The organism is Acinetobacter sp. 24-47-62 (assembly GCF_056779765.1).
Genome location: NZ_JBWYIN010000008.1, coordinates 1 through 57,671, shown reverse-complemented (window position 1 = coordinate 57,671; position 57,671 = coordinate 1). Strand labels below are relative to the sequence as shown.

The window sequence follows — 57,671 nt, the reverse complement described above, 5'->3', positions numbered from 1 at the left end:
GTTACCGCTTCATCTTTCGCTTGAAGTGTATTGTACCCACAACCTGTGAAAAGCAAGGAACTTGATAATGCGAGCACAACAGCTGATTTTTTTAAAATTTGCATGACATCAACCTCATTATTTATTTGTATTTGTTTAATTAAAAATATTGTATACGCAAATTCAAAATTGAATGTAGCATTTATTTTATGGCTTTAATTTATATAAAAACATTAAGATAAAAAAAGCCACCCTAAGGTGGCTTTTTGTTTGAAATTACTCTTCGTCTTTTTTATCGTCAGCTGGAGGTAAGTCCTTCACAGCTTCAGCAATTAGACCAAACATGTAGTTTCCGTATGCATTAGTTTTATCATAATGGAAACGTAAACGAGGTGTGATACGTGTCTTAATACGACGACTCAGCTCATGGCGCAGAAAACCTGATGCTTTATTTAAAACATCTAGAGTATCTTTATTTGCTGCTTCACTTTGCTCATCACCAAGTTCACGCCCCATGACCGTGACATAAACTTCAGCATAGCCTAAATCTGGGCTCACTTTCACCGCTGAGATGGTCACAAGACCACCTAAGCGTGGATCTTTCAGCTCCTGACGGATGAGTTCAGACAATTCACGCTGAACCGTGTCCGCCATACGCTTAAGACGTTGACTACCCGCCATTAAAGACTCCGTTTAATTAATTGAACATCATAGACTTCGATTTTATCGAGCACTTTGATGTCTTTATAGCCTTTGACTGCAAGACCACATTCCATACCAGCACGAACTTCTTCAACCACTTCTTTATAACGGCGAAGTGATTCAAGTTCACCTTGGAACACGACCACGTCATCACGAAGGACACGAATTGGTTTGTTACGGTGTAATAAGCCTTCAAGAACCATACAACCTGCTGCAGCACCAAACTTACTCGAGTGGAATACTTCACGCACTTCAGCCACACCAAGAATTGTTTCACGATGTTCTGGTGCAAGCTTACCACTCATTGCATCTTTCACATCATCAATCAATTGGTAAATGATTGAGTAGTAACGGATGTCGATACCATCTGCGTCAGCTTTTTGGCGCGCTGTATTATCTGCACGAACGTTAAAGCCTAATAAGAATGCTTCTGAAGATTCTGCAAGTGTGACATCAGACTCAGTAATCGCACCAACACCTGAACCAATGACACGCACTTTCACTTCATCAGTTGAAAGTTCAGCCAATGCAACATGAAGCGCTTCCAATGTACCGCGAACATCTGTCTTCAGAACAACATTCACAATCGGCACATCTTTTTTGCCCATAGAAGCCATTAAGTTTTCAAGACGCATTGCAGATTGACGCTCTAAACGTTTTTGACGTTCACGATCCATACGCGCATCAGCCACTTCACGTGCTTTCTTCTCATCATTTACAACAAGAACTTCGTCACCAGCCATTGGCGCTTCTGGAAGACCTAAGATTTCAACTGGAATCGATGGACCTGCAGACTTAATACGTTGACCATTTTCATCAGTCATCGCACGTACACGACCGTAAGATGCACCAGCTAGAACAAGGTCACCTACTTTTAATGTACCATTTTGAACAAGAATCGAAGTAACCGCACCACGGCCTTTATCAACACGTGCTTCGATTACAACACCTTGAGCCGCACCTTCTTCAGAAGCTTTAAGCTCTAGAAGTTCAGATTGAATTAAGATCAAGTCAAGAAGTTCATCAATACCTGCACCCGTGTGCGCAGAAACCATTGCGACAGGTACATCACCACCCCATTGCTCAGGCACGATTTCTTTAGTTGTCAATTCGTTCAATACGCGATCTGGATCAGCAGATTCTTTATCCATCTTGTTGATTGCAACAATGATTGGCGTACCTGCTGCACGAGCATGGTCAATCGCTTCCGCTGTTTGTGGCATAACACCATCATCAGCTGCGACCACCAATACAACGATATCAGTTGCTTTCGCACCACGTGAACGCATCGCAGTAAATGCTGCGTGTCCCGGAGTATCTAAGAAAGTGATAATACCTTTATCCGTTGTAACGTGATAAGCACCGATATGCTGTGTAATACCGCCCGCTTCACCTTGCGCTACTTTCGCACGACGAATACGATCAAGAAGCGATGTCTTACCATGGTCAACGTGACCCATGATAGTAACTACTGGTGGACGCGTTGTTTGTGCACCACGTGCTTCTTCAGCCGCTTCAAGCAAGTTATCTTCCGCTTGAGTATCTGATACTAGAACTGGGTTATGACCCATTTCTTCAACCACTAGAACTGCTGTATCTTGGTCGATTGATTGGTTTTGAGTGACAAGCTCACCCATTTTCATGAGTGTTTTAATTACTTCACGAACCTTAATCGCCATTTTTGCAGCAAGGTCAGCAACAACAATAGTTGCACCGATTTCAACATCATAAACTTGCTTTTTAACTGGTTTCTCGAAACCATGTTTATTAGCTTGGCTTGATTTCAAACCACGTTTATGAGAGTTGTCACGGAAAGATTGCTCTTCTTGACCACGACGACCACCTTTCTTAGGAGAACGTGCACCTGGTGTGTTATTACCACGCTTTATGTCACGGTCTTCTTTCGCGAATGAATCTTCGTATGCTTGACCAACAAGACCAGCAGCCAATGGAGAATCATCGACCACACGAATCGTTGCAGTTGCATCTTCATTAGAGTACTTAGAAGCCATCTGACGCATTTGTTCAAGCGTACGTTGTTGAGCTTCTTCAGCTGCTTTACGACGTGCTGCTTCTTCGACTGCTTTTAATTTAGCAGCTTCAGCTTCACGTGCTTTTTTCTGTTCTGCAGTTTCAGTTGGCTTAGTTGCTTGTTTAACAATCGGTTTATTTGTTGACTTGCGCTTAACCACAACCGCAGCTTTAGCAACTTCTTGCTTCTCACTCGATTGTTTCGCTGCAGCACGCATTGCATCTAAGTTCGCTTTCGCTTTACTTACTGCAGGTTGCGCTTTCTCCTCAGCTTGAGCTGGTTTAACTTCAACTTTTTGCTGTGCCTTTGCTTCAGTTTCAGCTTTTGCTTTTGCCAATGCTTCAGCTTTAATTTGTTCAGGATCTGGCTTAGTGAACGTATGCTTCTTACGAACTTCTACGTTAATAGTTTTAGCTTTACCTGATGTACTTGCTACTTTTGCAGTACTCGTAGTTTTACGTTTCAACGTGATTTTTCCTGCGCTGCCGCTGTCTTGCCCATGCGCTTTTTTCAAATGAGCGACTAAACGGTCTTGCTGTTCTACTGAGATTGTGTCTTCTGCCTTAGATTGAGGCAACCCAGCATCTCGCACCTGATCTAATAGTTTTTCAACTGGAAGACCTACGCTGACTGCTAACTCTTTAATTGACTTATCCGTCATGTATGACCTCCTCGTTAATTAAACCATGATTCACGTGCTTTCATGATCAATTGACCTGCTTTCTCAGCACCTAAACCTTCGATATCAGAGATATCATCAGTTGCCTGATCTGCTAAATCATCTACTGTGATTACACCGCGAGCCGCTAATGCATAAGCAAGCTCTGAACTCATTCCTTCCATCGCTAGAAGCTCTTCGCTCGGTTCTTGAATATTTTCTTGCTCTTTCAGTGCATCTGCTAATGCAACTTCTTTCGCACGGCTTTGTAAAAGCTCAACCGTTTCTGCATCTAATTCGATTTCATCAAATGTTTCAGCTGGAACGTAAGCAATCTCTTCAAGTGAAGTAAAGCCCATTTCTACCAATGCCATCGCAAGGTCTTCTTCAATATCAAGACGACCTACAAACATATCGAGATATTGCTGTGCTTCATTTTGTTGACGAGCACGGTACTCTTCTTCAAGCATCATATTGAGCTTGTAACCAGTTAACTCAGAAGCTAAACGTACGTTTTGACCTTGAGAACCAATTGCACGCGCCAATTGATCGCTTGTAGCAAAAATAATATCTGCTGTGCGTTCTTCTTCATCAATCACAATACCCGATACATCTGCTGGCTCTAAAGCACTTGCGATATATTGAGCTGGATCATCTGACCAAACTACAACATCAATACGCTCACCATTTAATTCTTGCTGTACAGCTTGGATACGTGTTCCACGCATACCAATACATGCACCAACTGGATCAATACGATGATCGTTCGTTTTCACTGCAATTTTAGCACGAACACCCGGTTGACGTGCAGCAGCTTTAATTTCGATGATTTCTTCAGAAATTTCTGGAATTTCTTTTTTCATCAATGCCATTAACATTTCTGGCTTAGCACGAGAAAGTTGTAGCTGCGCACCACGACCTTCACGGTTTACGTTAAATAAAATCGCATTTACACGTTGTTTAGGACGTAAAATTTCTTTTGCGATCATTTCTTCACGTGCAAGATATGCTTCCGCATTCTCACCGAGGTCAATGATGAAACCATCTTTAGTTTGTTTCTTTACTTCACCGTAAATTAACTCACCAACTTTAGATTCATATGCATCTGCAATAAGCGCACGTTCAGCTTCACGAATTTTCTGAACAATAACTTGCTTCGCAATTTGAGCTGCAATACGACCAAATTCAATTGATTCTACTTCAAGCTCACGTACATCACCGATTGACCATATCGCTGGGTCCACATCAGAAATCGCGTCTTGGCATGCAGGCATTTCATGATCTTCATCTGCTACTACAGTCCATTGACGGAAAGTACGGTATTCACCAGTCTTACGATCGATTTCAACGCGCAACTGTGCTTCTTCAGAATTTGTGCCTTCGTAGAATTTTTTCTTCGTTGCAGCAACTAGAGCTTGCTCGAGCGCTTCGAAAATCGCTTCACGACTAACACCTTTTTCATTACTAACCGTCTCAGCAACGGTAAGAATTTCACGGCCCATAAGTCACCTACTATTCAAATTCTTTTAGTTAAGATTAATTTAGTCTTGGTAGATCAAGTTGGCCTTATCGATATTGTGACTATCGATCTCGAGCACTTGTTGCTTTTCAACTTCAACTTGGATCATTTCATTTTCTACATCTACAGCAACCAGTTTCGCTTGGAATTTACGGCGGTTATCCACTGCAGAAATCAAACGTAAAGCAACTTGTTGACCAATATATGCTTGCATCTGTTCAAGTTTAAAGAAAGTGCGATCCCAACCTGGTGATGAAACTTCTAATGCGTATTCACCAGAAATTGGATCATGAACATCGAGGATTGCACCAACTTGTTGGGTAACACGTACACAATCTTGCACACCCACACCACGACCAAGATCAATTTCACCGTCTTCGGAAATAACAGGTTCTTTGTTTGGATCTTCAGGCTTGTCAATGTAGATACGTACTAGCGAACGCTTACCCTGAGGTGTAAATTCTAAACCCCATAGTTCAACATCGCACGCCTCAACAGCGGGTGCGATCAGTTCATACAATGCTTGGGTTTTATTTGATAACTTCATTTACTCTCGTCATTTATGTGCGATTCAATCGGCCAACAGACCGACACAGACTAACTATAGTGATAGCATGATTATTTGACCAATTGATGTCCACACTACACGATAGATAACAAAAAAGGGCGCATTCGCCCCCATTATTGCACAGAAAAGCAATGCCCACTGTGCAAAAAGGCCCACCTAGTTGTGAGCCTCTTTAGAAACTTGGTAGCGGGAGCTGGATTTGAACCAACGACCTTCGGGTTATGAGCCCGACGAGCTACCAGACTGCTCCATCCCGCATCAACGTGCAAAATTATATCTAAATTTGAATCATTTTTCAATCAGAAAAACTTTCTAATTAGACTTGATTAAGTTGCACCTTAATCAAAAGTGGTAGCGGGAGCTGGATTTGAACCAACGACCTTCGGGTTATGAGCCCGACGAGCTACCAGACTGCTCCATCCCGCATCAACGTGCAAAAAGTATATCTCAACTCAAACTTTGTTTAAGTTGCCTATCTTAAGTTTGCATCTTAATTATAGGATTGATTGGTAGCGGGAGCTGGATTTGAACCAACGACCTTCGGGTTATGAGCCCGACGAGCTACCAGACTGCTCCATCCCGCATCAACAGATTTTGCTGCAAACACCAACTTAAACTTCTGGATTATAAGTTGGTGCGGAAGGGGGGACTTGAACCCCCACGCCCGAAAGCACTACCACCTCAAGGTAGCGTGTCTACCAATTCCACCACCACCGCAGCTGTGACGCATTCTAGTGGTTTCAATGAAAAATTGAAAGCGAAATATTCAATTATTCAGCTGGTTTTGGTGCAGTTGATGAAGTTTCAGGCGATTTTTGATCAACTTGCTCAGTTGTGTTAATCGTTTTCAAACCATAAGCATCTGTCGTTTGCTGCTTCGCAAAGTAAGCCAAGCTAATACTTGTGATAAAGAATAAAGCAGTAAGTATCCCGGTTAAACGAGTTAAGAAGTTACCAGAACCAGAAGCGCCGAATACAGTCGCTGCACCGCCACCGCCAAAAGACGCACCTGCATCTGCACCTTTACCATGCTGTACTAGAATTAAAATAATCATCAATAACGCTAAAATGATGTGTAGCACCAGTACAAAAGATTGCATGATGAACTCCTAATTATTTTGATTGGGCAAATGCTTGCGCAATTTGAACAAATGATTCTGCATTGAGTGATGCACCGCCTACGAGGGCACCATTGATATCAGGGCATGCTGCCAATTCAACAGCATTCTCAGGTTTTACACTACCACCATAAAGAATTGCTATGTTTTGACCTTCAGGTGTAATTTGACTCAATCCTTCACGAATTTTAGCATGCATTGCTTGTGCATCATCCGGGGAAGCTGTTTTACCAGTTCCAATTGCCCAAATTGGCTCGTAGGCGACGGTAATATGCACCCATTGCTCTGGATTCACAACACCTGCAATGTCACAAATTTGTTGTAACACCACTTGCTCAGCTTGCCCACTTTCACGCTGTTCAAGGCTTTCACCCACACAATAGATGATATGTAAGTTAGCAGCTAAAGCATTTTTTATTTTTTCATTAAGAATCGCAGGTGTGTCATTAAATATTTCACGACGTTCAGAATGTCCAATTAATACATAATCGACTTGGCTATCCTTTAAAAGATCTGCGCTAACTTCACCTGTAAATGCACCAGTACCCGCAATACGTGATACATCTTGAGCGACCACAAACACTTCATGAGCATCTGTTGCAAGTTCATTTTTTACTTGGAGTAAAGCCAATAAAGTTGGCGCAACACCAATTTTACAAACATCATGGGCGATTGAAGCTTGCTCAAGCTGTTGTTTCAAATCAGCTAAAAGCTGTTGCGTGTTAGCCTGCATTGGGTTCATTTTCCAATTGCCTACAACCCACGGAGTAATTGTCGAACCCGACATAGATCTAACCTTCTATCAAAAATGCGCACATTCTACACGGATTTTAAAAAATTAACGTAAAAATTCAATGGATACAGATTCAGCACCTAGAATTCTTTAAAAAAAGACAACATAAGACACAATACCCAACAGAATAAGTGAAAAAATTCAATTTTTTCATAGTTTTCGGATAATATTAATGATTTTAAGTATAGAATTTTCTACTTATAACCGTATAATTTTAATATTCGAATTATAAAATGAATTTAAGGCGTATTGGGGATGACTTTAGATCAAAGTGGGCCAAAATTTTCTGGGTTAAGTCGTCGTTTGGTTGATGAAGGCATTTTGACCTCCCAGCAAATGCAAAATGCTATTATTAATTCAAAAAAATCTCATCAAAAATTAGTACCTTACCTCGTTGAACATCTCAAAATACGAGCAAATACGATTGCTGAAATGGTTGCTCAAGAGTTTGGGGAGCCATTGTTCGATTTAGATGCATATAATGTTGAGTTACTACCCAAAGATATCGTTGCAGAAAATCTTGTTACAAAACATTTAATCTTACCTTTATATCAACGAGGTATATCTTTATTTGTAGCGACGAGTGATCCTACAGATATCGAAGCATTGGAAGCAATTCGATTTAATAGTAAATTAAACGTCGTTCCTATTACTGTAGAACATAATAAACTTGAAAAACTGATCGAAAAGCATTTTTCTGAAAATGAGAATTTCAATTTCGGTGATGAAGATCTTGACGTTAACGTGGTCGAGAACGATACACCGCAAAATAATAACGATGATGGTCCTTCAGGTGATGATTCCCCGATTGTTAAGTACATCAACAAGCTTTTGGTTGACGCCATTCGCATGGGTGCATCAGATTTACACTTCGAACCTTATGAAAAAACGTACCGAGTTCGATACCGCGTTGATGGTGTTTTAAGAACTATTGCAAATCCACCATTGCAACTCGCGAATCGATTAGCTTCACGCTTGAAAGTTATGTCTCAAATGGATATTTCAGAAAAGCGTATTCCGCAAGATGGCCGTATTAAGCTTAAATTATCTCGTACTAAAGCGATTGATTTTCGTGTTAACTCATTACCAACCCTATTTGGCGAAAAAATCGTATTACGTATTTTGGATCCGTCTAGTGCAATGCTCGGTATTGATGCATTAGGTTATGAAGAAGATCAGAAAGCTTTATTCCTTGAGGCACTTGAGAAGCCTCAAGGCATGTTACTGATTACGGGTCCAACAGGTTCTGGTAAAACAGTATCGCTTTATACAGGATTGAATATTTTAAATACTGAAAATGCCAACATCTCTACAGCAGAAGATCCCGTAGAAATTAACTTAGAAGGCATTAATCAGGTCAACGTCAACTATAAAGTGGGCTTAAGCTTCTCAGTCGCATTGAAATCATTCCTGCGTCAAGATCCTGATATTATTATGGTCGGGGAGATTCGAGATCTCGAAACAGCTGAAATTGCAATTAAGGCAGCACAAACAGGCCACATGGTGATGTCTACACTTCATACCAATAGTGCTCCTGAAACCTTAACCCGGTTGCGCAATATGGGGGTTCCCTCTTTTAATATTGCAACTTCGGTGAATCTCGTCATTGCTCAACGACTTGCTAGACGACTGTGTGTACACTGTAAAGTACCTGCTGATATTCCTAAACCAAGTTTGTTAGAAATGGGATTCACAGAACAGGATTTAGCAGATCCAGATTTTAAAATTTATCAACCTGTCGGTTGTCCTGAGTGCCGTGATGGTTATAAAGGACGTGTCGGTATTTATGAAGTCATGAAAGTGACACCTGAAATTTCGAAGATTATTATGGATGATGGCAATGCATTAGAGATTGCAGCTGCATCTGAAAGACTGGGGTTTAAGAATCTTCGACGTTCGGGCTTAATTAAGGTCATGAACGGACTCACTTCTTTACAAGAAGTGAATCGTGTGACCAGTGAATAATTAAAAATAAGGAAATCATTATGGCGGTGAAAAAAGCACAGATGATGCCAACGTTTGTATATGACGGCGTGGATCGCAAGGGTACCAAAGTTAAAGGTGAAATGCCTGCGCGTAATATTCAACTTGCAAAAGTCATGCTCCGCAAACAAGGCATTACGGTGCGTAGTATCCGCGAGAAGCGCAAGAATATTCTTGAAGGCTTAATGAAGAAGAAAGTGTCTACTTTGGACATCACCATCTTTACGCGTCAGCTTGCCACCATGATGAAAGCAGGTGTACCACTTGTTCAAAGCTTTGAAATTGTTGCAGAAGGCTTAGATAATCCTGCAATGCGTGAAGTGGTTTTGGGTATTAAAACTGAGGTCGAAGGTGGTAATACTTTTGCAGGTGCACTACGCAAATATCCTCAGCATTTTGATCATTTATTCTGCTCATTGGTAGAATCAGGTGAGCAATCAGGTGCGCTTGAAACCATGCTCGATCGAGTCGCGATTTATAAAGAAAAAAGTGAAGTTCTCAAACAAAAAATTAAAAAAGCGATGAAGTATCCAATTGCTGTCATTGTTGTTGCAATTATTGTGACCATTATTTTGATGGTCAAAGTGGTTCCTGTCTTCTCTGAGATGTTTAGCTCATTTGGCGCAGACTTACCTGCGTTCACGCAACTCGTAGTGGCAATGTCTGAGTGGGTGCAAAAATATTGGTTTATTTTAATTATCGGTATCGCGCTGACCATTATCGGCTTTATTGAAGCCAAAAAACGTAGTCAAAAATTTGCGGATGCATTAGATCGCACGGCTTTAAGGCTGCCTATTTTTGGTGATTTGGTTTATAAAGCAATTATCGCACGTTATAGCCGTACACTTTCAACCACATTTGCTGCCGGCGTCCCTTTAATCGATGCACTCCAATCAACAGCTGGTGCAACGAATAACGTGGTATATGAGCAAGCAGTTATGCGTATTCGTGACGACGTTGCGACTGGTCAACAACTTCATTTCGCTATGCGCTCGACCAATTTATTCCCATCTATGGCTGTGCAAATGGTAGCGATTGGTGAAGAATCGGGTTCACTCGATGCTATGCTAGATAAGGTTGCAACCCATTATGAAAGTGAAGTCGACAATGCTGTCGATGGCTTAACCTCCATGATGGAGCCTTTGATTATGGCCATTCTAGGTGTCTTGGTCGGCGGCTTAGTCATCGCAATGTATCTTCCAATCTTCCAAATGGGTTCTGTGGTGTAATGAACGAAATAATTGCGTATTTAATTCAATCGCCTACAGCACTCTATTTAACTGTAGGAATCATCAGCTTATGTGTCGGCAGTTTTTTAAATGTTGTCATTTACCGCACACCTAAAATGATGGAGCAAGAATGGCGTCAAGACTGTCAGATGTTTTTACATCCCGACCAAGCCATAATTGATGAAGATAAGCTCACGCTAAGTAAACCTGCATCGACCTGCCCGAAATGTAAAACACCTATTCGTTGGTATCAAAATATCCCCGTGATAAGTTGGTTATTTTTACGTGGAAAATGTGGTGAATGTGAAAATCCGATTGGCATTCGTTATCCACTGGTAGAAGTTTTGACTGCTGTTTGCTCATTAGTGGTCGTCGCGGTATTTGGTCCAAGCCTACAAATGCTTTTTGGCTTAATTTTAACGTGGACACTGATCGCACTCACATTCATCGACTTCGATACACAACTTTTACCCGATCGATATACTCTCCCCTTGGCTGCACTTGGTTTAGCGATAAATAGCTATGCACTCTACACCTCACCTACCTCCGCCATTTGGGGTTATTTGATTGGTTTCCTCTGTTTATGGGTGGTGTACTATCTATTTAAAATCGTGACAGGCAAAGAAGGAATGGGATATGGCGACTTCAAATTACTGGCCGCGCTTGGTGCATGGATGGGTCCATTTTTATTACCGCTCATTGTCCTACTTTCATCCTTAGTCGGTGCAATCATCGGCATCATTTTGATGAAAGTCAAAAAAGAAAATCAGCCCTTTGCTTTTGGACCTTATATTGCGATTGCTGGATGGATTGCATTCTTATGGGGTAACGAAATTATGAAGGTTTATTTAGGCGGTTAAGCTAAAATAAGCCCCATTATGATAATTACAAGGTTTTTTACATGCGCTTTATTTTGGGCTTAACAGGTGGTATTGGAAGTGGAAAAACTGCTGCAAGTCAGTGGTTTGAAACACAAGGTATTACTGTTGTTGATGCAGATATCGTAGCACGTGAAGTGGTTGAAATTGGAAAACCTGCACTACAAAAAATTAAAGATCATTTTGGGGATTGGGTGCTATTGGAAGATGGCGCACTCGACCGCAGAGCGTTAAGAGATCATATTTTTAAACATCCTGAAGCTAGAAAGATATTAGAAAATATTACGCATCCTGCAATTCGCCTATCGATTATTGAACAACTACAATGGGCGACCAGTCCTTATGCCATTTTAGTTTCCCCACTCTTATTTGAAACCAATCAACACCAACTTACTCAACGTACTTTACTAATCGATGCATCCACAGAATTACAAATCTTGCGTGCTTCGCAACGTGATCATCAAGACATTGAGCAAATTAAAAAAATAATGAGTGCGCAAATGTCTCGTGAAGAAAAATTAAAACGTGCAGACGATGTTGTTATTAATGATGGTGAACTTGATCATCTCTATCAACAACTCGCAGTAAAACACCAATATTATCTTAGTCTTGCACAACAAGCTTAGATTAAAAAAAGCAGTCTAAGAAGACTGCTTTTTTTGTTGCTCAAGTTTTTGGCTTAGTGCATCTTGGCGACCCAGCCATCGCCATGGTTGTAATGCGCCTATCGCCATACCCAATAACCCAAATAACATCGCAATACTTAAAGGTTCATTTAACAAAGGCACTGCCAAAATTGCAGCTAAAAAAGGTGCTAAATTGGTAATGCTCCCTGCTTTAAAAGCCCCGAGTCTTTTAATCGCTTCCACATAAGTTAAAGTTGCAATAATGACCACAAATATGCCATGAAATATTGTTTGAAACATTAAATGCTGAGGCTCAGGAGTATTAAGATCTTTGGGTAAAAATAACACATAAATGGGTACATAAATCACGGCTGACCAGATGGCAACCCCACACATCGCCTGCCATGCACTCAGTTGGAATTTACGCAGTAATACGGTAAATATTGCCCAAAAAATGGCGCTCAAGAAGAATAATCCATCACCAGCACCAAAAGGAATGCCTGATTCACGATACATCAGGAGACTCATAATACCGAGCACGGTGATCATAATGAGCAAACTTGCCCATGTATGACGATCAAAAGCCTGCTTCATCAATATAAAAGCCACGATGGCAGTACAAATAGGAATACAACCATTGAGAAAAATTGCAGCATGCGCAGTCGGTGCATAGTGAAATGCGCTATAAGCCAACAAACAATAGATCACACCACCAATCATTGCCAAAATAAATGGTTCTTTTTTAAGTAAAAAAGAGGCTTCTCTACGATAAAGTAAAATCGGCATTAAGATCAAAAAAGCCAGTGAAAAACGCAGTGCCACAATGTCCCACGTATTGATGTGCCATAGCGCATTTAATCGTGCAGTGAGGGTAAATCCCCCCCAGATGCACATGGTAGTAATAAGAAAAAAATAGCCTTGGGCTCGATCTGAAAGTGCCATCTCAAATTAGGCTTGACGTTGTCTACACGCTTCGTAAAGTGCCATGCCTGTCGCCACACTCACATTCAAACTTTGTAAATTGCCACTCATTGGAATATAAACTTTGTGATCGCATTGCGCCTGAGTAATCGGTCTTAAACCAGTATCTTCAGCACCCATAATCACTGCGACAGGACCAGTCAAATCACATTCGTGAATAGGTAGAGCATGCTCATCTAGCATCGTGCCAATCACTCGAACATTAAAATCATGTTTGATTTTAGCTAAAGTACGAGCCAAATTCGTCACTTGGATAAATTTAACTTTCTCTGCACCACCAGCAGCAACCTTACGAGCCGTTGGTGTTAAGCTCGCAGAACGATCACGAGGAACAACAACCGCGTGTACGCCCATGGCTGCCGCAGTTCGAATACACGCACCCAAATTATGCGGGTCCGTCACTTGGTCAAGCGCCAGTAAAAAAACATTGTCTGTACTTTTGATTAATTGCTCAAGATCATTTTCATTCAGCGTTGGATGAGGACGAACTGCAGCAACGACACCTTGATGAAAAGGTTGTCCAGCCAGTTTTTCAAGGCTGTCTCGGCTCGCTTTTTGAATACTAATTCCGAAAGGTTCAGCCAACTCAAAAATACGTTTTAAACGTTGATCTTCACGACCTTTTAGTGCAAATAGAGTCAAAACGCGTTCAGGTTCTAACTCCAACAATGACTCCACAGAATGAACGCCATAATAATATTCGGGTTTAGCCATGAACGACCTCAACTCACTAAGACAATACAATAATATAGAAAAGAAAAATCCCGCAAAGCCAACTTTACAGGATTTTATATAGCGAATAGTTTAACCGATTTGACCATTGAATGTTGGTCAAATTTTTTTTGGGTAATTAGCCTTCGAAATGACAAACGTAGTCTAATACGTCATCTGTTTCGATTTTGAAACGGCTCTCACCAGGCACATAAAACGACTGCCCTGCACGGAAAAGCTCATGTTCTTCATTGTCTGCAATTGTGACACGACATTCACCAGAAATAATTTCCATACGCTCTGGTACATGTGTTTCAAAAGTAAGCGGTTGTTCCGTCGGTAGAATAACCCCAAGTGTTTTTTTCGTACCGTCTTCAAATTGAACAGTGTGGCTAATACACGTCCCGCCAAAATAAACATTTGATTTTTTTACAACAGATACATGATCAAATTGTGATGACATGCGTATTCTCCAAATAATGCGCATTTTATAAATTTTAATTGCCGTAGTTTAATTGCGCTCGAGCAACTAATCAATCAGTGTTTTGCAATGGTTTTTATAAGCAACGTTTGTTCCCTATTGATGAAATTTAAAGATTTTTTTGATTTCTTCTATATATCTTTTGTACACAGGTAAAAGAATATATTCAGTCACTAGTAATCAACCTAATTTCAGTTAAAATGCAAACTAAAAGTTCTCATATTCAAATGTCGTGACTTGAGACTAAAACAAAATTTCTCTATCTTAGAATCCACACTTTCGCAGCTCGGATGCGTTTATGCTGACACACCTTAATCTGATCAACTTTGCTTTAGCCGATAACTTAGCCATTGATATTGATCAAGGTTTCAATGTTCTTACGGGTGAAACTGGTGCAGGTAAATCTTTATTACTCGATGCATTATCAGCGTGTTTAGGCGAGCGTACTGATACGAATTACGTTCGTTATGGTTCAGATAAGGCTGATGTTACAGCCGTATTTAGTTATCAAGATCAAAGTCCTGAAGCTGAATGGTTAAGCACTCATGAGCTGGCAGATGAATCGGGTGAAATTCACCTAAGACGGGTAATCTTTGCTACAGGTCGTAGTAAAGCTTGGATCAATGGACGTCCAAGTAGTCTGTCAGAATTAAAGGAAATTGGCAGACTCTTAGTCCAACTTTACAGCCAACATAGTCAGCAACAATTGTTAGAACCGCCCTATCCAAAACATTGGTTAGATCGTTACAGCAACTTTGGTCAACATACGCTTGCTGTCAAAGACAGTTATAACGCATGGCAAAAAAATATCCGACAGCATCAAGCTGCGCTTGATGCACAGACCACCCGCCTTCAACGCATTGAGACACTTAATCTTCAATTAGAAGAATTAGAAGAAGTGGTTCGACTTGACTATAAAGAAATTGAACAAGAGTTCGATCGCTTAAGTCATCATGAACACATCATGCAAGATTGTAGTTATGCAATCAACGTTTTAGATGAGTCTGATCAAAATATCACTCAGGAGATTTCAAGTATTATTCGCAAGCTTGAATCTCATGCAGGTCGTAGTGATTTACTCTCTGAAATTTATAACTCATTATTAAATGCGCAAAGTGAAATCGATGATGCCAGTGCGAATTTAAAACAATTCATTGACCGTCAGAGTTTTGATCCTGAACGAATGGAAGAGTTAAACACACAACTGGAAATATTCCATCGTTTAGCGCGCAAATATCGAGTACAACCCGAAGATTTAAAATCAGAATACGAACATTGGCAGGCAGAGCTAGAACAATTACATCAGCTTGAAGATCCAGAGACTTTGGCTGAACAAGTTGAAATTTCACATCAACAGTTTATAGAGAAAGCTCAATATCTAGATGATATCCGTCGTAAAGCAGCAGAACCCTTAGCCAAACTCTTAACAGAACAAGTCAAGCAACTGGCTTTACCAGAAGCTCATTTTGAATTCCGTTTTGATCCTCTGGAGCAACCTTCATCTGAAGGGTTTAGTTTTATTCAATTATTGTTCACAGCAAACAAAGGGATCCCACCTCAACCGCTTGCGAAGGTTGCGTCTGGTGGTGAATTGTCACGTATTGCATTGGTCATGCAAGTCATGAATGCAGAGAAAACCGAAGCTGAAGTACTCGTTTTTGACGAAATTGATGTAGGTATCAGTGGTGGAACAGCTGAGATTGTCGGTCGCTTATTGGCTGGATTAGGTCAACATGTTCAAATTCTATGTATTACACATCAAGCCCAAGTTGCAGCGCAATCGGACCAACATTTGTTAGTGAAAAAACTGCAAACAGACCCTGCTAGCAGCACTATCGTTGAGCTTGATGAAGATCAACGGATATTAGAGCTTGCTCGCATGACTGGTGGTGTCGAAATTAGCGAGACCACCCTTCAACATGCAAAACAATTAAGACAATTAAAGTTTCAGACCAGCACATCTTGATTATTTTAAAAGGATTGTTGAAAACCCATAAGTCTAGTATGTTGAAGTAAAGTGATACTCAAACATAGGAGAAGCCATTAGGTGAGTAAACAATTTCTAACGCACCGTTGCCTGATTGCCCCACCTGATTTAGCAGATGATTTCTTCGCAAATAGTGTGGTCTATATTGCTCGTCATGATCATGAAGGTGCGCAGGGAATTATGATCAATCGTCCAGCTGGGATTCAGGTTAAAGAACTCTTAACAGATCTTGATATCGTTGCAGATCATGTTCACCCACATGATGTCTTACAAGGTGGTCCTTTACGACCAGAAGCGGGTTTTGTACTTCATACAGGTCAACCTACTTGGCATGCGTCCATCGCTGTAGGTGAAAACCTTTGTTTAACAACTTCAAAGGATATTCTTGATGCAATCGCACACAATGAAGGTGTTGGTCGCTATCAAATTGCTTTAGGCTATGCCAGTTGGAGTAAAAATCAGTTGGAGCAAGAAATCGCTCGAGGTGACTGGCTCATTTGTGACTCTGATATGGATTTGATTTTTAACTTACCCTATGACGATCGCTGGGACGCTGCCTATAGAAAAATGGGGGTCGATCGTACATGGCTTTCATCTGAGATTGGACATGCCTGATTCAACTACCGCTCAACTCATTATGGCCTTTGACTTTGGCACACAAAAAACAGGAATGGCTGTAGGATCGTCCATTATTGAAAGTGCTACGCCACTTTCACTTTTACCGATGAAAGATGGCATTCCCAATTGGGATGATCTACTCAAAATTGTAAAACAGCATTCTCCAAATCTGTTTTTAGTCGGGCTACCACTGAATATGGATGATAGCGAATCGGAACTATCAACACGAGCACGTAAATTTGCTCGTCGTTTAAGACACAAAACCAATATAGAAACATGGATGGTGGATGAGCGATTAACAACTCGCGAAGCGCGTGATGAACTCGATCATTATCAGGCGCAAGGGCGTGGAAAAAAGTTGTCCGCAGACAGCTTGGCAGCCGCTTTATTTATTGAAAGTTGGTATCGTAATCCTCAAGGTATTCAACCTTAATAGAATACTTACCATTTCATCTAGGATAAAAATAGCGAAAGGTTAAATTGATTCTAGGCTCTAATACTTTGGTTGATTTCGCTAAAGTGTGTTTCCAAAAACGCTGTGTTTGACCTTTCATTACAATTAACTGTCCTGATTGTAGATATATTTCCGCAGTATGAGTTTTATCACGATGTTTAAATCTAAATTTTCGTGTTGCACCGAGACTCAGTGAGGCAATGACAGTCTCGCCATGTTCAGGATCTCTTAATGCAGCCTCATCATCACTATGCCATCCTACACCTTGAGTTCCATCTTCATACAAATTAGCCAAACAAGAATTAAATTGAACTCCTGTTATAAGTTCAATTTTTTGCTTGAGTGCTAATAATTTCAAATCCCAAATTTGTGCTTGTTTATCCATTCCTGAATAGTGATATTGATAGTTTTGGTCACCATACCATACGACTTTACGACCCGTCTTAAAATATTGGCCGTATAAAATCACTTCATCCTGTTTCCAAGCCAAAGCTTCTAAAAAATAATCGAAATAATCCTGTGATTCAGCATGAGTAAGTATAAGGCCGTAATCTTCTACAATCCCATCACAAGGTAGGAGATTTGAATTGGGTTCGGGTGCAAACAGCTCAAAGTTCATAACCAATTTGCCATGAAAATATAACCGTATATTAGCTGAATATTTCAACTGACAAATTGAAACATTGTGAACGCTTGTGACACTGGACAATCAAGCTTAGACTGGCATAAATCTAGACAATAAAAACAATCGCTTATGAATTTATGGCAACTTTTTCTAAAACTTAAACCTTTCGTTCGACCTTATCGCTTTTTAGTGATTGCCACTCTCTTTCTTACGCTCATCGGCTCTTTCACAGCTCAAGTGAATGCACTCACTTTGCAATATGCAGTTGATGAAATTAATGCGCTGGTTGAGAATGGCTTTGGCTTAGCCGAAGGCTGGAATATCCTGATTACCATTACAGCGATATTATTGGGTAAAGAAGTGATTAATGCTTTTGTGCAATTCGGACAAAAGTTTTATGGTGAAAAACTTAGAATTTTTATTTCACAAGATTTAGCACAAGGCATCATTGAAAAATTTCTGACCTATAGATTAGCTTTTTTCAACGAAGAGAATAATCAGGCGGGAAAATTACAAACACGAATCGATCGTGGTATTGGCTCTCTGACTCGTCTAGTTCAAATATTCTTTATTGACATTTTGCCGTTATTTACCAGTGCGATCGTGGCTTTAGGATTAATGTACTACGCCAACTTTTATGTTGGCTTGGTGGCGACCACTATCGTTCCAATCTACTTCTGGTTAACTTATAAACAAGCACAAAAACTCGGAGGCTGGCGTCGAAATTTACGTGATGGTCGAGAAAAGAAAAGCCAAGGTATCCTCGGAATTATTAATTCAATTACGGTTATCAAATCTTTCAACCGCGAGTCAATAGAATCAACCAAACAACTCAAACTACAAAAAGAACTCACAGATAATCAAATGCAAACCCGTCAAGTCAGCTTTTTATTTGATGGGTTAAAAACCTTTATTGAACAAATAGGTATTGTTTTAATCATCATTCTAACTGCGTATTTTGTGCTTGATGGTCAGATGAGCATCGGTATGATCATGTTTCATGTACTGTTGTTCAATAATGTATCCGCGCCAATTCGCTCCTTACATCGTATATATGATGAAGTGAATGATGCCATGATCTATTCAGAAAGCTTCTTTAAAATTTTAGAAGCAGATGATCAAATTGAACCTACAGGTCAACTCAAACCCGAAATTCAAGGAAAATTTACGCTGAAAAATGTTGAATTCTTTTATCCAAACGGTCACCACGCACTAAAGAATATCAATATGGAGATTCGACCCAATAAAATTACTGCATTAGTTGGCTTATCAGGTGCGGGAAAATCAACCTTAATCAGTCTTTTAGATAAATTTTATGAACCTAATCAGGGATGTATCGAACTCGATGGAATCGATCTCAATCAAATTGATACACAATATTTGAGAGATCATATTGGATTAGTCCTACAAAAAAATCATATTTTCCAAGGGACTATTCTTGAAAATATTCGCTATGGTAAAACAGATGCTACAGAAGAAGACGTGATCATTGCTGCTAAAAAAGCCTCCATTCATGAGCAAATTTTACAACTTCCAGATGGCTATCATTCCGATGCATTGCAACTCTCTGGAGGACAACAACAGCGTATTGCGATTGCTCGTATGTTCTTGAAAAATCCACCGATTATCTTTTTAGATGAACCGACAGCGAGTTTGGATGCCATTGCTTCGGAACAAATTAAACAAAGCCTTGATGAGATTAAACAAGGACGTACTGTCATTATTATCTCGCACAGCCTGTCGCAAATTATTGATGCGGATTACACCTATGTCATGAAAGAAGGCGAAATTGCCGAGCATGGAGAACATGATGCTCTTTACCATCAAGACGGTGTATATAAACAAATTTTTGATGCGATGGCTAAAAGTTTGAATATCGAAAAAATTGCAAAAACTTTTGAAGACGATGGGGATGAGGAAACCCATAGTTAAAGTTTAAGCTAGGTAACCTTGGCATTGAAGCAGTTGAATCAACACACAGTCATCTGCTTCATATAGCTGACTTAACTTCGTGTAAGGATCACCATCGAGTGCTAATATCTGTGCAAATGCAGGTTCAGTTTTTATACCTTTTCGCTTAAGGCGAATGATTTCCTGTTTAAATTGGTCATTTGCTAAATCTAATATTCTACGTTCAACATAGAAGTGCTGGAATCCCGCCTGCTGATGAATTGGTGTTGTAGAACAAAATATCTCAATTGACCAAGCACAATATTCGAATCGGCAAATCCAAGTATCACGTTCAAAATAACTTCGCTCAATGCACCATGCCTTATATGTTTGAAATAATTTTAATGTTTCAATCAAATGATTCTCTTGCTCAATCGGATAACTACAAATAAGGTCGATATCACTTTGTGCTGTTGCAATTCCTAAAGGTGGCGTACCGACCACTGTAACTTGATACCGCTTGAGTATTTCCAAAAGGTTTAAGTCATCAATGACTTTTTGCAAGTGTATTTTTTTCATTGTTATTTTTAATCTCTAAGATGATTCAACTTTAAAGCGGTTGAATCTCCCAATATGAATTACTTTAACCCTCAGCAGAAAAGCTTAAGCAATTAAGGTTATTTTTGATTTTCGATAACATCTAACGCATAAACAGTTTTAATATAATTTCGATACTGTGTTGAATAAGAGATTTCCAAACAACGCATAAGATATGCTTTCTCTTTTGAATATTGATAGCTGCCTAACGCTTCTTTGAGCGCTTGATCAATATAATTTTGCACTTGTTTTGCCGCCTCATGGCTATGCTCACCGAGTTGAAAATATCCACCTCTCGCAATATTTGCTTCAGCTGCATAAATCTCAGAATGAGATAGACAATACGCGATTCCATCATTATGCAAATACTCTTGTGCCCTTGATAAATCATCCGCATAAATGCTTGAACTCAACAAGATACTTAAACCAATAGCAAATTTACTTTTCATTTTTTAAATCACGTTCTCAACGAAATAAAAAAAGCGCCTTTTGGCGCTTTAAATACATTAGGGTTGTTTTAGATATGGCCATGCCGCTCTTAAATAAATAAACATGGACCACAGTGTTAAAATTACAGCGGTATATAACAAACCATATGCAACTAATTCAAGTGGTTTCCAATTGAGTAAGAACACGGAAATAGCAATCATCTGAAAAGCTGTTTTATATTTGCCAACCGTAGATACAGCTACATTGGTACGTGCACCGAGCTCAGCCATCCACTCACGTAAAGCAGAAACCGTAATCTCGCGTGAAATAATCACAATCGCAGCAAAAGCCATCGAAATTGTAGGTTGCCATTGCACCAAAACAATCAATGCTGCCGCGACCATTAATTTATCCGCAACAGGATCTAAAAAACGTCCGAATGCAGAAGTCTGATTCAATGTTCTTGCCAAGTAACCATCAAACCAATCTGTGACAGCAGCAATCACAAAAATTGCAGTCAGAATGATATGACGCGTCATACCCCCTTCATGCCCACCCACACCAATCGCAGGAGGCCAATAGGCAATAATTAAAAAAACAGGTATTAACGCAATACGTGCTAGCGTCAAGATATTTGGTATATTCAGGATGCGACCTGTAGACATAGACACCGCCAGTTTGCCCCAATTACAGCTAAAATTTGCAATAAAAACTTGAGCTTTGATTCTTTAATCCGCTTACTTTAAACGATTCACTACCCGCTGTCGACTAGGCAAAAATCGCGACAGTCTGTCTACAAATTGCAACGAGACGGTCATTATGGTCCCAAATATGGGCATATTCAGTAGAATAACCATGCGCAGAATGATCTGTAAATACTTTATATTTAAACCAATCTCGTCGGTCAGCTTGAATATGTTCTAACAGCGTCACATACCAAGAAATTGAACTTCCTGGTGCTGGTTTTTTTAATATAGGAAAAATTCCTGCAGGCCAAATATCTAACATTGCTATAAATTCAGGCATGCTCAGCGGACCTGCTTCAAATTTAGATTCTGCATATCGAAACCACCCACCAAAATCTGGCTTTTCAGCAGCCGTACAAGGGTATTTCCCTTCAGCCCAAATCAGATCATAGTTCTGATAGCATTGCGGCATAAGAGGATGATAAGGCAACTTAACTAAACTTTCAGGTAAATCATACTGTGGTGCTGAGCGAGTTTGATCCATATTCACGACTGATTCACGGTCTGAACCAAAACTTGCCAGCAGAATTCCCTGTACAGCATCAGCCTGCCAAATCCGAGCCTCAATATTAGTCACAGATTTACCTTGCCTTAAAATTTCCACTGTCACTTTGACTGGCTTTTCCTGAACAGGACCCACAAATACCACACTGGTGCTCAATAATCTTTTTTGAGGGTCATGAATCATTTGTGTTGCTTTGTGTAGCATCATCGCCGTGGTTAAACCACCAAAAATGGTACGACCTTGCAACCAACCCTCAGGGATCTCCACCCATTCTTGTTGATCAATTTCTTGAAATACCTGTCCAAATGACATGCGCAACCCTTTTATTTTAAATTTCTTATCGCGCTAGCATGCTGAATTTTCAGATTGAGGTAAATGATCAATGACTCGCAGGTCAATGATCATTTTGGCAAATTGATATGCATGATTACTCATGCAAGATTTTGTACACAGTCCGAGCGAGATTTGCACCAAAACCTGGGACTAAATTCAGATCCTTTTCAGAGGCTTTTAATACCCCTTGAATCCCACCAAAATGTGTTAATAAATCACGGCGGCGTTTTGGTCCTAGCCCTGGAATGGCTTCTAAAACTGACTGCCCACGACGTTTATCGCGCTTGGCACGATGTTTAGTAATGGCAAATCGATGCGCCTCATCACGAACCTGTTGAATTAAATGTAACGCTTTATGGTCTTCAGGCAGTTGAATCTTTGTGCCATCAGTGAAATGTAAGGTTTCCAAACCAGGCTTACGCCCTTCCCCTTTTGAAACCCCCACCATGAATGCATCCAATCCAAGATCTTGCATGACCTGCATTGCCATATGTAATTGCCCTTTACCACCATCGATGAGAAGCAAATCTGGCAGCATCGCCTTCTTATACCGTCGTGTCAAAGCCTGACGCATGGCAGCATAATCATCACCGCCAGTGATATCTTCGATAGCAAACTGACGGTAATCGCGCTTGCGAGCCCCTCCACTATCAAAGACAACACAAGAAGCGATCGTTGCTTCGCCCATCGTATGGGATATATCAAAACATTCGATACGATCAATTGGACGTCCGACCACCTCTTCTAACTGATGAAAACGTTCATTCAATTCATAATGGTTAGCAAGTTGTCCTTTAATGGCATGTTGTACATTCATGTTCGCAAGCTCGAGCCATTCTGCACGGGTTTCTCTAACTTTTGATTTAATCAGAATTTTTTTGCCAAAATTTTGTTGTAGTGCCTCTTCTATGTCTTTTTTGTCTGGCAGCTCCACGTTGACGATTAATTCTGTTGGAATCTCATCGGCAACTTGGAAATAAAAGTTCGCGATAAAATCTGCCAGCATTTGTCCCAAATCATCGCCCAACATATCTGGGAAATAACTTTTTCCTCCCAACATCTTGCCATTACGCACATGCATAATCTGAACGCACGTTACCCCCGCTTGGTATGCGATCGCCAATATATCTGCTTCACCTTTGACTTTATAAATCGCTTGTTGCGTTTGGACATCACGCAATAATGCCATCCGATCACGATAAAAAACGGCTTTTTCAAATTCGAGAGCTTCTGCTGCCGCTTCCATCTTGGCAATTAATTCTTGATTAAGCTCACGTGTGTCCCCTTGTAAAAAACGAATAGAGTTATCGACATCATCTTTATAGTCTTCAGGTGATATCATGCCCACACATGGAGCTGAGCAACGTTTAATTTGATACTGCAAACACGGTCTTTTACGTTGCGCAAAATAACTATTTTCACATTGGCGGACATTGAATAATTTTTGTAAGACCACCAATGTATCACGTGCATTATAGGCACTTGGATAAGGTCCAAAAAATTTACCTGCTTGATGTTTCCCCTTACCACGACCTGCTGCAATACGTGGATAAGGCTTATCACTGGACACAAAAATATAGACGTAAGATTTATCATCTCGCAGCATGATGTTATACGGCGGTCGATGAAGCTTAATTAAGTTTTGTTCAAGAAGTAATGCTTCCGTTTCTGAGCGGACCACCATGGTTTCAATATCATGAATGCGGGCAACTAAAGCCTGTGTTTTGGGATGCTCAATGGTTTTAACAAAATAGCTAGAAACACGATTTTTTAAATTCTTGGCTTTTCCCACATACAACAACTCTCCATCTTTACCTAACATGCGATAGACACCAGGCAAAGTCGTAAGATTGGCTAAGATTTTTTCAATGTGTTCACGTGCGTTTTCGTTCACAAGCAGCCTTTAATGTAGAGTCAGTCATTCATGCAACAGCATGAGCTTATTGTGATGGTAACGCGCTCTATTTCAAGTGCATTTCGGTAGACGATTTTAAAACCTTGTTGATCCAACAGTTCAGGGCAATGATCGCAGATTTTATAATCAGCTGATTGTTAAAAAGTCTGAGTTGTTAAATTCAAGTTTGATATGCTTTTCAACTGATTCATTCATGGATGCGCCAACATGACTGCGACCGATCGTGCTTTTCACGCCATACAACCTGCACTCTCATCCCATAGTCCTTCAGAAAAAGATCGACTCATTGGAAAGTCTCGCTTTCATTTTGAACCAGCCAAAGTGATGCAGTTATTGCGTGATCGTATCATTGGGCAAAATCCAGCCTTAGATGAAATCGAAAAACTGCTTCACGTAGTCAAAGCTGACTTTTCAAGTCCTGAACGCCCTTTGTCCGTCACCTTGATGCTTGGACCAACAGGTGTTGGTAAAACAGAGACTGTTCGTTTGATTGCTGAAGCGATTTATGGTCGTCCTGATGCGTTTTGTCGTATCGATATGAATACACTGGCTCAAGAACATTATGCAGCCGCTTTAACAGGCGCTCCGCCCGGATATGTCGGTTCAAAAGAAGGTCATAGTTTATTCGATGAAACTGCGATTAATGGCTCTCATACCCGTCCTGGCATTATGCTGTTTGATGAACTTGAAAAAGCCTCTCCCGAAGTGATTCGTGGCTTAATGAATGTGTTGGATACAGGTCGCCTAACCCTTACTGCTGGAACAAAAACGATTGACTTTCGTAATTGTATGATCTTTATGACCAGTAATGCAGGAGCACGCGCAGCACAACAATATTTAGATAAATTAAATGTTTTACCGCAAAAACTTCAGAATCTATGTTTAAAACGCTTACCCACGAAAGCCATTATTGAAAAAATACTGCATCGCAGTTTTGATCCCGAATTTCTGAATCGAATTGATCGTGTCCTTCATTATCAACCTGTTCAAGATGATGCACTCCCTAAATTGGTAGATATTGAACTGGAAAAACTCAATATTCGTTTGCAACATCAAAAACGTCAGGTTCATTTATCAGACCTTGCCAAAGCATATTTCTATCAGGGTCATGATATCCGCTTTGGGGCACGTCATTTAGCACGTAAAATAAGAACTGAACTAGAACCCATTATTGCGATCTACTTTCTAAAGCATCCAGATCAACTTCATCTCAAGCTGGATTGCAAAGACGGTCAGCTCACGATCATCAATTAATAAAAAAAGCCCATTATGGGCTTTTTTTAAACAAATCATCTTAAACCAGGAATCGTGACAAAGGATTCTGCTGCCGTTTTATTATAATACGTACACCCTTTTTCAATATTTGCCATTAACAACTGATAACGCTGTCTATTTTCTGCAACATCATCGTTCATTAACAATTTTTCATAGAGTTTATATTCATCATCAGTCGTACGCTTCAAAGTTTGATGATATTCAGCAGGATATAGTTTGCTTTCAAATTCAATGGCTGTTGAATCATCTAAACTAATCTTCATACTGGTGTCAAAAATACTGCTAAAATTCATACCCATCCAACGATCTTTAGCGAGTTGAAATTTCACTATTGGATTTTTGTCATTTAAAAGATCAAGATACAGCAAGTTATCTTCATAAAATTGGTTAAAACTCTCTTCCAATGGTTCACTCGTGTTTGGATAGAGTTGTAAATAATCTACTCTGTTTTGTTCTGCTTTCTTTCTATAACAATAGCTACCTGAAGAAAAATTTTTAAGACCATCTTTGGCGATAAACAATCTCACATTAGGGCTCAAATCATTTCGATCAATGTTGCGATAACCTGGTAAAACTGTATCAAAAACATTTTTACCCGATAGGTTTACACGCTCCATTTCGATATCCGTTTGGATGTCACCAATGATATTCATCGTCCAATGACTAGGACTATTCACACTGAGCGTATTTTGGGCTTGATCATAGGTTTGATAGATACGATTTCGCGTCACAATCACACTATTCAACGGTTTAAAACTATCCGTATAAGTAAATTGTCCATTTTGAAATTCAATATAATTTAAGCCGAATCGATCATTGGAATTATAGTAAATTGAATAGAGTTGATCACCGTTTCGAAATTGTGTACTCGGTGATGATTCATACGAATCTCCCGACCCACCGCCGCCACAGGCACTTAAAAAAAACGGTAAAACACTTAGTACTAATATTGTTTTTTTGAGATTCATTTGAATTTTCTTTTGTATATTTTACAGATAAAAGCATAGCTTTTATTGAACCACTTCTCAATTTTAATTTACATCATTTTAAGTAAAATTAAAAAATGCGCCCTGAGGCGCATTTTGATCTGAATGCTCTTAAAACACATAAGGTCGAATAAAAATCAGGAAGAATATCCCTAACATCAAGAACCATTTTAAAAAGTAATATAACTGACGGTTCTTCGCTTTCAGTGCTTTTGCTTTCACACGCAAGCGATAAATATAACCAAATGCTTTGTTCAGACCACCCGTTTGATCCCCTGCTTCATTCGGTGAACTTGCCGCAGTCATTACATTTTTACCAAACCAATGATTAAACCGTTCCATCCAACGTGTCTTTAAAGGACGCTCTACATCAGCAAAGAAAATAATACGATTTTGATCCGTCGTGTTTTCTGCATAATGAATGTAGGTTTCATCAAACACAACGCTTTCACCATCTCTCCATGAATATCGCTGACCATCTACATCAATAAAGCAACGATCATCATTTGGCGTCAACAACCCTAAATGATAGCGTAAAGATCCCGCATAAGGATCACGATGACGAACCAATCGACTATCAGGAGCAAGCTCAGTAAACATCGCCGCTTTAATGGTTGGCAATGTTTTAAGTAATGCTGTCGTTTTAGGGCACAGTTCTGCTGCTGAAGGATGTGCAGAGTCATACCATTTTAAATAAAAACGCTTCCAACCAGTTTTAAAAAATGAATTAAAGCCTAGGTCATCATATTTTTCAGAGGCTTTGATCCCACCCTGCTCATATAAAGCTTTGGCTTCATCACGAATCATTTCCCAATTTTCATCTAACACTTTTAAATCTTTAAAATGCTGTGTGTCGATATAAGGCTGGTTTGGCACCTTAGAGAACATATACATCAAAAAATTAATAGGTGCCAAAATGGTCGAATGATCAAAGAATTGACGATAGAACGAATGTCGTACTTTTCCACGACGTTGAATATACAGTGCCGATATGATGAATATCGCGAGAATAATCCACTTGATCATTGATTGACTCGGTTTATCTTTGGTTAGCGGGTTAAATGAGGAGATGCTGCACCTAAATTGGAAGTGAATTGTTCCAATTTAGATGTATAGATAATCACGTAAATTGTATAACGACTACCCCAAACAACGAAACATTGTGTTCTACAAATAGACTTTTGATGGCTTTATATTTCAGTTTATTGACTTTTATGACGAAATTTAAAGTGCAAAATAACTTGAAATTACCTACCTACCCCAGATATAAGTTGAAGTGTTTTTAAATAAAATGCCAATTGAAACAATCGCTTTATTGTAAGAAGAACAAACTCTACATGCGCATCTGCTGTTTTATAACGCATGCTGGTGCAATAAATAGATGACCATTGCGTCACGGCTTGATACAACTTGTTATGTTCTTTTTCGATATAGTTATCGTAAGATTAGCGAAGCTTTAATGTGCGCAGGAAATACGCACTTGCTTCACAACATCAACTTAGAAGTCCTCCAAAAAAAAGGAGATCAGGGCATGATCCACGCTGGCAATGCCATTACCGTCCAATTGCTTTCGGACGGAATTGCAGAATTCCGCTTTGACTTACAAGGTGAGTCGGTTAATAAATTCAACCGCGCAACAATTGACGACTTTAAAGCTGCAATTGCTGCTGTTCAATCAAACGCTGAGATTAAAGGTCTTATCGTTACATCTGGTAAATCTACATTTATCGTTGGTGCAGACATCACTGAGTTTGGTGAAAACTTTGCGCAAGGCGAACAAGTCATTGTAGATTGGGCGATGCCTGTTCATGAAATCTTCAACTCATTCGAAGATTTAAATATTCCTAAAGTTGCTGCAATCAATGGTATGGCATTGGGCGGCGGTTTTGAAATGTGCTTGGTGTGTGACTATCGCGTGATGTCAGAATCAGCACAAGTTGGTCTTCCAGAAATTAAACTTGGGATCATTCCTGGTTTCGGTGGTACCGTTCGTCTAAGCCGTGTAATCGGTATCGATAACGCTGTTGAATGGATGGCAATGGCGAACCCGAAAAAAGCACCTGCTGCACTTAAAGATGGTGCGGTCGATGCTGTGGTTGCTGCTGATAAATTACAAGATGCTGCGATCTCTATCGTTAAACAAGCAATCGAAGGTCGTTTAGACTGGAAAGCGAAGCGTCAAGAAAAATTAGATCCAATTAAGTTGAATCCATTAGAACAAATGATGGCTTTCAACTCATCTAAAGGTGTGGTGCTTGCGAAAGCTAATCCTGCACAATACCCTGCGCCAAAATTATTGCTTGATTCTATGCAGGCAGGTTCAAGCTTAGATCGTGCTGGTGCACTTCGCCAAGAAGCTGAACACTTTGCAAAAGCAGCGGTAACGCCACAAGCGGGTGCGTTGATTGGTCTATTCATCAACGACCAAGTTGTGAAGAAAACTTCGAAAAAATATGAACAAGGCGCTCACCCTGTAAATCAAGCTGCAGTACTTGGTGCAGGTATCATGGGTGGTGGTATTGCTTATCAAGCGGCAAGCAAAGGCACACCAATTATCATGAAAGATATTGGTAACCCACAACTTGCTTTAGGAATGAAAGAAGCAAACGGTCTTTTGACTAAACAAGTTGAACGTAAGAAAATCAAGCCTGCTCAAATGGGTGAAACGCTTGCACGTATCCGTCCGACATTAAGCTATGATGAGTTTAAAGAAGTCGATATCGTAATCGAAGCGGTAACTGAAAACCCGAAAGTGAAAGGTATCGTACTTAAAGAAACTGAATCTAAAGTACGTGAAAACACGATCATTGCATCAAATACCTCTACGATTTCAATCACGCGTTTGGCTGAAAACCTTGAACGTCCTGAGAACTTTGTAGGGATGCATTTCTTTAACCCAGTGCATATGATGCCTTTGGTTGAAGTCATCCGTGGTGAAAAAACTTCACCTGAAGCGATTGCAACGACTGTCGTACTCGCTCAAAAAATGGGTAAAACTCCTATCGTTGTAAACGACTGCCCGGGCTTCCTTGTAAACCGCGTATTGTTCCCTTACTTTGGTGCGTTTGACCTTCTTCTTAAAGACGGCGCTGACTTCCAACAAGTCGACAAAGTGATGGAAAAATTTGGCTGGCCAATGGGTCCTGCATACTTAATGGACGTTGTCGGTATTGATACTGGCGTTCACGGTGCAGAAGTGATGGCTGAAGGTTTCCCTGACCGTATGAAGCCTGATTTCAAAGGTTCAATCCAAACAATGTATGAAGCACAACGTCTTGGTCAAAAGAACGATGTTGGTTTCTACAAATATGAATTGGACAAGAAAGGCAAGAAAGCAAAAACTGTTGATCCAACAGCGTATGACGTAATTGCTTCTGTCGTGACTGGTGAAAAACGTGAATTTGATCCTCAAGAGATCATTGACCGTATGATGATTGCTTTCTGTAACGAAACTGTTCGTTGCTTAGAAGACAACATCGTTGCAACACCAAACGAAGCAGATATGGCAATGATCATGGGTGTAGGCTTCCCTCCATTCCGTGGTGGTCCATGCCGTTACATCGATCAAACTGGTGTAGCTGAGTATGTTGCGCTTTGCGACAAGTATGCGCATTTAGGTAAGGCTTATGAAGCGCCACAAATGTTGCGTGACATGGCTGCTAACAACAAAAAATTCTACGGTTAAGGAGCAACGTGAATGGCTACTTTAAATCCACGTGACGTTGTCATCGTTGATGGCGTACGTTCAGCAATGGGTAAAACCAAAAATGGTATGTTCCGCAATGTACGTGCCGATAACTTATCTGCTGAATTAGTTCGTGCATTGGTTGCTCGTAACCAGTTTGATGTGAACGAAGTTGAAGATGTGATCTGGGGTTGTGTGAACCAAACTCTAGAGCAAGGCATGAACATCGGTCGTAACATCGTGTTATTGGCAGACTTACCAAAAACTGTTGCAGGTCAAACTGTTAACCGTCTTTGTGGTTCTTCAATGCAAGCAATTCATACCGCAGCTGCTCAAATTGCGACAAACCAAGGTGATATCTTCATCATCGGTGGTGTTGAGCACATGGGCCACGTTGGCATGATGCACGGCATCGACTTGAACCCACAAGCATCTAAACATTATGCCAAAGCATCTAACATGATGGGCTTAACGGCTGAAATGTTAGGTCGTATGAATGGCATTAGCCGTGAAGAGCAAGACGCTTTTGGTGTTGAATCTCACCGTCGTGCTTGGGCTGCTACTCAAGAAGGTCGTTTCAAAAACGAAATCATTGGTGTTGAAGGTCATGATGCAAATGGCTTCAAAATCCTATGTGATGTAGACGAAGTGATTCGTCCAGATGCGAACCTTGAAGCATTTAAAGCGTTACGTCCTGTGTTTGACCCTAAAGGCGGTACAGTAACTGCTGCCACATCATCAGCGTTGTCTGATGGTGCATCTGCAATGTTATTGATGTCTGCTGAGCGTGCGCAAGCATTAGGTCTTAAGCCACGTGCTGTAATTCGCTCTATGGCGGTTGCAGGTTGTGATGCTGCGATTATGGGTTATGGCCCAGTTCCAGCAACTCAAAAAGCGCTTAAACGTGCTGGCTTAAGCATTGGTGACATTCAAACTGTTGAGTTAAACGAAGCATTTGCTGCTCAAGGTCTTTCAGTATTGAAAGGTCTAGGTTTACATGACAAACAAGACATCGTGAACTTAAACGGTGGTGCGATTGCGCTTGGTCACCCATTGGGCTGTTCTGGTGCGCGTATCACAACGACGTTGTTAAACGTGATGGAACAACAAGATACACAAATCGGTCTTGCGACGATGTGTATTGGTTTAGGTCAAGGTATCGCAACTGTGATCGAACGTGTTTAATTCCTAAATACGTCGATTAAAAGAAAACCCCGCTTATTGCGGGGTTTTTTCTCTTAAAAAAATCTTGTTAAAAAATTTATAAATATGAAGAAAAAAAAAGACATATTTCTATCCAGTATTTTATATCGTTCTCAGTCTTATAATTTTCTATTTTGGATGGAAGTTAGAAAATCAATATGAATTGCCTTTCTTTAATCCTCTATTAGTTTCTAGTATTGCTTATGGATTGGCTATTACTTTTTTAACTACCATTTTTCTTGTTATTATCAATCAGTTTTATGTCCGAGAAATTGAGGAGAATCGCAAAAAATTCCGTTATAAAAAAATTAATAAATTCATGAATTATTTTATATTTATACTTCTTACAGGGTTTGTGTTATTTTTTGTTTGGAGGTTATTTTCCCCGCAATTTATCACGCTTTCAAACTTCGCTCTGATCAAAATAAATGAGGTCATTGGCAAGCCAGTTATAAAAGAATTTCTATTTAACGGTACGGTACAAGCTAATCCAACTCATCAACAAAAAATTAATATTGGCTCACACAAACATTCTATTTATGTTATTGATACTGTTACTCACAAGATAAATTTTACGCTATCTGATAATAAGAGAGAATACTCATTAAAGCAGTATTGCTTAACTCAAAATTTGAACCTTAATATTCAGAAATATAAAATTCAAATTGAAGGTTATAATTCTTTTTTGGGCTTTAGTGCTCAACAAAATCAATACTTGAGCAACCATGTATCTGCTCAACAAAATATCAATTTAGATCTTAACACTTTAAATTCATGTGAATTAATCTACTATAATTTACCTAGGCTTTAAGATAATTTGCAAATTATCAAACGTGTTTAAGTTTAGATACGTGACTAGAAGCAATCCCGCTGTTTGCGGAATTTTTATACTTTAGAAATCAAATTTTATTTTAGATTACTCCGCCATCCATCACCCAACAACTGATTTAAACGTTGCTCATCAAAGGTCATTGGAATCGCGCCTCCACCCTGTTGGATATGATTCAATGCTTTGTCCCGATCAATCCCTAAAGGCTCCAACATTCTAAAAATGCCTGAACTCGGATCATTCGACTGTAAACCTGCTGCAACAGACAAAACATACTGCTGCTGTAAAGGTGATAGATGACTCATATCAGGCACTGGGGTTTTTGGTTGAATATTCAGTGCAGGTGAACTTTGCTCTAAAGCAGCATTTTGAATATCCTGTTCTTTTTTGATCACTTGATGTTGCAAAGATTGACGCACCTTTTGATCTTCTTGAAAAGGTGTAACAGTCGTCACAACTTCATCACGTAAGTCATCGTCCGCCAACAATTGAATTGAAGGCAGGCTCGCAATATTTTCGGCATGAGTCAAACTCATCAGCAAAGCTGAGATCACACCGAACATCAAACATAATTTAGAATTAGTCATAAGCAAGACTCTGACATGCATCGTTCAAATCGAGCACCAAGAAAGAAGAATAACTAAACAAATAGAGCTATTATTTATCTAAACTACACCAATTTATTTACGTATTCATCAGCACTCAGATAAATGGTTTCAAGTGTTTTTTAAAGGTTTTGCTAAGCAACTGAATTTCAAGACTCGGTCTGATTTTACAAATATGGACTTCAAAGCTTAACTTCAATTCATTATAAAAATAGAAAACTCATACATATCCATCAGCCATGAAAACTAAAATAAAAAACAGCCTACTCGTTATATTTTTATGTCTCACATCACTCTGGGCAATCTTATTCATTTGGACACATCAGCCTGTTAATGCCATTTTCACTTATGCACTAATCTTGTTTTGGGTTGGACTTGCCATCATTACAGGGATATTCCATTTCAAGCAACACAGCTATAAGCCCTATTTCACATGGGCGTATTTGATTATTTTTTTGATTGCCATGATTAGCTTTTTTTCCTTAGAGCCGCGCAATGATCGCGTTTGGCAGGATGAAACCGACAAAATTATTCAATTCCAATTCAAAGATGGCAAAGTGGAATTACAGAATGTCAGAAATTTTATTTGGCACAGTGATAAAGACTACGTGACGCGATGGGAAACACGACAATACGATTTAGAAAAGTTAGATCGTATAGATTTAGTGGTATCACATTTTATGCAAGGTCCTATTGCGCATGTTTTTATTACATTTGGTTTTGATGATGGCGGACATCTCGCATTTTCTTTAGAAGTTCGTCAGGAAAAAGATGAAGGATTCTCCACCATTGGCGGGTTTTTTCGGCAGTATGAATTGGCACTGGTCGTAGGCGATGAAAATGATTTGATTTATACCCGCTCAAATATTCGCGAAGAAGATGTCTATATTTATCCAATTCAAATGAATCAAACCGAAATTCAGATGTTGTTTTTAGAATTCTTGAACAAAGCCAATCGGCTAAATCATACCCCAGTTTGGTATAACACCTATATCAGTAATTGTACGACCATCTTGTTTGATTTATTAGAACATGCAGTAGGACAAATTCCACGAGATTATCGCGTGACACTGCCAGGTTTAATTCCAAACTATTTATATGACAAAAAAGTGCTCGATAATGGTATCACCTTAGATCAATGGAAAGAAAAAGCGCACATTAATCCTAAAATTGAGCATGTTCATGATGTACATTTACTTTCAAGTAAAGCCTTCTCTGCCTTACTCCGTGAGTAAAGCAGGCGTCCATTGTTTATAACCACGCTGAAAGAAACAACCAAGAAAGTTTGTTTATTGCGTTTCTTCCTGAACAGCAGGCTCTGAACTTGGACTTTGATTCACTGTTTGTGCTTCAATCACTTCGGCATTTTGATTTTTTAACTGATCAATTTCGCGTTGTAATTGATTTAATTCGCGATATAACTCGTTAAAGCGATTCACACTGAGATCACTTTTAAATAGGATCATTTCGTTACGGCGTTGCCAGTCATGATTCTTCAAAAACTCAAACATTTCTTCAGCTTTTTTTGTGATCTTAAGTTCTAAAGCAAACAAAGCTTGATCATTATTATGCTGTCGGCTGAATTTTAACTTTTCTTTCATTGGCTCACGCAAGTCTGATTTCATCTCCAAAGCATCAAGCGCTTGTAAAGCTGTCGCATAAATTTGTTGGTCACGCATTTGATATTCAGATTGAATTTTCTTCACTTGGACAAACATCTTTTCGGTGTTTTGATATTTATTCTTTTTATCTAATTCTAGGCGACGAACGTTCAGAAACTCATCCCACTTGGCTTGATCTAACTCACGTAAATACATATTTCGTGATTCAATATTGTCTACCCAATACTTCAAAATAAATTCAGAAAGTACTTTATAGTCACCATCCAAACGCTCATCTTCAACTTTAAAATTCAGAGGGGTTTTCCAATCCTTCGCTTGAACATAAAGCTGCTCAATTTTTTCCGTCATCACCAAATCAAATTGTTGACGTTGCACTTCATCATTTTTCTCATTTTGCGCGTAGGCACAATAACCAAATAATAAGGTCATCATGACGATAACCACCGCTAAAATTCCGCGCATCTCAAACTCCTATCCTTTTTTGTTTGAGTAATGAATCACTTGCGAACAATGACAAGCACATGATGTGTATTGTATAGCATATTTTTTAAGCAGAAATAGGAATGATTTTAGTGGATATTGCTGTGATTTTGTCGATTTATTCGTGATTCTGTGATCAAGTTTCAATAATTTATTACGCAAAATTCATATTCTCGACAGAAATATATCGGATTGAAACTCTGCGTTTCAGATTTAGACCTTTAATTTTGTTGTCATTGCCCACACTATAGATTCATAAATGATGATTAGAGATTTTTTATGCGTGTAGATGTGTGGTCAGATGTAGTATGCCCTTTCTGCTATATCGGAAAAAAACGTTTAGAAGCAGCTGCTGCTGCAACTGGTGTAGAACTTGAAGTCCATTGGCACAGTTTTCAGCTAGATCCTGATGCACCGCCACGTCAAGAAGTCTCAAATAGCGAACGTTTAGCATTAAAATATGGGCGTACTGTCGCTGAAGTTGAAGAAATGCAACGCAATATTGCGGAAATGGCAAAAACAGAAGGCATCGAGTTCAATTGGGAAAATGCCAACTCAGGAAATACATTCAACGCCCATCGAATAATTCATCATGCACAAAGCTTAGGATTGGGTTCGGAAGCAAAAGAAGCCTTTTTTTATAGCTATATGACCCAAGGTTTAGCCATTGGTGAGCGTGAAACCCTCGAAGATGTTGCTTCGCGCATTGGTTTGAATCCAGTTGAAGTGGATAATATTTTGGATTCTGATCAATATGCCGATTTTGTCCAATTTGATGAAGAACTTGCACGTGATCAATTAAAAGTGACTGGCGTACCATTTTTTGTATTCGATCAGCGTGTGGCTTTGGCTGGTGCTCAACCGACTCAAGTCTTCCAAGATGTGATCAACAAAGTATTAACGACTGCCAATGAACAAACAGATCAACCCACTGTTGAAGATGCAGAAACTTGTACTGATGAACATTGTGACGTGCCACCAAGCAAATCATAAAACATCTTCGAGAACCTAAATACTGGCTTAAGGTTGCATGACTTAAGCCATATTTAGACTGTTATAAAAATAGAATTCAGCGTTGCATAAACAAGCCTATTCAAGTGAATCGGAACTGAATATACTTCATGTATAGATTCACTGCATGACTCTATACATGGTAAATTTTTATAGACCTCTTTCCCCAAGGAGGTCTTTTTTTTATCTATAAAACAATCATTTAATAAAATTATTTCAGTTTCAAGTCTTCTCATTATCTGTTCCAATTTTAAATCACTTTAAATTCATTGTTGTTTATTGTGAATTTTGTTGAACAATTCATTAGAATAGATCAAACATTGATTTTTAATAATATCACGATGCTTAAGCCCATTTTTAATTTTATAAATAAATTCAGCGGCTTAACAATGAAAATGACTTAGAGCGAATATGAAAAGAATCATGCAGCAGTTCAAACCGTCAACCTTAAGTCTTGTCTTAAGTTGTAGCTTTTTAAGTACTTTCGTGTATAGCCAAGATCAGATAGATCACTTGACTGATCCTTATCAAACAGATGAAATCAGTGTCAGTAGCGAATTCCCTACTTTAGACTATCCTTTAGAATTTCAACAAAAAGATTGGCCAACATCGGATGAAAATAGCTTAGGTTGGATTAACTACGTTCCTCGCATGGTAGATTCAACCCCCACACTATTCCCTGAACAATCCAATAAAAGAATATACGCCCCGACCCAAGCGACTGAAGATTTATCATGGATTGACCGACGTCAAAAATCGATTCGCCACTGGGCAGACCGAACCGCTCAGCGAATCGATGGTTGGTTTGGTGAAGGTTATGAAGATGAAACCGCCAAAGCAACGCTACGTGTAATCTTTGATAATAAATGGAATAAGTATGATGATTACGAATTCAAGCCACGTATACGCGGTAAAATCGACTTACCAACCTTAGAGCGTAAATTAAGTTTAGTCTTTGGTGATGATTCACTGGATAATGAAATTGACAACAATATTGCCATTACCAATGAAAATCCCGCTGCTGATCCCGACAAAAATGTCGACACTAAGCGAATCCGTGAAGATAACAGTTCGATCGCATTACGTTGGTCACAACTATCTGATAAGTTACCTTTCGATTTAGATGCTGACTTAGGTATTCGATCTGGAGATGACATTTATGCCCGCTTGAAGGCAAAAAAAGATTGGACTCTCGGGAATGATTTTTCCTTTCATGCTGAACAAATCTATCGTTATGGTATAGATAGCGAAAATTATCTAAGAACCAATTTGGAACTCACGCATGCACGTCCAAATGAAGCGTTTATTTCAAATCAGCTTTATCTAACTTATGCGGATGAGCAAGATGATGATTGGACTTGGGATAATCGTACCTATCGCCAACATCAGTTTTTCCATGATAACCGCTTTAACTACGGTATGTATGTGGGTGGTTATTACAACGAAGATGATTTACGTATGAACAGTTGGGGACCTTTTGTTTCTTGGCGCCAACCCTTATTCCGCGAATGGTTCTTTGTTCAAGGTGATCTTAACTATTTTAATGACAAGCGTGAAGATCGATCACACTATCCTCGTGCATTAGTTCGTCTTGAAGCTAGATTTTAGCGCTCGATAATAGTCATAAAAAAAGCCCATCACTGATGGGCTTTTTTTGGATCTTAGATTCTCAAATGACAGGCTTTTGAATCACGATACGATCATTACGTGTAATACGTGTTTTTTTAGGCGCCACTTCAGCTTCAGTTTTAGGTAAAACATAACCGACACGATCTGTGCGTGCGATACGTTTACTATCCACAAAAGGATTAATATCAAACTGTGGAATTTGATGCTTCACCACGGTTACACGATCATTTCGAACAATTTTCTTCACCTCATGTTCTGCATAAGAGACATTGGTTAAGCTCAGACAAAACATGCTAAATGCGAGCATCATTGAAGTTTTCATAGAATATTCCCAATATTTAATGATCGCTATTATAGATTAATTATTATTGTTTAATATGTTTTACAAATCAAAACTTGGACGTATTTTTTATCATTAACATCGAAAAAATTTATCCAGTTTAACCCAAAGCTTAAATAGTTCCTTTTACATCCTACGACGGCGCTGCATAAAAAAAGCCTATCCGAAGATAGGCTTTGGATCACAATTTAAAATATGCGCTTATTTCAATAATAAGCTGTTAATGCGTTTTAAATATGCAGCTGGATCTTCTGGTAAACCACCTTCCGCAATCATCGCTTGATCAAAAATCACATTTGCAAGATCATCAAATTGTGCTGAACCATCCAACTTTTTCACCAATGGATGCTCAGGATTAATCTCTAAAATTGGCTTGCTTTCTGGGACTGCTTGACCTGCCTGTTTTAGCATGCGAATCAACTGTGGAGACAACTCGCCTTCACCCGTCACCAGACACGCTGGAGAATCAACCAAACGAGTGGTTACGCGCACTTCTTTGGTTTTGTCTTTTAATGACTCAGACAGCTTTTCAACCACAGGTTTAAACTGCTCAGCCGCCGCTTCTAATGCTTTTTTCTCTTCAGCATCCTGTAAATCACCTAAGTCTACAGCACCTTTTGCGACATTCTGCATTGGTGTCCCGTCAAACTCATGAACAAATTCCATTGCCCATTCATCTACACGTTCAGTCATTAGCAGAACATCGATGCCTTTTTTCTTGAATAACTCAAGTTGTGGCGAGTTTTTAGCAGCGGCTAAGCTTTCCGCCGTTACATAATAAATCGCCTTTTGACCTTCTTTCATTGCTGCTTTGTAGTCAGCCAATGAAGTAGTGACCTCATCATTGTTTGAAGTTGCAAAGCGTAGAAGCTTCAAAATTCGGTCACGATTGGTGAAATCTTCACCCAAACCTTCTTTTAAGACAGACCCAAACTCAGCATAAAACTTCTTAAATTTCTCTTGATCTGCTTCATCTTCAGATTTAGCTAAAGTATCTAAAGTTGTTAAGATTCGACGTGTGTTGCCTTCACGGATGGTTTTAACATCTCGACTTTCTTGAAGTAATTCACGACTCACATTCAACGGTAAGTCTGCGCTATCCACAACACCTTGTACGAAACGTAAATAGTTCGGGATGAGATTATCTGCATCATCCATGATGAAGACACGTTTCACATAGAGCTTGATACCTGCTTTCGCTTCACGTGAGAAAATGTTGTGCGGTGCTTTACTTGGGATATACAGTAATTGCGTATATTCAGTGCTCCCTTCTACGCGGTTATGCGCCCAAGTAATCGGTGCTTCAAAGTCGTGACTTAAGTTTTTATAAAACTCAATATACTGTTCTTCAGTAATATCATTCTTATTACGTGTCCACAATGCGCTGGCAGAATTGATCGCCTCCCATTCACCCGTTTTGACATACTGGCCTGGTTTCGCTTCTTCGCCCTCAGCTGCTTCTTCTTGTTGCCACACCTCTTTTTCCATTTGAATTGGTAAACTGATATGGTCTGAATATTTATTGATAATTTGCTTTACTTTATAACTTTGCAAATAATCTAATGCGTCTTCGCGCAAGTGTAGAATAATATCTGTACCGCGACCTTCTTTTGTAATTTGCTCAACTTCAAATTCGCCTGTACCACCACTGATCCAACGTACACCTTCTGAAGCTTCAGCCCCTGCACGACGTGATTCAACTGTGATTTTATCAGCGACAATAAAGCCAGAATAAAAACCGACACCAAACTGACCAATTAACTGTGCATCTGACTTTTGATCACCGGTTAATTTAGACATAAAGTCTTTAGTACCAGATTTAGCAATCGTACCCAAATTATCAATAGCTTCTTGTTGGCTTAAACCAATACCGTTGTCTGAAATGGTGATGGTTTTATTATCTTTATCCAATTGTACGCGTACACGTAAATCTGGATCATTTTCATAGTATTCAGGATGATTAATCCCTTCAAAACGTAATTTATCACATGCGTCTGAAGCGTTTGAAATTAGCTCACGAAGGAAAATTTCTGGATTTGAATAAAGTGAATGCGTCACTAAATGTAAAAGCTGAGCAACTTCCGCTTGGAAACTATGTTTTTGTGTATTCTGCTCGCTCATAAACTACTCCTTAAACACATCAAAACAATTTTTTTGAATGCTTAATGAATGGTGTAGCTTCTAATTTTTTCAATGGTCAAAATTAATTTTTTTTAAAAAGGACCTTGTTTGTAAATTCGATCAAGATGTATTTCTAGTTTTTGCTGACGCATTTGATAGACATGATTTAAGCATTGCAAATTTGCTTGGCATTGATCACGTAATTCCAGCCATTTGACTTGTTCATTCTGAATGATTGATCGCATTCCCATCGGTACTAAACGACGAAGAATTTGATAAGTGGCAGCCATTTTAACATCTGCATCATTCAGGATACGATGTTCACAAACAGCTTTCTCAGTTTCGGACTGCGCTTTTTTGCAATCAAAACTCGCTGCAAATACTGGAACACTTCCACATGCAGCCAGCACAATGATGAGTTTTATGAATTGGTTCTTCATGCATACTACTCTGTTATGAGCTTTCTAGATTATTGAAAAAAATTGTTTTTTTATATGGTATTTTCTACCTGTTATAGTATGACACATAAAAAAAGCCCTATTGATTAATAGGGCTAGGCGCAACTTTATTTTTAGAATTTGTAGCTGTAACCAATGCTATAGATGACTGGATCTATATCTAGCTTGAACTTTGTTGTTCCAGCTACAGTCACTTCAGGGTTCAAATCTGCATAACGTACGTCAGCGAATACACCCCAGTTTTTTGCATCAGCTGGTTGGAAATTGAAACCTAACTGCGCTGCATAACCAAAATCTTCTTTTACACTTTGAACGCCTTGCTCATCCCAAGCAATAAATGCTGTTGCACCAAGACCAACATAAGGTGTAAATCCCGAGGTATTTTTAAAATGATATTTCGCAGTCAGTGTTGGTGGTAAATGTTTAATCGTCACTGCATCAGCGCCATTAATCAAAACATCATGGCGAACTGGAGTCGCTAATAATAATTCAGCAGAAATTTGATCATTAAAGAAATATTCCACCGAAGGGGTAAAAGCAAATTCATCATCGGCTTCCACTTTAGCTCCTCCTAGAGCAGCCACAGTGGTATCTTGCGTTGGAGAAATTGCAGATGCACCTACCTTAAGTTGCCATTCTCCTGCCAGTGCATTTGCTGACATCCCAACTAAAACAATCAGTGCAATTTTATTTAACATTATTATAACCTCTGAAAGAAATATCTAAATAAACCACTATTTAAATATAATAAACATGCCAAAAATTAATATGCAACTCTCAAAAATTAAATAAAATACATTTTATTTATAAATAACTGATTATAATAATAATTTATTTTAAATCATACCAATTTAGTCAATTATAAAACCATCAATTATTTTAAATAACCTATTAACCATATTATTTTACTCGGAATTTTTTATTTAATCCTACTATTTTAATCTAATTTAAAATAAAAAAGGCGATTATATTAATCGCCTTTTATTCAATCATTTTTTAAATGTAGTTATAGGACCATTGCCGCGATCCAACCAAAAATCATCAATGGAATATTGAAATGAATAAATGTCGGAATCACACTGTCTTTCATATGATCATGTTGACCATCCATATTCAAGCCTGATGTTGGTCCTAAAGTCGAGTCTGAAGCTGGAGAGCCTGCATCACCTAGAGCTGCAGCAGTACCTATGAGCGCAATTGTTGCTGCTGGACTAAAACCAAACTGAATACATAATGGGACATAAATGATTGCAAGAATTGGCACTGTGGAGAATGATGATCCTATACCTAGTGTAATTAACAATCCGATGAGTAACATCCAGAATGCTGCCCAACCTTGACTATCACCAATCCATGCGACTGAAGCCTCAACTAGCGTTGGAACCTGACCAGTAGCGCCGATCACGGCTGCAAAACCTTGTGCTGCGATCATAATAAAACCCACGAGTGCCATCATACGCATACCAGTAATGATGACATCGTCAGCTTCTTTCCACTTGAAAATACCTGCACAGCTTAGGATCGCCACGCCGACTAAACCAGCTAAAATCATCGAATCAGAATACAATTGCACTGCAAGCGTTGCTAAAACAGCACCCCCCGCCATATAAATCGTAAATTTAGAAACCTCCGGTCTCGCAGAACCTTCTTGAACACCCATTTCACCCGAAATGCTTTGTGGTTGTTCTTCGACATGAATGTCACGATATTCTCGTGGTTTACGATAGCTATAAAACACTGCGATTAATAAACCTACGAACATCCCAAACACAGGAATCGCCATCGCAGAAGGGATTTGATCATAATCAATTTGGAAGCCAAGTGGTTCACCAAAAGTATTAATGTTTTGACCTAAAATATCATTTAGGAAAATTGCACCAAAACCGACTGGGATCAACATATAAGTTGCACATAAACCAAATGTGAGTAGACATGCAACCAATCGTCGATCAAGCTTTAAATGGTTGAATACCATCAATAATGGTGGAATCAATACAGGAATAAAAGCAATATGCACGGGAATTACGTTTTGAGAACAAACAGCCGCTATTGCAACCGTTGCAAAGATGGCATATTTGACACGATTTTGTATTTTAAGATTAGCCTCACCTTTAAGTGAATTAATCATTTTATATGCTAGAAGATCTGGCAAACCTGAACGAGCCAAAGTTAAGGCAAATGCACCAAGTACACCATAAGCTAAAGCAATCTGGGCACCCTTGCCCAAACCACCATTAAACGCTTCCATAGTGCCTTGTAAACCAAGACCAGCCAATAGGCCTCCTGTTACAGCACCAATGATCAGTGCAAATACCACAGGCACACGAGCCAAAGAGAGGCCAAACATGACCCCAATGGCAGCAAGAATTGCAAACATAAGAAATAGGAATCAGACAAAAAAACTATTTTATCAGAATTTGTTTGTAATAAATCTGCTCATCAGGGGTTGATACCTTCACTCGTCAGATTCTATTCGCCTTGCGCATTTTTTTTTGCAAATTGTTTAATATACGATGCGATCTCTTGGGCACGACTTAAAACAGCCCAATGATTCGCATCTAGCTCAACACGTTCAAAACCTGTCGCCCATTTTGGAATTTCGTCAATCAACTCTGGACTTACATATTTATCGCGTTTTAAGACTACCGCTTGAACGGGGCAAATCGCATGACGTTGACGAGGCATCGTTAGACGTGGAATAAAGTTTGCCCGATACAGTGCCACACCATACTCACCATCCTTAGAGATATTTTGGTTTACAGGTAAGCCTTTTGTATCTTCAAGAATTTCAAATATTTTGCCCCAGCGATCTGGATTGAGAAAATTCCACATCGTCGGTGCAACTACGGGTAGCTGAAATAGTACGATGTACCAAGACTTAATCAATTGCTTAAAGAACTTTGGTTTTTGATGTTTGAATTGTTCACGCATCCAATAAGCAGCATGGTCCAAGCATGGTCCAGATATAGTGGTATATGAAAGAATACGACCTTTAAATTTAGATTCAGTTACGGATTCCCATGTTTGAATTGAGCCCCAATCGTGTGCTGCCACATGAAAGTTTCGATTTGGCAACAGATGATTTACCACACTCTCCAAATCCAAAGACAGTTGAGCTAATGCATAAGCGCGAATCTTTTTCGGTACGCTCGATTGACCAGCGCCACGCACATCATAAGTTACAACAAAATAATCTTCGATTAAATTCGAAATGATTGGTTCCCATACTTCTTGATTGTCTGGATAACCATGCACAAGCACCAATGCCGGCTTATTCCGATCTCCCCATGTTTTAGCATAGAGTTTTTGTTGATCTGTCGTGTTAATCCAATGCGATTCAAATTGCATAATATGCTCAACCTTTTTTGTTATTGATTGACCGTTTTCTTGGTCTACGATGATTTTCGATCAATGCCAGAATATTTTTTGTACTTTAGTATGCTAACTAATGAAATAAAAATAATTGACCTAAATGAGTATTTTGAAAAAGCTAACGACAATTCCGTTAATCTCCAAGTATATGTTTAATAGCTTTGCACCCTTTCAAGGCGCAGGTATTACTATCGATAAAATCGACTTAAAAAATCATCATATTCGTGTAAAAATGCCACTTACACGAAAAAATAAAAATATTGTGGGTGTCCACTTTGGCGGTAGCCTTTATTCTATGGTTGACCCATTCTATATGACATTACTCATGTATCACTTAGGTGATAAATATATTGTTTGGGATAAGGCTGCAAGCATCGATTTTTTAACTCCTGGTCGTAGCACTGTTTATGCAGATATCCGCATTGATTCCAGTGAAATACAACTCATCAAAGAGCTCGCTAGCAATCACGCTCCTGTTTACCGTAACTATACTGTGAATATTATGGATGAATCAGGCTTACGGATCGCGGAAGTTCACAAAACTGTGTATATCCGTCGCAAGAAGGCAAAAGCCACACGTTTCCGTTAATAAAAAAAGCGCTCTATGAGCGCTTTTTTTATCACTTTAGCAAATTAACGATTATTTTGTTCTATCGCTTTTGCTCTATCGCTGCTCCTGCACCGCCGCCAATTGCACCACCAATTGCAGCGCCAGAGTTACCACCAAAAATACTTTTACCGACTGCAGACCCGATTGCACCGCCTACACCACTATAAGTGGCATTACGATCTGAGCCCCCTTGAGCTTTACTACCTACAGCGGCACCTGCACCACCACCAAGCGTTGCACCAACACCACCACCAACATTATTACCAACACCACCACCAAGTGCACCGCCTGCAGCAGCCGCACCAATACGCTGTTGATTCGGCGTCATGCTTTCACAACCTGCAAGTAGCATTGTAGATACGGTTGCCATCGCCATGACAGCTGTTAACTTTTTCATCTTGATGTCCCTCTTTGTCTATTTATATAAGCATATCGCGATCTAGAGAATAAAATTTTCAATTTCTGTTACAAGACAACGCGAAAATGATGCTATTTGTAAAGAGTTTTTTTCAAAATAAATATTTAGCCTCAAATTCACATTATCAAACTCAATAAAAAAGGCACCCGTAGGTGCCTTCTTAATTCAGTTTAGATTAAAACTGATCTTCATTTAATGCTTGTGAGAACGCTTGGTCAACTTCAGAGAAGTCATTAACCAATTCGTGTTCAGCAGCTTCTGCTTCTTGACGACGACGCTCTAAGTGGTAAGCCAAACCTGTACCCGCTGGGATCAAGCGACCAACAACCACGTTTTCTTTTAGACCGCGTAAATCATCTTCTTTACCTGTTACAGCAGCTTCAGTTAACACACGTGTTGTTTCCTGGAACGATGCAGCAGAAATGAACGAGTCAGTAGAAAGTGAAGCTTTCGTGATACCCATCAATTGACGTTCAAACCTCGCAGGGAACTTGTTCTGAGCAAGTACTGCTTGGTTTTCTTGGACAACACGGATGTAATCCACTTGCTCGCCTTTGATGAAGCTTGTATCACCACCATCGATGATCTCAACTTTACGCAACATTTGACGTACGATGACTTCAATGTGCTTATCGTTGATTTTTACACCTTGGAGACGATATACGTCTTGAACTTCATTCACGATGTAGTTTGTTAACGCCACTTCACCTTTCAAACGTAAGATGTCATGTGGATTTTGCGGACCATCAGAAATCGTTTCACCACGGTTAACATGCTCACCTTCAAACACGTTAATCGTACGCCACTTAGGAATTAACTCTTCGTAAATCTCTGAGCCATCATCCGGTGTGATCACAAGACGATTCTTACCTTTAGTTTCTTTACCAAAGCTTACAACACCTGAAACTTCTGCAAGGATCGCATGTTCTTTCGGCTTACGCGCTTCAAACAAGTCAGCTACGCGTGGAAGACCACCGGTAATATCACGAGTACGTGAAGTTTCTTGAGGTACACGACCAATTACATCACCCACACCAATTGTTTCGCCATCACGGACAGTCACAATTGTATTTTGTGGTAAGAAGTAGAACTGTTCACCACCATCAACTGTATCTAATACAATCGCTGGACGTAAGTCTTTACCAGAAGCTGGACGAGACGTTACAGGTAAAATTTCAACTGTCGTCATACCAGTTGCATCATCTGTTTTCGATGTTGCAGTCACGCCATCAGCGATTTGGCTGAAACGTGCTTTACCAGCAACTTCTGTTACCAATGGATGCGTATGCGGATCCCAAGTCGCTACAATACCGCCAGCTTCTACCGCACCACCATCTTTAATCAAGATTGAGGCACCGTAAGGAAGTTTATAACGCTCACGCTCACGACCGATGTCATCAGTGATACCAATCTCACCAGAACGAGAAACAGACACTAAGTGACCTTTAGCGTGTTGAACTGTCTTCACATTATGGAAACGGACAAAGCCTGCATTACGTACTTGAACACTGTTCGCAGCAGAAGTTCGGCTCGCAGCACCACCCACGTGGAATGTACGCATCGTTAACTGTGTACCTGGCTCACCAATGGATTGAGCAGCCATTACACCCACTGATTCACCTGGATTCACCAAGTGACCACGTGCAAGGTCACGACCATAACATTTCGCACATACACCAAAAGTAGATGCACAGTTTACTACTGAACGTACTTTAACTTCATCGACACCTTGCTCTTCTAGGTAGTTTGCAAGTTTCTCATCGATGAGTGTATTACGTGGCAGTACTACTTCATCAGAACCTGGTCGCTTCGCATCTTCAGCTAATACACGACCAAGCACACGAGTACCTAAGTTCTCGATAACATCACCACCTTGAATGAATGGCGTCATTACAAGACCGTCAAAAGTACCGCAATCTGGCTCAGTAATCACTAAGTCTTGCGCTACGTCTACAAGACGACGTGTCAAGTAACCCGAGTTCGCTGTCTTCAATGCTGTATCGGCCAAACCTTTACGCGCACCGTGTGTTGAAATGAAGTACTGAAGTACGGTCAAACCTTCACGGAAGTTCGCTTTAATTGGTGTCTCAATAATCGAGCCATCCGGTTTTGCCATCAAACCACGCATACCTGCAAGCTGACGAATCTGTGCTGCACTACCACGGGCACCAGAGTCAGACATCATGTAGATGGAGTTGAATGATTTTTGTTTCTCATCTTCGCCCTGTTTGTTCTTAACAGTCGTGTAAGACAAGTTATCCATCATCGCTTTCGCTACTTGGTCGTTTGTACGCGCCCAAATATCGACAACTTTGTTATAACGTTCACCGGCAGTTACGAAACCTTGTTCGAACTGTTGCTCAATTTCACGAACTTCAACTTCAGCTTTCTCGATGATTGAATACTTCGCAGGTGGAATCACCATGTCTTCCATACCAACAGACACGCCTGAACGTGTTGCTTGACGGAAACCGAGGTACATCAATTGGTCAGCAAAAATAACAGTATCTTTCAAACCAAGCTTACGGTAGCAAGAGTTGATCAATTTAGAGATGTTCTTTTTGGTCATCTCAACGTTGATTTGCTCGAAGCTTAAACCTTCTGGCACAACTTCCCAAAGTAAACAACGGCCTGGCGTTGTATCAACGATAATCGTTTGTTGCTCACGCTCACCATTTTCATTGATCACAGTTTGATGTACACGAGCTTTAACGCGAGCATGTAAATCAACTTGACCTGTTGCAAGCGCACGGTTTACTTCGTGAGTATCCGCGAACACCATGCCTTCACCTTTGGCATTGATTGCATCACGCGTGATGTAATACAAGCCTAAGACAACGTCTTGCGATGGAACGATGATTGGTTCACCGTTTGCTGGAGACAAGATGTTGTTCGTTGACATCATTAACGCACGAGCTTCTAATTGAGCTTCAAGTGTTAATGGAACGTGTACCGCCATTTGGTCACCATCGAAGTCGGCGTTGAACGCAGCACATACGAGTGGGTGTAGACGGATCGCTTTACCTTCGATCAATACAGGTTCAAATGCTTGAAGACCTAAACGGTGAAGTGTTGGCGCACGGTTCAACATCACTGGATGTTGACGAATCACAGATGCAAGAACGTCCCAAACTTCTGGAGTCTCACGCTCAACCATTTTCTTCGCAGCTTTAATGGTAGTTGCTTGGCCAGACGCTTGTAATTTCGCGAAAATAAACGGCTTGAATAACTCAAGTGCCATTTTCTTAGGAAGACCACATTGGTGAAGACGTAAAGTAGGACCTACAGTAATTACCGAACGACCAGAATAGTCAACACGCTTACCAAGTAAGTTCTGACGGAAACGACCTTGTTTACCTTTGATCATGTCTGCCAAAGATTTAAGAGGACGTTTGTTCGAACCAGTAATTGCACGACCACGACGACCGTTATCTAACAATGCATCTACAGACTCTTGTAACATACGTTTTTCGTTACGTACGATGATATCTGGTGCAGCTAGATCAAGAAGACGCTTTAAACGGTTGTTACGGTTAATCACACGACGATAAAGATCGTTCAAATCAGATGTCGCGAAACGACCACCTTCAAGTGGTACAAGCGGACGAAGATCTGGTGGAAGTACTGGAAGTACAGTCAACACCATCCATTCTGGTTTGTTATTCGACTCTTTGAACGCTTCCATTAACTTCAAACGCTTAGATGCTTTCTTAAGCTTCGTTTCAGAAGTTGTATTTGGAATTTCTTCACGTAAACGAGAAATCTCAGCTTCAAGATCGATGTCTTTCAACAAATCTTGAACTGCTTCAGCACCCATTTTCGCAGTGAATTCATCACCGTGCTCTTCTAATGCTGTGAAGTATTCTTCGTCATTCAGAAGTTGGTATTTCTCAAATGGCGTCATACCAGGATCTGTTACAACGTAAGATTCGAAATACAATACACGTTCGATATCACGTAGCGTCATGTCTAAAAGAAGACCGATACGGCTAGGCAGTGATTTTAAGAACCAAATGTGTGCAACTGGTGAAGCAAGCTCAATGTGACCCATACGCTCACGACGAACTTTCGCAGTTGTTACTTCAACGCCACATTTTTCACAAATGACGCCTTTGTATTTCATACGCTTGTATTTACCACACAAGCATTCGTAATCTTTTACTGGACCAAAAATTTTGGCACAGAATAAACCATCACGTTCAGGTTTGAACGTACGATAGTTAATTGTCTCTGGCTTTTTAACTTCACCATGAGACCATGACTTAATCATTTCTGGTGACGCAAGACCAATACGGATGCGATCAAACTCTACAGGAGCATGACCGTCTGAATCCGTCTTTTTGCGCATGATATCGAGCAAGTCTTTCAATTTTTTTCTCCGTGTGTTGTGGAGATTTTCACTTCACAACTGGGTCACAAATATTGTTTTTTAACTGAATTGGTAATCTCCCCTAACCCCTCTTTTTTAAAGAGGGGTTAGTCTCCCCCTTATCAAAGGGGGATTGAGGGGGATTTAGTCACCATTTTTCAGTTCAATGTTGATACCTAAAGAACGGATCTCTTTGGTCAATACGTTGAACGATTCAGGCATACCTGGGTCCATATAATGGTTACCATCTACAATGTTCTTATAGATACGGGTACGACCCTCAACGTCATCCGACTTCACAGTCAGCATTTCTTGAAGCGTATAAGCTGCGCCATATGCTTCGAGTGCCCAGACCTCCATCTCACCGAAACGCTGACCACCGAATTGTGCTTTACCACCAAGCGGCTGTTGCGTTACAAGCGAGTAAGAACCTGTAGAACGCGCATGCATCTTGTCATCAACCAAGTGGTTCAATTTCAACATGTACATGTAACCTACAGTTACAGGACGGTCAAAACGTTCACCAGTACGGCCATCATACAGTACTGTCTGACCAGTACGTGAAAGACCAGATAGTTCTAATAACTCTTTGATTTGACCTTCTTCGGCACCGTCAAATACTGGTGTTGCAAGTGGAACACCTTTACGGAGGTTGCCTGAAAGTGCCAAGATTTCATCATCAGTTAAGCTATCAAGATCTTCTTGCTCGCCACCAACTTTGTTGTAAATCTTGTCTAAGAATTCACGAAGTTCAAGTACAGTACGTTGTTCTTTCAACATTTGATCGATCTTGTCACCAAGACCTTTCGCAGCCATACCCAAGTGAGTTTCAAGAATCTGACCCACGTTCATACGTGAAGGTACACCTAGTGGGTTCAATACGATATCTACTGGAACACCATTCGCATCATGTGGCATGTCTTCAACTGGCAAGATGTTTGATACAACACCTTTGTTACCATGACGACCCGCCATCTTATCACCAGGCTGAATACGACGTTTTACTGCTAGGTAAACTTTAACAACTTTCAATACGCCAGTTGTTAACTCATCACCTGTAGAAAGCTTGCGTTTTTTCTCAGCGAATTTCTCATCGATTTCAAGACTCTTCTCTTTCAAGAATACTTGAATTTGAGTTAAACGCTCCGCGATGCCTTCATCTACTGGTTGGATATCAAGTAGATCAACAAGTTCTAGATTTGAAAGAACTTCATCAGTTAACTTATCGCCACGTTTTGTTGTACCGCCGCCATTAGACTCTTGACCATTCAACAAACGTACAACGCGCTCACGTGCAGCTTCTTCGAAGATTTTGTATTCTTCTTTCAAATCTTTACGGTATGCATCAAGTTGAGCTTTTTCAATCGCTTGAGCACGTTCGTCTTTCTCGATACCATCACGAGTAAACACTTGAACGTCGATGACTGTACCCTTCGTACCAGATGGAACACGAAGTGAAGAGTCTTTCACATCAGCTGCTTTTTCACCAAAGATTGCACGAAGCAATTTTTCTTCAGGAGTCAACTGCGTTTCGCCCTTAGGTGTTACTTTACCAACTAAGATGTCGCCAGCAGTTACTTCAGCACCGATATAGACAATACCTGATTCATCAAGCTTAGAAAGTGCAGCCTCACCTACGTTCGGGATATCAGCAGTAATTTCTTCTGAACCAAGTTTAGTATCACGCGCGACACAAGAGAGTTCTTGAATGTGAATAGACGTCAAACGATCTTCTTGAAGAACACGCTCAGATAATAAGATCGAGTCTTCGTAGTTATAACCGTTCCAAGTCATGAACGCGACACGCATGTTTTGACCAAGTGCCAATTCACCGCCATCAGTTGATGGACCATCAGCAAGTACATCACCACGACCAACTTTGTCGCCTAGGTTCACAAGCACTTTTTGGTTAATACATGTGTTTTGGTTTGAACGTGTGTACTTAATCAAGTTGTAGATATCTACACCTGCTTCACCCGCAACCATTTCATCTTCATTCACACGAATAACGACACGAGATGCATCTACGTATTCTATACGCCCGCCACGTTTCGCGATCACACACACGCCTGAGTCATGCGCCACGTTCGCTTCCATACCTGTACCAACAAGAGGCTTGTCAGCAATCAGCGTAGGAACAGCCTGACGTTGCATGTTGGAACCCATCAATGCACGGTTCGCATCATCGTGTTCAAGGAATGGAATCAGTGACGCAGCCACAGAAACAACCTGCTGAGCAGATACGTCCATGTGCGTTACTTTTTCTGGCGGCATACGTACGAAGTCACCTTGGTGACGAACAGATACGAACTCTTCTGTTAAGTTGCCATCTTTATCCAATTGAGAATCGGCCTGTGCAATCACAGTACCTACTTCTTCAATTGCTGATAAATATTCAACTTCATCCGTTACACGACCATCAACAACTTTACGATATGGAGTTTCTAAGAAACCAAAGCTATTCGCTTTCGCATATACAGATAATGAGTTGATCAAACCAATGTTTGGACCTTCAGGCGTTTCAATTGGACAAACACGACCGTAGTGAGTTTGATGTACGTCACGTACTTCGAAGCCCGCACGTTCACGTGTTAAACCACCTGGACCTAATGCTGATACACGACGTTTGTGTGTAATTTCAGACAATGGGTTGTTTTGATCCATGAACTGAGATAACTGACTTGAACCAAAGAATTCTTTGATTGCAGCCGCTACTGGTTTTGCATTGATCAAGTCTTGTGGAGACAAGTTATCTGTCTCTGCTTGTGATAAACGCTCTTTCACAGCACGTTCAACACGAACTAGACCAACACGGAATTGGTTTTCTGTCATTTCGCCAACAGAACGTACGCGACGGTTACCTAGGTGGTCGATATCATCGACTTCACCTTTACCGTTACGGATTTCAACCAGTGTTTTTAATACGTCAATGATGTCATCGTTTGAAAGAATACCTTCAACTTCACGTGACTTCTGATCTGTACCCACTTCGTAAGGACGACCCAAACGACGGTTGAACTTCATACGACCAACTGGTGATAAGTCATAACGTTCAGAAGAGAAGAACAAGTTATTGAATAAGTTTTCTGCAGCTTCTTTCGTTGGTGGCTCACCTGGACGCATTACCTTGTAAATTTCTACAAGCGCTTCTTCACGACCAGAAGTCGTATCAGCACGTAATGAATCAGCTACGAATGAACCGCGATCGATGTCGTTGGTATAAAGTAGGTTAAATTGCTTAACGCCACCTTCAGCAATTTTAACCATCACTTCATGGCTAAGAACCGTGTTTGCAGCAATCACATCACCATTGTGTAATGTAATGTCTTCAGCAGTAATACGCTCATACAAATATTCATCAGGTACTGGAAGTTTAGTTAAGCCTGCAGCTTCCATTTGACGAACATGACGCGCATTAATACGTTTACCTTGCTCAACGATTGTCTTACCGTCATTGTCTTTGATATCAAATTGTGCCATTTCGCCACGCAGACGCTCTGGAACCAAGTCAATTTGATAGCTGCCCATGTCTAGATATACAGGAACTTTTTCATAGAACATGTCTAGAATTTGTTCGTTTGTATAATTCAAGGCACGAAGAATCACAGTCGCAAGTAATTTACGACGACGGTCAATACGTACGTATACTAAATCTTTAGCATCAAATTCAAAGTCTAACCATGAACCACGGTAAGGAATGATACGTGCTGAATAAAGCACCTTACCACTTGAATGCGTCTTACCCTTGTCATGATCAAAGAACACACCAGGTGAACGATGTAATTGAGATACGATTACACGCTCAGTACCATTGATCACGAACGTACCATTCTGTGTCATAAGTGGCATTTCACCCATGTACACTTCTTGTTCACGTACATCTTTAATTGATTTCGTTTCGCGATCTTTAATGATCAAACGAATTTTTACGCGCATTGGTGCCGCATAAGTTGAGCCACGAAGAATACATTCGCGAACGTCAAACTCTGGTTTACCAAGGCTATACTCAACGAATTCTAAAGCAGCATTCCCAGAATAACTTTCAATTGGAAAAACTGAACGAAATGCGGCTTGGAGACCGATATCTTCGCGGTTTTTTGGTGTTTTGCCATCTTGAAGGAACGTTCTGTACGAGTCGACTTGAATCGCGAGCAGGTACGGAGCATCCATCACTTGGGGCAATTTACCAAAATTCTTACGGATCCGTTTCTTTTCGGTATATGAGTATGCCATCTGGAGTCCTCGGAAAGTAAACTAAACCCGCCTGCAGAACGGGTCTAGAAGGAATTACGCAGGTCGATATGACCACCACTTTGTTCAAATGCTGCAATGTTCAGTGGTATTAAAACGCTTAACAATATTTTTAAACATGGAAAAATATTGGTAAGCGTTTGATTTTATTCAATTATAGTTAGTATTGATGATTTTTACATCAAGTTAACAAAAATCGAGCCGATAATTGTAACGCAAAAAGGCTGATGACCCAAGAGCCATCAGCCAATTTTTGGGGTCAAATTAATATTGGCCCCATGGCGAAATTACTTAACAGTAACTTGAGCACCAGCTTCTTCAAGTTTCTTCTTAAGTTCTTCAGCTTCTTCTTTAGAAACACCTTCTTTAAGAAGAGCTGGAGCGCCTTCAACTAAATCTTTAGCTTCTTTAAGACCAAGACCAGTAGCTTCACGAACTGCTTTAATTACAGCAACTTTGTTAGCACCGAAAGAAGTCAACTCTACGTTGAATTCAGTTTGTTCTTCAGCAGCAGCAGCGCCAGCACCTGGAGCAGCAGCTACAGCTACAGCAGCAGCAGATACATTGAATTTTTCTTCAAAAGCAGAGATAAGTTCAACAAGTTCAAGAACAGTTTTTTCAGCAACTGCGTTTAAGATTTCTTCGTTAGTTAAAGCCATGAGAATAACTCCAAATGGATATTGAATGGTGTGGAAATTGATTTATTAAGCTTAAGCAGCTTCTGACTCGTTTTTCTCTTTGAGCGCAGTAATAAGGCGACCCAATTTCGAAATAGGAGCTTGAAGAACGTTTGCAAGCATAGTAAGCGCTTTTTCTTGGTTCGGAAGGTTCGCGATTACGCTAACTTCAGCACCTTGATAAACCTTGCCATCGAATGCAGCAGCTTTAAGTTCAAATGCTTTATTAGTTTTAGCAAATTCTTCAAACAAACGAGCAGCTGCGCCCATGTCGTCTTCAGAAGTCGAGAAAGCTAAAATTGTTGGGCCAACAAGGTTGTCGTTCAAGATATCGAACTGAGTATCTTGAAGAGCACGTTTAGCTAAAGTATTACGCACGATACGTGTAGTAACACCTAGTTTACGAGCTTCAACACGAAGAGCAGTTAATTGCTCAACAGTTAAACCTTGGTAGTCAGCAACAACAGCAGTGAAAGCAGTAGAAGCAACAGCGTTAACTTCAGCTACGATCTGTTTTTTGTCTTCGATAAGAAGAGCCATTGTAAAACCTCCTAACGGTGATTTATGTACTCACGCGAAGTACACTCCCAGTTCGTTGACTCATCACTGAGTCAACACGCGGAGGATGAACTAAATCACACCACCGCGTCTACGCAGGCTGGAATATTAAGAGCGAAGCATAAAACTCCCCTCGCCTGAGGTCTTTGACGCTGATAAATTCTCATTTACCAATTCAAAGTTTGCCTAAGTTCGCAAGAAATCCAAAACCGGTATCTTGCGTAAGATTTGAAGCAGCGCTTCAAATCTTACTCAGGGCTTTAAAATTCTGTCTAAGTTAAACTTAGTTAGAAACGTTAGTTACATCAATAGTAAGACCAGGACCCATAGTTGAGCTTAAAGTGATCTTTTTGATATAAACACCTTTAGAAGTTGCAGGTTTTGCTTTCTTAAGGTCAGCTACAAGAGCTTCAACGTTTTGACGAACAGCTTCAGCAGTGAAACCTACTTGACCGATCGCAGCATGGATGATACCCGCTTTGTCTACACGGTAACGTGCTTGACCAGCTTTTGCATTTTTAACTGCAGTTGCTACGTCAGGAGTTACAGTACCCACTTTAGGGTTTGGCATTAAGCCACGTGGACCAAGGATTGTACCTAACTTACCTACAACGCGCATTGCATCTGGAGCAGCAATCACTACGTCAAAGTCAAGGTTACCCGCTTGAATGCTTTCAGCAAGGTCATCAAAACCAACTACGTCCGCGCCTTCAGCTTTAGCAGCTTCAGCAGCAGCGCCTTGAGCAAACACAGCTACACGTACAGTTTTACCAGTACCTGCAGGAAGTGTAGTCGCACCACGAACAACTTGGTCAGATTTACGAGGATCAACACCTAGATTTACAGCTACATCCAAAGATTCTTTGAATTTAGCAGCTGGAAGGCTAGAAAGTACTGCTACAGCTTCTTCCAAAGTATAAACTTTGTTCGCTTCTACAGCAGCTGCAATCGCTTTTTGACGTTTAGTTAATTTAGCCATGTCTTAAAGCTCCACTTCCAAGCCCATAGAACGTGCAGAACCAGCAATGGTACGTACACGCGCGTCTAAGTCAGCACCAGTTAAATCTGGTTCTTTAGTAGTCGCGATCTCTTCTAATTGAGCACGAGTCAACTTACCAACTTTAGTTTTGTTAGGTACAGCTGAACCCTTTTGGATACCAGCAGCTTTCTTAAGCAGAATAGCAGCAGGCGGAGTTTTCATGATAAATGTGAACGACTTGTCGTTGTACACAGTGATCACTACAGGAATCGGAAGACCAGCTTCAAGTTTTTGTGTAGCAGCATTGAATTCTTTACAGAATGCCATGATGTTTACACCACGTTGACCTAGTGCAGGACCGATTGGTGGAGATGGATTCGCTTTACCAGCTGGAACTTGCAGCTTGATATAGCCGTCAATCTTCTTAGCCATTTCAATTACCTCTGGGTACAAACGCCGATTAAGGCTCCCCAATATTTACAAGTAACGATACCGTTACAACAACAATGCCCGATTAATAAAATCGGGCGTTTTCAACCAATTCAGATTAAATTGTTTTTTCGACTTGGCGAAATTCCAATTCAACTTGAGTTGGTCGATTGAATACATTAATCGTCAACGTTAAGCGTGACTTTTCGTACTGGACTTCTTCCACCACACCTTTAAAGTCTGTGAATGGACCATCAGTAACCAATAATTCTTCGCCTGGCTCGAACATTGTCTTAGGACGAGGTGCTTCGCCAGTATTGCGTACACGTGCAAGAATCGCGTCAGCTTCTTTTTGCGTAATTGGAGCAGGCTTTTCTGCCGTACCACCAATAAATCCGAGTACTTTTGGACATTCTTTAACAATGTGCCAAGTATCATCATTCATTTCCATTTCAACTAACACATAGCCTGGAAAGAATTTACGCTCTGACTTACGTTTCTTACCATCCTTCATCTCTACCACTTCTTCGGTAGGAACAAGGACTTCACCAAAGCTATCGGCAACAGCGCTACGCTGGATTCGATCATTAAGCGAACGCATCACTTGTTTTTCATAACCTGAATAGGCATGAATAATGTACCAACGTTTCATAGCTCTTTTACCCGATAATAAACTTCATCAACCAACTAATAATGTAATCAAAACACCATAAACCAATAGCGGTGATTACAACAACAAGTAACACTTGCCATGATGCAGTTACTGTTTCTTGCTTTGTTGGCCAAATCACTCGACGCAGTTCAATGCGTGAGTCTTTCAACAAACGAACAAAGCCTTTGCCTTGATGGGTGGCGTATAATAAACCTAAAGCCACAACGATACAAGCCAAAATCACCCCAACACGCACCCAAATATTGTTTGCGGGAACCCAATATGCTGGAAGATGTTGATTTACCATAAGTGCACCAGCAAGTAATGCCAATGCAATAATCCATAAAATCACGTCAACTGGTGAACCAGATTTAACGACTTCAGCGGAATTGTTTCTTTGAGGAATTGGCGCGTCGCTTAATGCGTCACGCGATTTATCATTCGACATTTTTGTACTCGTCGTTGAATTCGCGACTTATTATATGACCAGTTTAGCCAGCATCAAGCTTTTTATCAAAAATAATTTGGCAGGCCAGGAGGGACTCGAACCCCCAACATTCGGTTTTGGAGACCGACGCTCTACCAATTGAACTACTGACCTATAACAAAACCGAGAATCGAAACTCTCGGTTTTCGTTTGTACTTCTATTATGCAGTTACTTTCGCAACAACACCAGCACCAACTGTACGACCACCTTCACGGATCGCAAAACGTAGACCTGGGTCCATTGCGATTGGGTGGATTAATTCTACTG

52 protein-coding genes and 5 tRNA genes (1 of these 57 running past the window's edge) are annotated in these 57,671 nt (G+C 40.1%); 16 read left to right on the top strand and 41 right to left on the bottom strand.

Features of this window, described 5'->3' with window-relative positions:
• From AC1M87_RS07655 to tpiA, 11 genes are all read right to left on the bottom strand, one after another.
• Nucleotides 1–104, bottom strand: the 5' end (the start) of a protein-coding gene (locus AC1M87_RS07655) for a LemA family protein (protein WP_092766659.1). Its footprint begins 487 nt before the window's first position; 104 of the gene's 591 nt are visible here — the first part of the coding sequence; its start codon is at nt 102–104; the stop codon falls past the left edge of the window.
• Nucleotides 105–255: 151 nt separating this feature from the next.
• Nucleotides 256–660 (bottom strand): ribosome-binding factor A, encoded by a 405-nt coding sequence (locus AC1M87_RS07650; protein WP_035266025.1) that lies wholly within the window; start codon nt 658–660, stop codon nt 256–258.
• Nucleotides 660–3,374 (bottom strand): translation initiation factor IF-2, encoded by a 2,715-nt coding sequence (gene infB / locus AC1M87_RS07645; protein ID WP_035266024.1) that lies wholly within the window; start codon nt 3,372–3,374, stop codon nt 660–662. The genes AC1M87_RS07650 and infB overlap by 1 nt, the downstream gene beginning before the upstream one ends.
• Nucleotides 3,375–3,388: 14 nt before the next feature.
• Nucleotides 3,389–4,873: a transcription termination factor NusA gene (nusA, locus tag AC1M87_RS07640; RefSeq protein WP_481593367.1), complete on the bottom strand. Its 1,485-nt coding sequence runs from the start codon at nt 4,871–4,873 to the stop codon at nt 3,389–3,391.
• Nucleotides 4,874–4,912: 39 nt separating this feature from the next.
• Nucleotides 4,913–5,437 (bottom strand): ribosome maturation factor RimP, encoded by a 525-nt coding sequence (rimP, locus tag AC1M87_RS07635; RefSeq protein ID WP_035266019.1) that lies wholly within the window; start codon nt 5,435–5,437, stop codon nt 4,913–4,915.
• A gap of 202 nt (nt 5,438–5,639) precedes the next feature.
• A tRNA-Met gene (locus tag AC1M87_RS07630) sits at nt 5,640–5,716 on the bottom strand.
• 91 nt (nt 5,717–5,807) lie between these two features.
• A tRNA-Met gene (locus tag AC1M87_RS07625) sits at nt 5,808–5,884 on the bottom strand.
• Between the two features lie 81 nt (nt 5,885–5,965).
• Nucleotides 5,966–6,042 (bottom strand) — tRNA-Met (locus tag AC1M87_RS07620).
• A gap of 48 nt (nt 6,043–6,090) precedes the next feature.
• A tRNA-Leu gene (locus AC1M87_RS07615) sits at nt 6,091–6,175 on the bottom strand.
• 53 nt (nt 6,176–6,228) lie between these two features.
• On the bottom strand, nt 6,229–6,558 hold the full coding sequence (secG, locus tag AC1M87_RS07610; RefSeq protein ID WP_035266018.1) for a preprotein translocase subunit SecG: 330 nt from the start codon (nt 6,556–6,558) through the stop codon (nt 6,229–6,231).
• A gap of 13 nt (nt 6,559–6,571) precedes the next feature.
• Complete coding sequence (gene tpiA / locus AC1M87_RS07605; RefSeq protein ID WP_035266016.1) at nt 6,572–7,363, bottom strand: triose-phosphate isomerase; 792 nt, start codon at nt 7,361–7,363, stop codon at nt 6,572–6,574.
• Nucleotides 7,364–7,624: 261 nt separating this feature from the next.
• Between tpiA and pilB the strand changes: the two genes are divergently transcribed.
• The 4 genes from pilB to coaE are packed head-to-tail and all read left to right on the top strand — an operon-like array spanning nt 7,625 to nt 12,085.
• Nucleotides 7,625–9,334 (top strand): type IV-A pilus assembly ATPase PilB, encoded by a 1,710-nt coding sequence (gene pilB / locus AC1M87_RS07600; protein WP_035266015.1) that lies wholly within the window; start codon nt 7,625–7,627, stop codon nt 9,332–9,334.
• A gap of 20 nt (nt 9,335–9,354) precedes the next feature.
• Nucleotides 9,355–10,581: a type II secretion system F family protein gene (locus AC1M87_RS07595; RefSeq protein WP_481593366.1), complete on the top strand. Its 1,227-nt coding sequence runs from the start codon at nt 9,355–9,357 to the stop codon at nt 10,579–10,581.
• Complete coding sequence (locus AC1M87_RS07590; RefSeq protein WP_481593365.1) at nt 10,581–11,441, top strand: prepilin peptidase; 861 nt, start codon at nt 10,581–10,583, stop codon at nt 11,439–11,441. Before AC1M87_RS07595 ends, AC1M87_RS07590 begins: the two co-directional genes overlap by 1 nt.
• A 41-nt stretch (nt 11,442–11,482) precedes the next feature.
• Nucleotides 11,483–12,085 carry a dephospho-CoA kinase gene (coaE, locus tag AC1M87_RS07585; protein WP_481593364.1) on the top strand — a complete coding sequence of 201 codons (603 nt, stop codon included), beginning with the start codon at nt 11,483–11,485 and terminating at the stop codon, nt 12,083–12,085.
• 15 nt (nt 12,086–12,100) lie between these two features.
• Here the strand turns inward: coaE and AC1M87_RS07580 are convergent, their stop codons facing one another.
• The 3 genes from AC1M87_RS07580 to ppnP all read right to left on the bottom strand — a co-directional run bounded on the left by AC1M87_RS07580 (nt 12,101) and on the right by ppnP (nt 14,240).
• Nucleotides 12,101–13,027: a DMT family transporter gene (locus AC1M87_RS07580; RefSeq protein ID WP_481593363.1), complete on the bottom strand. Its 927-nt coding sequence runs from the start codon at nt 13,025–13,027 to the stop codon at nt 12,101–12,103.
• A gap of 6 nt (nt 13,028–13,033) precedes the next feature.
• Nucleotides 13,034–13,780 (bottom strand): 23S rRNA (guanosine(2251)-2'-O)-methyltransferase RlmB, encoded by a 747-nt coding sequence (gene rlmB / locus AC1M87_RS07575; protein ID WP_481593362.1) that lies wholly within the window; start codon nt 13,778–13,780, stop codon nt 13,034–13,036.
• Nucleotides 13,781–13,916: 136 nt separating this feature from the next.
• Nucleotides 13,917–14,240, bottom strand: a complete 324-nt coding sequence (ppnP, locus tag AC1M87_RS07570; protein WP_092766653.1) for a pyrimidine/purine nucleoside phosphorylase — start codon at nt 14,238–14,240, stop codon at nt 13,917–13,919.
• Nucleotides 14,241–14,556: 316 nt separating this feature from the next.
• Here ppnP and recN point away from each other — a divergent pair, with 316 nt between their 5' ends.
• The 3 genes from recN to ruvX all read left to right on the top strand — a co-directional run bounded on the left by recN (nt 14,557) and on the right by ruvX (nt 17,296).
• Nucleotides 14,557–16,224: a DNA repair protein RecN gene (recN, locus tag AC1M87_RS07565; RefSeq protein WP_481593361.1), complete on the top strand. Its 1,668-nt coding sequence runs from the start codon at nt 14,557–14,559 to the stop codon at nt 16,222–16,224.
• Nucleotides 16,225–16,305: 81 nt separating this feature from the next.
• A complete protein-coding gene (locus AC1M87_RS07560) occupies nt 16,306–16,860 on the top strand; it encodes a YqgE/AlgH family protein (RefSeq protein WP_035266003.1) in 555 nt (184 codons plus the stop codon).
• Nucleotides 16,853–17,296: a Holliday junction resolvase RuvX gene (gene ruvX, locus AC1M87_RS07555; protein WP_092766648.1), complete on the top strand. Its 444-nt coding sequence runs from the start codon at nt 16,853–16,855 to the stop codon at nt 17,294–17,296. Before AC1M87_RS07560 ends, ruvX begins: the two co-directional genes overlap by 8 nt.
• 16 nt (nt 17,297–17,312) lie before the next feature.
• Here the strand turns inward: ruvX and AC1M87_RS07550 are convergent, their stop codons facing one another.
• The gene (locus tag AC1M87_RS07550; RefSeq protein ID WP_481593360.1) at nt 17,313–17,936 is read right to left on the bottom strand and encodes an alpha-ketoglutarate-dependent dioxygenase AlkB family protein; all 624 of its coding nucleotides are present in this window, start codon (nt 17,934–17,936) and stop codon (nt 17,313–17,315) included.
• Nucleotides 17,937–18,071: 135 nt separating this feature from the next.
• Here AC1M87_RS07550 and AC1M87_RS07545 point away from each other — a divergent pair, with 135 nt between their 5' ends.
• Entirely contained in the window at nt 18,072–19,874 is a 1,803-nt protein-coding gene (locus tag AC1M87_RS07545) for an ABC transporter ATP-binding protein (protein WP_035265996.1), read from the top strand.
• A gap of 3 nt (nt 19,875–19,877) precedes the next feature.
• On the opposite strand, the gene AC1M87_RS07540 is transcribed toward AC1M87_RS07545, so the two are convergent.
• The 5 genes from AC1M87_RS07540 to uvrC form a co-directional block, all read right to left on the bottom strand.
• A complete protein-coding gene (locus tag AC1M87_RS07540) occupies nt 19,878–20,411 on the bottom strand; it encodes a DUF4269 domain-containing protein (protein WP_481593359.1) in 534 nt (177 codons plus the stop codon).
• A 98-nt stretch (nt 20,412–20,509) separates the two neighbouring features.
• Nucleotides 20,510–20,878, bottom strand: a complete 369-nt coding sequence (locus AC1M87_RS07535) for a hypothetical protein (protein ID WP_481593358.1) — start codon at nt 20,876–20,878, stop codon at nt 20,510–20,512.
• A 57-nt stretch (nt 20,879–20,935) separates the two neighbouring features.
• Nucleotides 20,936–21,523: a CDP-diacylglycerol--glycerol-3-phosphate 3-phosphatidyltransferase gene (pgsA, locus tag AC1M87_RS07530; RefSeq protein ID WP_035265993.1), complete on the bottom strand. Its 588-nt coding sequence runs from the start codon at nt 21,521–21,523 to the stop codon at nt 20,936–20,938.
• Between the two features lie 103 nt (nt 21,524–21,626).
• Entirely contained in the window at nt 21,627–22,421 is a 795-nt protein-coding gene (locus tag AC1M87_RS07525) for a thioesterase family protein (protein ID WP_481593357.1), read from the bottom strand.
• 115 nt (nt 22,422–22,536) lie between these two features.
• On the bottom strand, nt 22,537–24,336 hold the full coding sequence (gene uvrC, locus AC1M87_RS07520; RefSeq protein ID WP_481593356.1) for an excinuclease ABC subunit UvrC: 1,800 nt from the start codon (nt 24,334–24,336) through the stop codon (nt 22,537–22,539).
• Nucleotides 24,337–24,564: 228 nt separating this feature from the next.
• On the opposite strand from uvrC, the gene AC1M87_RS07515 reads away from it, so the two are divergent.
• Complete coding sequence (locus AC1M87_RS07515) at nt 24,565–25,611, top strand: AAA family ATPase (RefSeq protein WP_035265988.1); 1,047 nt, start codon at nt 24,565–24,567, stop codon at nt 25,609–25,611.
• Nucleotides 25,612–25,646: 35 nt separating this feature from the next.
• Here the strand turns inward: AC1M87_RS07515 and AC1M87_RS07510 are convergent, their stop codons facing one another.
• Complete coding sequence (locus AC1M87_RS07510; protein WP_035265985.1) at nt 25,647–26,600, bottom strand: hypothetical protein; 954 nt, start codon at nt 26,598–26,600, stop codon at nt 25,647–25,649.
• A 129-nt stretch (nt 26,601–26,729) separates the two neighbouring features.
• The gene (gene lpxO, locus AC1M87_RS07505) at nt 26,730–27,644 is read right to left on the bottom strand and encodes a lipid A hydroxylase LpxO (RefSeq protein ID WP_035265982.1); all 915 of its coding nucleotides are present in this window, start codon (nt 27,642–27,644) and stop codon (nt 26,730–26,732) included.
• A 505-nt stretch (nt 27,645–28,149) separates the two neighbouring features.
• Between lpxO and fadB the strand changes: the two genes are divergently transcribed.
• From fadB to AC1M87_RS07490, 3 genes are all read left to right on the top strand, one after another.
• Nucleotides 28,150–30,303 carry a fatty acid oxidation complex subunit alpha FadB gene (fadB, locus tag AC1M87_RS07500; RefSeq protein ID WP_481593412.1) on the top strand — a complete coding sequence of 718 codons (2,154 nt, stop codon included), beginning with the start codon at nt 28,150–28,152 and terminating at the stop codon, nt 30,301–30,303.
• Between the two features lie 12 nt (nt 30,304–30,315).
• Nucleotides 30,316–31,488, top strand: a complete 1,173-nt coding sequence (fadA, locus tag AC1M87_RS07495) for an acetyl-CoA C-acyltransferase FadA (RefSeq protein ID WP_035265978.1) — start codon at nt 30,316–30,318, stop codon at nt 31,486–31,488.
• Between the two features lie 226 nt (nt 31,489–31,714).
• A complete protein-coding gene (locus AC1M87_RS07490) occupies nt 31,715–32,317 on the top strand; it encodes a hypothetical protein (protein WP_481593355.1) in 603 nt (200 codons plus the stop codon).
• Nucleotides 32,318–32,412: 95 nt separating this feature from the next.
• On the opposite strand, the gene AC1M87_RS07485 is transcribed toward AC1M87_RS07490, so the two are convergent.
• Nucleotides 32,413–32,922 carry a hypothetical protein gene (locus AC1M87_RS07485; protein WP_481593354.1) on the bottom strand — a complete coding sequence of 170 codons (510 nt, stop codon included), beginning with the start codon at nt 32,920–32,922 and terminating at the stop codon, nt 32,413–32,415.
• Between the two features lie 257 nt (nt 32,923–33,179).
• Here AC1M87_RS07485 and AC1M87_RS07480 point away from each other — a divergent pair, with 257 nt between their 5' ends.
• On the top strand, nt 33,180–34,175 hold the full coding sequence (locus AC1M87_RS07480; protein WP_092766635.1) for an Lnb N-terminal periplasmic domain-containing protein: 996 nt from the start codon (nt 33,180–33,182) through the stop codon (nt 34,173–34,175).
• A 54-nt stretch (nt 34,176–34,229) separates the two neighbouring features.
• Here the strand turns inward: AC1M87_RS07480 and AC1M87_RS07475 are convergent, their stop codons facing one another.
• A complete protein-coding gene (locus tag AC1M87_RS07475; RefSeq protein ID WP_481593353.1) occupies nt 34,230–35,024 on the bottom strand; it encodes a hypothetical protein in 795 nt (264 codons plus the stop codon).
• A gap of 297 nt (nt 35,025–35,321) precedes the next feature.
• Here AC1M87_RS07475 and AC1M87_RS07470 point away from each other — a divergent pair, with 297 nt between their 5' ends.
• Nucleotides 35,322–36,035: a DsbA family oxidoreductase gene (locus AC1M87_RS07470; RefSeq protein ID WP_481593352.1), complete on the top strand. Its 714-nt coding sequence runs from the start codon at nt 35,322–35,324 to the stop codon at nt 36,033–36,035.
• A gap of 429 nt (nt 36,036–36,464) precedes the next feature.
• Nucleotides 36,465–37,661: a hypothetical protein gene (locus AC1M87_RS07465; protein WP_481593351.1), complete on the top strand. Its 1,197-nt coding sequence runs from the start codon at nt 36,465–36,467 to the stop codon at nt 37,659–37,661.
• A gap of 61 nt (nt 37,662–37,722) precedes the next feature.
• On the opposite strand, the gene AC1M87_RS07460 is transcribed toward AC1M87_RS07465, so the two are convergent.
• The 6 genes from AC1M87_RS07460 to AC1M87_RS07435 form a co-directional block, all read right to left on the bottom strand.
• Nucleotides 37,723–38,004: a hypothetical protein gene (locus tag AC1M87_RS07460; RefSeq protein ID WP_180028983.1), complete on the bottom strand. Its 282-nt coding sequence runs from the start codon at nt 38,002–38,004 to the stop codon at nt 37,723–37,725.
• 219 nt (nt 38,005–38,223) lie between these two features.
• Nucleotides 38,224–40,143, bottom strand: a complete 1,920-nt coding sequence (gene htpG, locus AC1M87_RS07455; protein WP_481593350.1) for a molecular chaperone HtpG — start codon at nt 40,141–40,143, stop codon at nt 38,224–38,226.
• A 92-nt stretch (nt 40,144–40,235) separates the two neighbouring features.
• Nucleotides 40,236–40,583: a lysozyme inhibitor LprI family protein gene (locus tag AC1M87_RS07450; protein WP_035265964.1), complete on the bottom strand. Its 348-nt coding sequence runs from the start codon at nt 40,581–40,583 to the stop codon at nt 40,236–40,238.
• A 131-nt stretch (nt 40,584–40,714) separates the two neighbouring features.
• Entirely contained in the window at nt 40,715–41,299 is a 585-nt protein-coding gene (locus AC1M87_RS07445; protein ID WP_481593349.1) for an OmpW/AlkL family protein, read from the bottom strand.
• 308 nt (nt 41,300–41,607) lie between these two features.
• Entirely contained in the window at nt 41,608–42,978 is a 1,371-nt protein-coding gene (locus tag AC1M87_RS07440) for a Na+/H+ antiporter family protein (RefSeq protein ID WP_092766629.1), read from the bottom strand.
• A 92-nt stretch (nt 42,979–43,070) separates the two neighbouring features.
• Entirely contained in the window at nt 43,071–43,949 is an 879-nt protein-coding gene (locus AC1M87_RS07435) for an alpha/beta fold hydrolase (RefSeq protein ID WP_092766628.1), read from the bottom strand.
• A gap of 124 nt (nt 43,950–44,073) precedes the next feature.
• Here AC1M87_RS07435 and AC1M87_RS07430 point away from each other — a divergent pair, with 124 nt between their 5' ends.
• Nucleotides 44,074–44,562, top strand: coding sequence for a DUF4442 domain-containing protein (locus AC1M87_RS07430; protein WP_035265952.1), 489 nt, complete (start codon nt 44,074–44,076; stop codon nt 44,560–44,562).
• A 61-nt stretch (nt 44,563–44,623) separates the two neighbouring features.
• Here the strand turns inward: AC1M87_RS07430 and AC1M87_RS07425 are convergent, their stop codons facing one another.
• From AC1M87_RS07425 to AC1M87_RS07375, 11 genes are all read right to left on the bottom strand, one after another.
• On the bottom strand, nt 44,624–44,980 hold the full coding sequence (locus AC1M87_RS07425; protein WP_035265949.1) for a hypothetical protein: 357 nt from the start codon (nt 44,978–44,980) through the stop codon (nt 44,624–44,626).
• A gap of 196 nt (nt 44,981–45,176) precedes the next feature.
• Nucleotides 45,177–49,370 (bottom strand): DNA-directed RNA polymerase subunit beta', encoded by a 4,194-nt coding sequence (gene rpoC, locus AC1M87_RS07420; RefSeq protein WP_481593348.1) that lies wholly within the window; start codon nt 49,368–49,370, stop codon nt 45,177–45,179.
• Nucleotides 49,371–49,514: 144 nt separating this feature from the next.
• Nucleotides 49,515–53,603 carry a DNA-directed RNA polymerase subunit beta gene (rpoB, locus tag AC1M87_RS07415; RefSeq protein WP_481588572.1) on the bottom strand — a complete coding sequence of 1,363 codons (4,089 nt, stop codon included), beginning with the start codon at nt 53,601–53,603 and terminating at the stop codon, nt 49,515–49,517.
• Between the two features lie 305 nt (nt 53,604–53,908).
• Nucleotides 53,909–54,280, bottom strand: coding sequence for a 50S ribosomal protein L7/L12 (gene rplL / locus AC1M87_RS07410; RefSeq protein ID WP_035265942.1), 372 nt, complete (start codon nt 54,278–54,280; stop codon nt 53,909–53,911).
• A gap of 51 nt (nt 54,281–54,331) precedes the next feature.
• Nucleotides 54,332–54,838 carry a 50S ribosomal protein L10 gene (gene rplJ, locus AC1M87_RS07405; protein ID WP_035265941.1) on the bottom strand — a complete coding sequence of 169 codons (507 nt, stop codon included), beginning with the start codon at nt 54,836–54,838 and terminating at the stop codon, nt 54,332–54,334.
• A 301-nt stretch (nt 54,839–55,139) separates the two neighbouring features.
• Nucleotides 55,140–55,835, bottom strand: a complete 696-nt coding sequence (gene rplA, locus AC1M87_RS07400; RefSeq protein WP_035265940.1) for a 50S ribosomal protein L1 — start codon at nt 55,833–55,835, stop codon at nt 55,140–55,142.
• 3 nt (nt 55,836–55,838) lie between these two features.
• Nucleotides 55,839–56,267 carry a 50S ribosomal protein L11 gene (gene rplK / locus AC1M87_RS07395; RefSeq protein WP_004813566.1) on the bottom strand — a complete coding sequence of 143 codons (429 nt, stop codon included), beginning with the start codon at nt 56,265–56,267 and terminating at the stop codon, nt 55,839–55,841.
• Between the two features lie 115 nt (nt 56,268–56,382).
• Nucleotides 56,383–56,916, bottom strand: a complete 534-nt coding sequence (gene nusG / locus AC1M87_RS07390) for a transcription termination/antitermination protein NusG (RefSeq protein ID WP_035265938.1) — start codon at nt 56,914–56,916, stop codon at nt 56,383–56,385.
• 7 nt (nt 56,917–56,923) lie between these two features.
• Nucleotides 56,924–57,364, bottom strand: a complete 441-nt coding sequence (secE, locus tag AC1M87_RS07385) for a preprotein translocase subunit SecE (RefSeq protein WP_035265936.1) — start codon at nt 57,362–57,364, stop codon at nt 56,924–56,926.
• Between the two features lie 77 nt (nt 57,365–57,441).
• A tRNA-Trp gene (locus AC1M87_RS07380) sits at nt 57,442–57,517 on the bottom strand.
• A 47-nt stretch (nt 57,518–57,564) separates the two neighbouring features.
• A partial coding sequence (locus tag AC1M87_RS07375; RefSeq protein ID WP_074166867.1) for an EF-Tu C-terminal domain-related protein occupies nt 57,565–57,671 on the bottom strand: 107 nt, incomplete at its 5' end.

Coding starts and splice junctions, on each gene's coding strand:
- ruvX (WP_092766648.1), top strand. CDS start 16,853: ATGCCTGATTCAACTACCGCTCAACTCATTATGGCCTTTGACTTTGGC.
- AC1M87_RS07525 (WP_481593357.1), bottom strand. CDS start 22,421: ATGTCATTTGGACAGGTATTTCAAGAAATTGATCAACAAGAATGGGTG.
- pilB (WP_035266015.1), top strand. CDS start 7,625: ATGACTTTAGATCAAAGTGGGCCAAAATTTTCTGGGTTAAGTCGTCGT.
- AC1M87_RS07460 (WP_180028983.1), bottom strand. CDS start 38,004: ATGAAAACTTCAATGATGCTCGCATTTAGCATGTTTTGTCTGAGCTTA.
- AC1M87_RS07485 (WP_481593354.1), bottom strand. CDS start 32,922: ATGACTAATTCTAAATTATGTTTGATGTTCGGTGTGATCTCAGCTTTG.
- rplA (WP_035265940.1), bottom strand. CDS start 55,835: ATGGCTAAATTAACTAAACGTCAAAAAGCGATTGCAGCTGCTGTAGAA.
- rplK (WP_004813566.1), bottom strand. CDS start 56,267: ATGGCTAAGAAGATTGACGGCTATATCAAGCTGCAAGTTCCAGCTGGT.
- recN (WP_481593361.1), top strand. CDS start 14,557: ATGCTGACACACCTTAATCTGATCAACTTTGCTTTAGCCGATAACTTA.
- secE (WP_035265936.1), bottom strand. CDS start 57,364: ATGTCGAATGATAAATCGCGTGACGCATTAAGCGACGCGCCAATTCCT.
- AC1M87_RS07510 (WP_035265985.1), bottom strand. CDS start 26,600: ATGAATCTCAAAAAAACAATATTAGTACTAAGTGTTTTACCGTTTTTT.
- rlmB (WP_481593362.1), bottom strand. CDS start 13,780: ATGGCTAAACCCGAATATTATTATGGCGTTCATTCTGTGGAGTCATTG.
- AC1M87_RS07650 (WP_035266025.1), bottom strand. CDS start 660: ATGGCGGGTAGTCAACGTCTTAAGCGTATGGCGGACACGGTTCAGCGT.
- AC1M87_RS07470 (WP_481593352.1), top strand. CDS start 35,322: ATGCGTGTAGATGTGTGGTCAGATGTAGTATGCCCTTTCTGCTATATC.
- pgsA (WP_035265993.1), bottom strand. CDS start 21,523: ATGTCTACAGGTCGCATCCTGAATATACCAAATATCTTGACGCTAGCA.
- infB (WP_035266024.1), bottom strand. CDS start 3,374: ATGACGGATAAGTCAATTAAAGAGTTAGCAGTCAGCGTAGGTCTTCCA.
- fadB (WP_481593412.1), top strand. CDS start 28,150: ATGATCCACGCTGGCAATGCCATTACCGTCCAATTGCTTTCGGACGGA.
- AC1M87_RS07450 (WP_035265964.1), bottom strand. CDS start 40,583: ATGAAGAACCAATTCATAAAACTCATCATTGTGCTGGCTGCATGTGGA.
- rplL (WP_035265942.1), bottom strand. CDS start 54,280: ATGGCTTTAACTAACGAAGAAATCTTAAACGCAGTTGCTGAAAAAACT.
- rpoB (WP_481588572.1), bottom strand. CDS start 53,603: ATGGCATACTCATATACCGAAAAGAAACGGATCCGTAAGAATTTTGGT.
- AC1M87_RS07430 (WP_035265952.1), top strand. CDS start 44,074: ATGAGTATTTTGAAAAAGCTAACGACAATTCCGTTAATCTCCAAGTAT.
- lpxO (WP_035265982.1), bottom strand. CDS start 27,644: ATGATCAAGTGGATTATTCTCGCGATATTCATCATATCGGCACTGTAT.
- AC1M87_RS07545 (WP_035265996.1), top strand. CDS start 18,072: ATGAATTTATGGCAACTTTTTCTAAAACTTAAACCTTTCGTTCGACCT.
- AC1M87_RS07435 (WP_092766628.1), bottom strand. CDS start 43,949: ATGCAATTTGAATCGCATTGGATTAACACGACAGATCAACAAAAACTC.
- nusA (WP_481593367.1), bottom strand. CDS start 4,873: ATGGGCCGTGAAATTCTTACCGTTGCTGAGACGGTTAGTAATGAAAAA.
- htpG (WP_481593350.1), bottom strand. CDS start 40,143: ATGAGCGAGCAGAATACACAAAAACATAGTTTCCAAGCGGAAGTTGCT.
- AC1M87_RS07595 (WP_481593366.1), top strand. CDS start 9,355: ATGGCGGTGAAAAAAGCACAGATGATGCCAACGTTTGTATATGACGGC.
- AC1M87_RS07425 (WP_035265949.1), bottom strand. CDS start 44,980: ATGAAAAAGTTAACAGCTGTCATGGCGATGGCAACCGTATCTACAATG.
- AC1M87_RS07475 (WP_481593353.1), bottom strand. CDS start 35,024: ATGCGCGGAATTTTAGCGGTGGTTATCGTCATGATGACCTTATTATTT.
- secG (WP_035266018.1), bottom strand. CDS start 6,558: ATGCAATCTTTTGTACTGGTGCTACACATCATTTTAGCGTTATTGATG.
- AC1M87_RS07540 (WP_481593359.1), bottom strand. CDS start 20,411: ATGAAAAAAATACACTTGCAAAAAGTCATTGATGACTTAAACCTTTTG.
- AC1M87_RS07480 (WP_092766635.1), top strand. CDS start 33,180: ATGAAAACTAAAATAAAAAACAGCCTACTCGTTATATTTTTATGTCTC.
- rplJ (WP_035265941.1), bottom strand. CDS start 54,838: ATGGCTCTTCTTATCGAAGACAAAAAACAGATCGTAGCTGAAGTTAAC.
- ppnP (WP_092766653.1), bottom strand. CDS start 14,240: ATGTCATCACAATTTGATCATGTATCTGTTGTAAAAAAATCAAATGTT.
- tpiA (WP_035266016.1), bottom strand. CDS start 7,363: ATGTCGGGTTCGACAATTACTCCGTGGGTTGTAGGCAATTGGAAAATG.
- rimP (WP_035266019.1), bottom strand. CDS start 5,437: ATGAAGTTATCAAATAAAACCCAAGCATTGTATGAACTGATCGCACCC.
- AC1M87_RS07550 (WP_481593360.1), bottom strand. CDS start 17,936: ATGAACTTTGAGCTGTTTGCACCCGAACCCAATTCAAATCTCCTACCT.
- AC1M87_RS07590 (WP_481593365.1), top strand. CDS start 10,581: ATGAACGAAATAATTGCGTATTTAATTCAATCGCCTACAGCACTCTAT.
- nusG (WP_035265938.1), bottom strand. CDS start 56,916: ATGAAACGTTGGTACATTATTCATGCCTATTCAGGTTATGAAAAACAA.
- AC1M87_RS07515 (WP_035265988.1), top strand. CDS start 24,565: ATGACTGCGACCGATCGTGCTTTTCACGCCATACAACCTGCACTCTCA.
- AC1M87_RS07465 (WP_481593351.1), top strand. CDS start 36,465: ATGAAAAGAATCATGCAGCAGTTCAAACCGTCAACCTTAAGTCTTGTC.
- AC1M87_RS07440 (WP_092766629.1), bottom strand. CDS start 42,978: ATGTTTGCAATTCTTGCTGCCATTGGGGTCATGTTTGGCCTCTCTTTG.
- AC1M87_RS07535 (WP_481593358.1), bottom strand. CDS start 20,878: ATGAAAAGTAAATTTGCTATTGGTTTAAGTATCTTGTTGAGTTCAAGC.
- AC1M87_RS07580 (WP_481593363.1), bottom strand. CDS start 13,027: ATGGCACTTTCAGATCGAGCCCAAGGCTATTTTTTTCTTATTACTACC.
- fadA (WP_035265978.1), top strand. CDS start 30,316: ATGGCTACTTTAAATCCACGTGACGTTGTCATCGTTGATGGCGTACGT.
- AC1M87_RS07445 (WP_481593349.1), bottom strand. CDS start 41,299: ATGTTAAATAAAATTGCACTGATTGTTTTAGTTGGGATGTCAGCAAAT.
- coaE (WP_481593364.1), top strand. CDS start 11,483: ATGCGCTTTATTTTGGGCTTAACAGGTGGTATTGGAAGTGGAAAAACT.